This is a genomic window from Umezakia ovalisporum Ak1311, assembly GCF_029891685.1.
Taxonomy (GTDB): domain Bacteria; phylum Cyanobacteriota; class Cyanobacteriia; order Cyanobacteriales; family Nostocaceae; genus Umezakia; species Umezakia ovalisporum.
On the sequence record NZ_JANQDJ010000052.1, the window covers coordinates 1 to 57,671 of the forward strand.

The following is a 57,671-nucleotide window of genomic DNA, read 5'->3' on the forward strand; positions in this document are numbered from 1 at the left end:
AGCCAATATTATTCGTAAAGTAGCGATGATGTTTAAGTTTGACTTAACCGGAATCAGTAGAGGTTGTTTAAGTCAACCTAAGAAAGTTCTTTTATGGAATATTCAGAAATCCCCGTGTCTTTAGACCGGGGAAGCTTAAATACTCTTCCTAAAGAAGGAAGGATTCCTTGAGGCTATGGCTAGGCTACCCAGGCTATGACTGCAACTTGCCACCGCCGTAGTTGCACAGTTCCTCTGTGTGGGTTGAGAGTCTGCCAATACCCCGGGGCAACTACTTGTAATTTGACCAAAAAGCCGTTATGGAACCACGGGGTTTTAGACCCAAATTTTTCATAAGCAAAGCCCTCATGGATAGTCTGAGGGCTTTGATTTCAACCTGTATCGTCCTTAAGTGCGGAAGCGTCTCTTACTTTGCCTGTGCTTGGCAATTTCTTTACGCTTGCGTTTTTCCAGAGGCGTTTCAAAGTGACGATGCTTCCTCATATCTGGAAAAATCCCTGCTTTGGAAACTTCTCGCTTAAAGCGACGTAGGGCTGACTCGATTGCTTCATTTTCACCCACTATTATTTGGGTCATTATCTCTCCTACTAAATTGACTTAATTGATAGATCGACAGTGGTAACAAATTCAGTTAACTAGAGTATACAAAAAACAGAGCTTTGTCTAATCTTAAGACTTTTAGGCGAAATTTAAAGTTTGAAAACTTTGAAAACTCAGTAGCGGTTACGGAAACCACAGCCGCATCTGCCCTAGCCACCAGAAGAACCTCTGTTACCTTTGCCACTTTAGGGGTAAGAATTGCATTCCCTGACCTCTGCTACTCACAGGGCGCTTTCCTAGTCCTTACGGATCAACTCAAGTTTATTATATATTATTATATAAATTTAGGCTTGGGGCTTGAGTGCACAGATATGGTATTTTGTATCAAAAAATCAAAAAGCCGGGAATTTTCAATAAATTTAACTTTTTATAAATTTATCCGGATAATTTTTCCATCTTGTTCATCAAGCCCATATTATGCAAATAACGTTACAAAAAATACACAAAAAACATCTAAAATCTTCATAATTTACAAGTTCCTAGATGAGATGCTCTCTTTAATTGAACGGTGGAAGAGTCGGCAAGGCCAGCAAAAACCTGCACAGATACTTAATGAAGTAATAGTGGTCAAAATTTGCCAATTGGAATGGGGAAGAGTGTCTGATTTTGACGATTGTTCTTGTTTGCCTTGAACCAGCTCTTGAACTGAACGAGATAGCTGACTGGCTGTAGTCACCCCTTCAATTGCTGCTCCAATTAAATAAGCTCCCAGGGCAATTCCTAGCCAGTGATTCATAATTTTATCATGCTTAAATTATGAGCAAATAATTTACCACACACACAGTTTATGTTGTTTATGTGTAATTGTTCGGTGTGTTGTACTAATGATTACCTTTTTCAAAGGATAGTCTTCCTTCCGCTGTATCACGAATTAAGGGCAGTTTGGATTTGATGTAAGTATTGAGGCTGCTATCTGCCTGTGTGTCAAGCAATTGCTGTGATTTAAACTTTTGCAAAAGTAATTGTATTAAGGCAGCATCGTCAAAGTGTAGCAAAGTGCTGACTTGGGTGGACTCGACCACGGACCAAACTTGTTGAATCATCTTAGCAGTTACCATGATTCGTTCCTTTCTTAATATTTTCTTTATATTCCCACACTTTGACTATTTCTGCTCGACTGTTGTCTTAAAATAAATCAAGCAAGACAGTAAAACACTTCTGGTGACTGGTTTACAGGCAAATATTAACTTTTTAACAGTATCAGTACAAATCCCCACCTGGGGGAATATTAGGTGGGGAATAGAAAGCTTACCTGGTAATCCTTAGCCCCTAAAAATTTAAACTAGGCCAGTGTGCTTGACGATAATAGTGGGTCATATCGTCAAATTTTCGTATTTCTACACGATGGATTAAAAATTTTGGAGAATTCAGCAGCCATTGCTGATTGAGCTGAGAAAACATAGTGCTGAGATTTGTCCGGTCTAAATCTCGCAAAACTTCCCCAAAGTAGCCTAATGTAACGTGGGCTGTAAAGTGATAGTGCTGTTCAATACCCAAAGCCATTAACTTCGGATTTTGATAGATGGTGCGGCGAAACTGAATAATCTGCTCATAGCAGTGTTCATCTTGGGGGACTAAACAAACACCCACGGATCTTGGCATTACTATCAGTCCTAGCATTTGCCATTGAATAGGATTAGTTCCGTTTGTCATGGATTGTTGATACTGCTGAAATATTTCAGCACAACAAGAACGTAACTGTTGTTCAAACTCAGGGTTTTTTTGACACGCATGAACATAAGCACTGTCCCAAATTAAGTCAGCTAAAGTCACATGAAAACTAGCTGGGGGCACAGGGACAATAAAATCACTGTTGACAGGTAACTGTAAAAGTTCCTGCTGGTAAGATTGTAATTTGCTGTAAAAGGTAGAGTTTTTTACTTCTTCTTCCGCAGGTGGGGTAATTAGTGAATACCCAGGAAAAGGTGCGGGTTGTCTGGTTCCAGAATGCAAATGAAACTTACCAGATTCCTGAATATGCTGAATTTGGGATCTGTAAGCTTCTGGTAGCGTCATTCTTGCTACCCGATTCAGGTAAGTTTGATGGTTGTCGTCCAATCTTCCTAGCCTCGCGCTCTCACTTGATAGATTTTAAGGAAATTTACTCAGATTAGCAGAGTGATTTAAAAGTGTTGAGCTTTTTTGAGATATTCCTCACCCTATAAAAAAACGGAAATTCCAAGAATCACTTTTTGGTGTTCTTGGTTATTCCCTGACGGGCTTTCGGCAGTTGACACTTAGGTTTTCCACCCCGTTAGTTGGTCTGCACAGGCAGTTTCTATTTCCCCACTGTCCACGGGTACTGATTATAAACCCAGGGGGAGGTTTTTAACCACTGGAGCATGGTTGACGATTGGTGAAAGTTGGGATAAACGCGGTAGGTGTAAAAGTGTTCAGCATCACTGTAGCTTACCACGTCTATCTAAAATATTAGCTTGGGGTTTTGCGCTTCACGTCTTTAGATTCAGGAGTGTCAAAAGTTTTCCACTACTTCCATTGGACGCATCATATCGTGGTCTTCATGGATTAGGATATGACAGTGCCAGACATATTTTCCTGGTCTATCGTATTTGGCAATAACACGGACAACTTCATTAGGGTAGACAATTACGGAATCCTTTCGACCCTGAGACTGGACTTCTGGCTCCCTAGGATTGCCTTGAAAGGTAACATTTTGGAGAAACTGCTTTGTCTCGCCCTTTTTTGGATCTATTTCTGAGACCACATTACCACGGAATTTCTGTCGATTGAGAACCTGAAAAGCAACCAAATGGATGTGGATAGTGTGTGTGTATTGAGTCGTGTTATAAAATTCCCAAACTTCCGTTGCATTAAGTGGTGTTTTTTCTGTTATGGGTTCAGCATATTGCAACGAACCATCTTTCAATGTACCCAGGAGAAAAAGATCATGGTTGTCTGATTCTCTGAGTTGAAAAAGAGCTAATTCCTTGGGAGGTACGGTTGGTGTAAGAGGCGTGATATTGTCCAGTCGTAAGCTAGTTGTCAATCCATCACTCTCGTCTGTATCAACTGTGGCTATGGGAACATTAGAAAGGGGTTTGTTGACGGTGAACTTGATTATTTGTCCAGTTGTATTAGGATTAGCTCCTGGGCCATAGTTTCTTAAAATGAACTCTTTTCCTGCATCGTTAGTAAAATCAACAATTATATCTGCGCGTTCACTAGGAGAAAGAACTAAGTGATCTAAAGGAACTGGTTTTTCTACAAAGCCTTGCTCAGTGCCAATCAGGTATATCTTTTTATTTGAGTCGTAAAATTCAAGCTTGTAAAAACTTGAATCTGAGCCATTGAGTAAGCGGAAGCGATACTTTCTCGGTTCTACCTCCAGCTTAGGCCATACCATCCCATTGACTAAGATAAAATCGCCATAAGCTCCTGTACGACTGGGTATTCCCGGTGGGTTTGTATTTGTTTCTTGTGGATAGAACAGCTGACCACTGGTGGTAAACTGTCTATCCTGAATTACCAGTTCTCTTTCGTAGTCACCACTGGGTAAAACATTATTGTTGATGAGATTATTTTCGTTATTGTCTCGCAGTAAATAAAATCCTGTAAGACCTGCATAAACATTTAAGCGAGTAATCATGTTGGTGTGGTCGTGATACCAAAGCGTCGCCGCTTCTTGGTTATTGTCATATGTATTGATTTTTTGCACCCACTCTGGTCCTGTTTTTTCATAATTTTGTGTGTGCCAGGCATCTGGTAAGCCATCGCTAGCTGATTGGGTATGACCTCCATGCAAATGTACAACCGATGGCATTAATTTGTGTTCAAATGCTTCTCTGAGAGGTTTATTGTGCAATTTTTCAATATCTATTGGTAGCAAATGTTGTCTAGGTAGTTTATTTTGCCACTCAACTTGAATAGGTACAGAGTCTTCTGCGATGAATGTGGGGCCAGGATAGGTAACATTTTGACCTGCTAAACCATATCCCCAAATAGTTGTATTTAAACGCTCATCATCGCTGGTACCATATTCTCCATCTTTACCAGGGCTGGCATATAATCCCAGCCATTGCTCGGTTTCTGCCATTTCTAGAGTAAACTTTCCTGGCTTTGTAGCATCTATTTTCTGAGGAGAAGGTAGGGAGTTAATGAACTGTGGCTGGTTTTTGGGATTGAGCAGGGAATAACTTTGTGTAGAGTGACCTTTTACTGATGTCACTGAAATTCCTAAAACAACCAAAAATAAAACTAAAAAAAGTAACTTGTTTTTCATGTTGACAAGGTATATGGAACGTGATTATTTGCGTTATGCTCTTTCTTTGCATCCAACTAACAAGCTGGCGAATATTGATATGGGTTTTAATTAAAAAATATGCAATCTAAGTCGCCATCATCAGGGGAAATATTGAAATAACGCTTTTAATACAGTATTATTTCTATTGAAATTTTGGTATACCTAAAAAGGTATAAAATAAGAAAAAAGCGTATTTTTTTCTTAACTTTTTACACAATAAAAGCAAGAATTAAAATGTTTTGTTATAAAAACAAGTATCTTATTTAATAAGTATATTTATTCTGTAATTAAGCGAAAATTAAAAATAATTTTTCATTGATTTTCTGTGAAAGATATTTATAATTTCTAAAAGTTTGTTGGTGATTAAATTTAGCTACTGGCCATGGCATCTCCTATTGCCATTAGTCTCGCCAAAGACACATAACTAGCTCATTAGCAGATCCCTAACTTTATATTCCGATTATGTTGATATCTGTATGTATACCCCTGGAGTTAAAAAGTATAATTTTATACTTTTATTTGACGGGATGTTATGAATTACCCACATCTTTATCCATTGATGATATGGTTCCAGAATTGTGCAGATTATGAAAAAATCCAAAATCCAATATCTCCTATGGTTGCAATTGACGGTTCCTATGGAGAAGGAGGCGGACAAGTTCTCTGTACCTGTTTGAGTTTAGTCACCATAACTGGTGAACCGATACCCATTGTAAGGATTCGCGCCAAAGGCAAAGAGCCAGAACTAGTAGCGGAACACTTAACAGCAGTTCGTGCTGATAGCATCTGTTATGACCAGATGCAAGGTGATGCTTTGGGTTCAATGATGCTAGAATTTAATTCCAGTGGTGCTGTGTAAGAAGAAAATTATACTTTTGATGTCAGTCATCGAAGTAATGCCTAGTCAAAGATTTGTTGCACAAGTCCAAGATGTGTTTACTTTTATGTCAAGCAAACCAGGGAACATTTAGTGCAAAACTGCCAGATTTTGGTAATCTATTTTTGGTTACACTTGGGTGTATCAGTTTATGGCGGTAGTTTTGGGGAATTGAGGGATTGGGAACAAAATTTATTTATTTATTTATTTGAGGACATATTTCCCCAAGAGCCATCCAAGCCTAGTATTTTGACATATTCATAAACATTGCCACCATCCATATCTGGATTAACCAAGTGTTATTAGTAGGATGGCTTTTTGGTCAACCTTAAATTAGTGAAGGTATTTTTGATAATTTGCTATTTACTGTAACTTTAATACAATTATCGTGGTATAATCTTTTCTAGCCTCAGAGTTAAATTAGTCAAAAAGCAACAAACTATGAGTAATAAAGAGAAACTTAAACGGGTTGTAGTCCTACGTAGTGACGATTCCTTTGGTGGAGAGCCAGATCTCATCTATGGTCAGAAACAGAAGAGAAGGAAAAAGAGAAAGAAACAATCAAAATCTTTGAGTCCTCTGGAAAAGATGGTTAGAAACATGGCTAAAAAACAAGCCAAAGCTAGCCAAACATACCTAGATCGACACGAAGAGTCTAATAAAAAGAAGAAAAACGGCTGGATACGTGATTTAGACAAGAATGTGAACAAGTCCTTGTCAAAATTGGGAGGTATAAAATTTGGACGTATTAAGCTATAACTTACTCTGATCCGACTTTTGTGCGTAACGAGTATTTGAAATAGACAGGGAAGGGTAGTCACTGTTAACGAGAGTAGTTATGTTGCAGACAATATCTTAAAGGAATCTTTACATTTCATAGTCAGCAAGTTAAACTATGCCACTATGTAAAAAAGCTTTAATCTTTGGCATTGCTGATGTATTAAAGTCAAAAATTCCATCTGTAAATCTCTTGCTCTTTGTAGTGGTGTACTTATGCGTGAGATAAAATCACAATTTTTACTCAGCAATACCCTACTTGATGGAAGAGAGTGTTTTAAAAGTCTAAGAAGGTACAATTTAGATCTTCTGAATTGATCTTAACTCAAACAACAATCAGGGTTTCAGCCATATACCGTGGTAATTCGTTTTACCAACTATGAGATCAAACGACCCTTTTAAAGCATTCTCTGAGTACGGCTCTTTGTTGAAATACGAAGTAATGTATTCGTATTGCAACAATCTAGTTTAATCAATATCTACACTGCTGTTTGCTGACCTAACAAATTAAATTAAGGCGGTGCAAAAGACTTCTTCTAGCACTCCGCTTGTTTTTGTTATGTAAGACTACAGAAAAGATATGATCCTGTTTGTGAAATTTCACGGAACTTAATTTTTATAATGGTTAAGGTTCATAGTTTTTTTCCCATATGAACTATCAGCTTTGTACCAGAATAAGAGTTACTTTCGGAAAATGACCAGACGTTTTTGATTTTAAGTGATGCCGGGTGAAATTAACCTAATTACTGCATCATTGACAAGTAAAACCCTCAGTAAGAACTATGCTAATCAAAGGTAACTGAGGAATTGTATAGTTTTCCAACAATCCAAGCATAATATCATCGAGGTAAGGTAATGTCAGAAAATCAGACTGTGAGCGATGCACAACAAGAAGCAAATACTATTATTCTTGAGTTAGGCAGTAGGAAAAAGGATGATATTCGAGATCTTCGAGAAGGTCACGGTCGTCTTTTTAAAGAAATAGAAAGAGCAATTTCTGGGCTGAGGGAATCAGGAGAAATAGGCGCATCAATACAACCAATTGTTGTCATTGTTACGCAAAAGAAATCGGATTAGTAGCCTTCAGTCAGTATCAAGTAATGGCGATTTTGCCACTACAAATACAAACTAAAATCCAAGCTCTTATTGCCAAGAAACCATTGCAGACGAAAAGAGTTTAGATTTAGATATTGGGTTGTTAAATTAATAGATCTAGATTCCTAAGGTGTTGAAATGACTTTAAGGTCATTCGCCTTAGGAAAATATTAATTGTAACAAGATGCAAAGATTCAACTCTAGGGTTGTGGGATCAAGAAGCAAGTGGAATTAATTTCAGATGGGAGAGCTTGGTGAAAAAATGAATTGCAGACCTAACTTGATGACCACAAGTTTGCACGAAGGCATGAAAAAATAGAAACTATAGTGATACAGAAATATAGAAATTGGGAAAAGTAGTGTTTAAATGTCTGTGGTAATTTTCCAATACCTCTGTGCCCGCCGTAAATTAGTTTTCAAAATAATAGTTTTAATAACTTAATCATCCATTATCATCCATTTTACGTCCACACAGCAGAGGATGCTGTGGTATCCCGGACTGAGTGAAGATTATGTTTGCATAAACCTTATTTCACCATAATGCGAAAGAATTAGAATATTTTTTACCCATAGTGTAAAAAAATAACCAAAATATAGTATAAATAAAAACATCATTATTTTTCCAATCCACATCATTCAGAGGTCAAATTAATAACGTGAAGGTATTATTAGTCTGTACAGAAAAATTGCCTGTCCCTTTTATCCGAGGTGGGGCTATTCAGACTTACATTAATGAGATATTGCCTTATTTGAGTCGAGAACATAAAATCACAGTTTTCTCAGTCACTGATCCAGACCTACCTGATGAGGAAGTTCGAGATGGAATACGCTACGAACGAGCTGGGGGAGACATTCAAGAGTACTATCAGGCAGTAGCAAATTTTGTTGCTCGAGAAATATTTGATTGGATTATTATTTATAATCGTCCTAAATATCTTCCCCTGGTGGCAGCAGCAGCTCCGAACAGTCGTTTTCTACTCAGTATGCACAACGAAATGTTTGGACATGAAAAAATTTCTCCTGAAGTAGCTAGACATTGCCTACAGTTAGTGGAAAAGGTGATTACGGTTAGTGAATTTATTGCTTGCGGAATTGCCGACCTTTTTCCCGAATACCGACACAAGCTACAACCAGTTTATGCTGGGGTAAATCTAGAACGCTTCCAATCGCGCTGGGGAACGGATGCTGCTCAACGGCGGGCAGAATTGTTGGATGCACATGGATTGAAAGACAGAAAAGTGGTGTTAAGTGTGGGGCGTCTCTCGAAGAAAAAAGGACCTCATATTTTGCTATCTGCTTTCCCTGAAGTAATTAAAGAGCATCCATCAGCAGTCATTTTACTGGTTGGGAGTAAATGGTATGGAAAAGATGAAGAAGATACCTATGTTGTTCATCTTAAGGAACAGGCAAAAAGCTTGGGTGATTCTGTGCGCTTAAGCGGTTTTATTTCACCAGTTAAGATTCCAGATTACTTTCTTTTAGGAGATATATTTGTTTGCGCTTCCCAATGGCAAGAACCACTGGCTCGAGTCCATTATGAGGCAATGGCAACAGGACTATCGATTATTACCACTGCCAGAGGTGGCAACTCTGAGGTAATTGTTCCGGGGGGAAATGGTATCCTTATCGAGGACTATCAAAATCCTCATGCTTTTGCTACTAACATTAACTACCTTTTATCTAAACCAGATTGCAGTGAAGAAATGGGTCGAAAAGGACGTTATCTAAGTGAGACTTACTATAGCTGGTCTCGGGTCGCCTCAGATATTTTGAAGATTTTGACAAACGAGTGCAAGAGCAATAAAGTTCTGTCAGTTGACAGTCCCCGCCCTCAAGAATCTGGGATTCTACATTCATCGTCAAAACTTGCTCAACCAGGATTTCACCAAGTAGAGTAGAGGTTTGAAGGTTTTCACTGCTGTAGCGTTGATTTGGGTATCCCCTGGCTTATTTTTTCCAAGATTGAGAATATTTGCTGCTGGATTCACATTTCTTGACAACGAATGTGGTAGAAGTTAGTTGGTAGTAGAGCGATTCTTAGTGTCTTGTTGCGCTTACCAATGGCAAGAGAGTGATTGTTTGACAATCCCCCGACTGGAGGTTGGGGGCTTCACGGTTGAGGGAGTCAAATTACCTGTAAGAGCGGGATGGTAATCACTACAACACCAACTACTTTTGACCACACCCGTCTAATGTTTCTGCATATTAATAATTAATGTTTCCTTACTAGGGATTACTTCTGAGTAGTCGTGTAGTATATTTTTAACTTCGGAGGATAGGTTGGAACGAACACGAATTAAATAGAACCCATCTTTTTCTACTGTACAAGTTGTGTGTTTTTCTTCTTTTATCTGATACCAAACCACTGGAAAACTAGAACGATTATATATTGTTAAGTAGACATCATAGTTATTCAGTAATAAGGAATTTATTTCTATTTTTAAAGAACAACCCTTATAAATCACTCCATAGAAAAAATCATTATTTGTATCTCCAACAGGTAAGTACTCCTTCATTACCCATTTTTTGGGTAGCCATTTTTCGCAAATGAGTAGAGTGAATATATAACCATTAAGGCATCGGTAAAAAATATTATCTCGTTCTATTAAATTGTTCAGGTAATTGTTTACATCATTGCTGTTAATGGATTGGTTGGTAATAATTTCTAGTCCATCTACATTTATAGCTGGTAAATTAACCTCATCCGACCAATCATAGTATCTTATTCCTAAAGTATACTTGCCAGGAATAAGTTTTAATTTGTACCATTGCTCTTGAAAATTTGAGGAGTTAGATCCTATATGTTTAATAATTTTGGCATCGGGGAATCTATAAATACCAATAGTCCATGATTTGGCTGAGTCTATACAAGATTTTACCTCTATGTCTAATGATTCTCTGATATCAAATGGTCCCGCACCAGCAGCAATTGCATGAGGGTTCCAACGAGGTCCAGTAACTAGAATAGATGGTAATATTAAAGGTCTTTTTAAGATTTTATCAGAGTACACTAGCCATCTAAAAAATATTTTTTTATTAAATTTTGCATTAATATATGCTATGGTGCGAATTAATAATCTTACAGTTTTAAAGAATACTAAAGATAAAAAAGCTAGTGGTATTTCCCACAAAAGTTCTGTGTCTAAAAAGTTTTTGTTATTTCTCATTTTTTAATCACCTGATGGGGTTATATTGCAAAAAATTATTGAATATGAAAAATTGTATATAGCAATTCTAAATCATTCATCAAAAAACACCATATGTGAACATAGCAAGTTTTGCAAAAACAGAGCAGCTGTAGGCGACTTAATTTTACGCGGTTGTTTACTGTTTATGAGAAAATTTTCTCGTATGTCATAATTGCATCCACTTCATCACAGATCCAGCTTGGTTACAAAGGTTACCTTTAGCTTGTATCATAATTTTATCGTGAATCGTTCATGATTGCTATGCAATGGCTCGGGAGGAATCGGAACCTGTGAGGGTAAACGAAACTTAGGTGGTAAGTTAGACCCCAGAATTTATCCCGAGGGTAGTTCAGTGTCAATATCTCTGTTTACCCTCATATCTTGCACCCAAAAAAATTATGTGATTTAATTACACAGTATAATTTTAAAAACCTTGATTTACGGTTAAAAGCAAATGAAAATAAGGTAGTATTATTACACATCTTTTTAGGTTACTTGAGTTTTTACTGGAGGTGTAGGATGTTAGTTTAGACCTTCTCTTGCCTGGGCTATGTGGGTTATTACTCAAAGATCAACTACTTTTGACCGCACCCATTGTTTGCTATGACCTTTTGGCAGTATCACTCTCAAAAGTTTTTCAGCCTTGAGGTTTGAAGAGGCTTTCAGCCAACATTTTTATCAGGTTTGTGTAATTAAGCGACGTTGTGATATGAATCAAACATCCCAACAAGATAAAAACTATTTTTCTTGCTCAGAAGAAGAAAGAGTCCAAAAGCAAGCACATACACCAGCCAAAGAAAGAGAGGAACAGGAGATTCAAGGGATTGCTGTTGTAGGTATCAGTTGTCGCTTTCCAGGGGCTAATGACTACAAGGAATTTTGGCTCAATCTGGAAGCAGGAGTTAATAGCATCACGGAAATTCCTCTTCAGAGATGGGATGTCCAGAAGTATTATTCTCCCAATGCTCAAGAACGCAATAAAAGTATTAGTAAATGGTCTGGGCTGATTGAAGGAGCAGAGGAGTTTGATGCCCAATTTTTTGGTATCTCCCCTCGTGAAGCTAAAGTGATCGATCCTCAGCAGCGATTGATGCTGGAATTAAGCTTGTCTTGCTTGGAAGATGCTGGATATTCAGCATCTCAACTTTCAGGAAGTCAAACTGGTGTTTTTATTGGGGCTTGTAATTATGATTCAATTCTTTTTTTGAATAAAGACTCGGAAAAAATTGAGGGACATACTGGTACAGGAAGTTGGACTTGCATGATTCCTAACCGAATTTCTCACTTTTTTGATTTTCGGGGACCGAGTATTCCTGTAGATACTGCTTGCTCCAGTTCACTAGTAGCGATCCATTTGGCTATTAATGCCTTGAAATCTCAAGAATGTGAGATGGCTCTGGTGGGTGGAATTAGTGTATTGAATACACCAGTAATGTACATCCAAATGAGCGAATTAGGGATGTTGTCTCCCACAGGACAGTGCCACAGTTTCGATAGTAATGCCGATGGCTACGTCAGGGGAGAGGGAGCAGGGATAATTTTATTAAAACCTTTAGCAAAGGCTATTGAGGATCAGGATCACATCTATGGTGTAATTAAAGGCACTTCTTTAAATCATGGAGGAAAATCACGAACTCTTACTGCTCCCAATATTTATGCCCAATCTCAAGTGGTGCGTGATGCTTTTATAAAAGCTGACTTTGCCCCTAATACAGTTTCTTACATTGAAACTCACGGCACTGGTACTCCATTAGGTGATCCAATTGAAATTAATTCTCTTAAACGTGGATTTAGGCATCTTTATCAGCAGTATAACTTGCCGGTATCTACAGAATCTTATTGTGGTCTAGGAACAGTTAAAACCAATATTGGACATTTGGAAGGAGCGGCAGGGATTGCTGGAGTGATTAAAGTTCTTTTGGCAATGCAGCATAAAAAATTACCTAAAAATCTAAATTTTCAGCAATTAAATCCACGCATTGATTTAAAAAATAGCCCCTTTTACATAGTATCTGAAACTGAAGAATGGCAACAGTTGAAGACAGAAATAGGGGAACTATTACCTCGAAGGGCTGGTGTCAGTTCTTTTGGAATTGGGGGCGTTAACGCTCATATAGTTGTAGAAGAAGCTCCAGCCTTAGAAATTAAAAAAGCAGAAGTTGAGCGTCCTGTGCACATCCTAACTCTTTCAGCCAAAAGCGACAAGGCCTTGAAAGAACTAGTCAAAAAATATCAAAGATATTTGCAATTAAATCAGGAAACATCAACAGCAAATATTTGCTTTACAGCTAATAATGGCCGTGTTCATTTTCAAGAAAGATTAGCGTTAGTTGCTGAATCTAACGCTGAATTGGAGAAACAATTGGCGGCTTTCCTCAACGTTAATCAAGTACATGGACTTGTGAGAGGAAAAGCTCAGAAAGAAAGCCCAAAAGTAGCTTTTCTATTTACGGATCTATTTAAAGATCAGGGTAATGAGTATGTAAATATGGGTTGGCAACTATACCAAACTCAACCCACTTTTCGTCAGATATTGGACAAGTGTGATGAAATTCTGCGACCTTATTTAGAGCAATCCTTGTTAACTGTACTGTATCCACAGTTAACAGCATCCGCTGGAAATTCCTCACTTTTAGACGAAATAGATCAAACTGCATACACCCAACCTGCCCTTTTTGCCGTGGAATACGCTTTGGCTAAATTGTGGCAATCTTGGGGCATTAACCCAGATATAGTTGTTGGTCAGGGTGTGGGGGAATATGTGGCAGCAACGATAGCGGGAGTGTTTAGCCTGGAAGACGGATTGAAACTGATTGCTACTCGATCCGGGCTAAAGGAATCTATGCTATGGGAATTTGCATCTGTAGCCGAAGAAATTACTTACAGCCAGCCTCAGATACCTATAATTTCACCACATCTAAGTGGAGAAAAAATAACAGAAGCAATTGCCACAGCTAAGTACTGGACAGATGACCTGGTAGAATCTGTGGATTTAGCTCAGACTATGCAAACCTTATGTCAGTTAGGATATAAAATGTTTTTGCAAATTGGGCTAAAAGCAAAAGTTGTGGAAACAGAGCATCAATTTTTACCAGAAAATGGGGGATTATGGTTACCTTTATTAAACCTTCCTCAAGAAGATTGGCAACAGATGCTCTCCAGTTTAGCGCGGTTATATGTTGAAGGGGTACAAGTGAATTGGTCAGGATTTGACCAAGATTATCCCCGTGGGAAAGTAGCGCTACCTACTTATCCATTTCAACGACAACGCTATGGGCAAGAAGTTGAAAAAGAATATCAACAAAATGAACCTGAAAAAGATACTTTGGAAAGGAGTGCATATCTAATTGGTGAGGTAATTGATAAAATTGCTACAAATAACTTACTAAAGGAGTTGACTTTTTCAGAACAGTTCACAGAACAAGAGCAAAAGTTATTACCAAAACTTTTAGATATCTTAAGTACCAGGCTGAAGGAATATAATCAATCATCAGAACAATACTTAGGAATTTTACAACAGCTGGAAAAAACACCCCAGCAAGAACGCCAGCAGCTAATGAGACAGTATTTACAAGGGGTGGTTGGAGAATTATTAGAATTTGATGAATCCCACTGTTTAGATGCACAGCTAGGATTCTTTGATATGGGAATGAACTATTCCACAATGCTCAAACTCAGGGATCAGCTACAGAGAAATTTTGGTTGTTTTCTTTCGGTTACAGCATTATCGGAGCATTTTAATATTGAAGAACTTAGTAAGTACTTAATTAAAAAAATTTTTGCCTCAGAATTTGAAGAAAAACCTGAAATAGAGATTTATGAAAATAGTGAGAATCAGCATGATCTCTTGGATAATGAATTCAACTTAATATGTGATAATGTGATTACAAATGCTATGCAAGAAGAATTAATTGCAATAGCTCTTCAAGATGAGCTCAAAGAAATTCAGACTTTACTTAACCAGGAATAATTAAATGACTATTAATTCAGAAACAGAACCACAAATTGTTTCTTCTCAACAAGTGCTTCAAACTATCAAAGAGATGCGAAATAGACTTGAATCACTTAACAAAGAAAAAAGTGAACCTATTGCAATTATTGGTTTAGGTTGCAGATTTCCGGGTAATGCTAATGATCCTTCTTCCTTCTGGCGGCTATTACATGAAGGTATTGATGCGGTAAGGGAAATACCATCTGGCCGATGGAATGTTGATAAATACTATGATCCCAATCCCGGAACAATTGGGAAAACATACACCAAACAAGGTGGATTCATTGAACAAGTAGACCAGTTTGACCCTTTGTTTTTTGGTATTTCTCCCAGGGAAGCAGTAAGTTTAGACCCTCAACAAAGGCTGCTTTTAGAAGTAACCTGGGAGGCTTTAGAAAACGCTGGACAAACACCCACAAAACTCAAAAACACCCAGACAGGTGTATATGTAGGTATTTGCACAGATGACTATGCCCAACGGTTTTTAAATCTGGAAAAACTGAGTTTAGTTGATAGTCATTCTGGAACTGGTAATGCCAGAAGTATGGCTGTGGGCCGCATTTCTCACTTCCTCGGTTTACAAGGGCCAAATATCCAGTTGGATACTGCCTGTTCTTCTTCATTACTAACTGTGCATTTAGCTTGCCAGAGTTTGCGTACTAAAGAATGTAATCTCGCTTTGGCTGGGGGAGTGAATCTGATTCTTTGGCCTGCCAGTACTATCGGACGTTGTCAATTGAAAGCCTTAGCTCCTGATGGAAGGTGCAAAACTTTTGATGTTACCGCAGATGGTTATGGTCAAGGAGAAGGATGCGGGATAGTAGTGCTGAAGCGTCTTTCTGATGCTATTGCTGATGGAGACACAATTTTAGCTCTGATTCGAGGTTCATCTGTCAACCATGACGGACCTAGCAGTGGTTTGACAGTTCCCAATAAAATAGCCCAGAAAGAAGTCATTCAACAAGCGCTGCAAAATGCACGAGTGGAGGCTCATCAGGTGAGCTATGTGGAAGCTCATGGTACGGGAACATCTCTGGGAGACCCCATTGAACTGGAGGCTTTGGCAGCAGTTTATGGCAAAAACCGCCCCATCAATCAACCCTTGGTTGTTGGTTCAGTTAAGACCAATTTTGGACACTTGGAAGCGGCGGCGGGAATTTCAGGATTGATTAAACTTGTGTTATCCCTTCAGAATCAAGAGATACCGCCCCATTTGCATCTCAACAAACCTAATCCCCATATTCCCTGGCATCAACTTCCCATAGTAGTTCCAACTTCTGCAACTCCTTGGAATGTAGGCAGTCAGCCGAGAATAGCAGGTATTAGTGCTTTTGGTATTAGTGGCACAAATGTGCATATGATTTTGGAAGAAGCACCAAAGCCAGCCTGTGCTGAAAAATCTTTAGAGCGTGAATTGCATATACTATCTCTCTCAGCGAGGACTGGCAAGGCTCTAGAAGAGCTAGTTATTAATTATACTCATCATCTAGAGAGTTATCCGGAATTAGAACTAGCAGATATCTGCCACACGGGGAACACGGGGCGCTCTCATTTCCATCATCGACTGGCACTGATTAGCTCTAATAAAAGTGAACTAATCACAAAACTGAAGGATTTCACAGCAGGTCAGGAAGTTCCAGGACTATTTTCTAGTCAAGTCTCTAACAACACGAGTTCACCCAAAGTAGCTTTTCTGTTTACAGGTCAGGGTAGTCAGTATGTAAATATGGGTTTGCAACTATACCAAACTCAACCCACTTTTCGTCAGATATTGGACAAGTGTGATGAAATCCTGGGACGTTATTTAGAGCAACCCTTGTTATCTGTGCTATATCCACAGTTAACAGCATCGGTTGACAATTCCTCACTTTTAGATCAAACTGCATATACCCAACCTGCCCTCTTTGCTTTGGAATACGCTTTGGCTAAATTGTGGCAATCTTGGGGCATTAACCCAGATGTAGTTATGGGCCATAGTGTAGGGGAATATGTGGCAGCAACGATAGCGGGAGTATTTAGCCTGGAAGATGGATTGAAATTGATTGCCACTAGGGGTAGGTTAATGCAACAGTTACCCACTGGTGGAGAGATGGTATCAGTATTAGCATCAGAGTCCCAGGTGAGAGAGGTAATTGCTTCTTATACAGACAAGGTAGCTATTGCAGCTATTAATGGCCCCGACAGTATTGTGATTTCTGGTGCAGGAGCAGTTATTCAGGAAATTTGTTCCAGTTTGGGCCAAATGGGAATCAAGACCAAGCCTCTACAGGTATCCCATGCCTTCCATTCTCCACTGATGGAACCAATGTTGGCGGAGTTTGAAACTGTAGTCAAAGAAGTTACCTATAATCAACCGCTAATCTCCATAATTTCTAATGTCACAGGACAGCAGGGAACAGAAAACATCACCACTGCAGAATACTGGCTACAGCACATCACCCAACCTGTGCATTTCAGTGCAAGTATGCAAACTTTGCACCGGGAAGGATACAAATTATTCCTGGAAATTGGGCCTAAGCCCATACTCCTGGGCATGGGCCGTCAATGTTTACCGGAAGACACAATCAGTACATGGTTGCCTTCCTTGCGTCCACCCCAAGGAGATTGGCAACAACTACTTTCAAGTTTAGGACAGTTATATACCAAAGGAGTGGCTATAGACTGGCTGGGATTTGATCATGATTATCTGCGGCGTAAAGTACTATTGCCAACATATCCATTTCAAAGGCAACGTTACTGGTGGGATATGGAGGAAACCGAATCTAAACCAGAGGATAAAAATGTCTCGACACCAATTGTGGAATTACTCAATCAAGGTGCAAGTGATGGTTTAGCGAAGGAATTGGAATTGGCAGGAGAACTGACTGCACAGGAGCGGCAATTACTGCCAAAATTACTGGGACTTTTGGTTAAACGACAACAAAATTACCTGGAATTTAAAGGCGGTATAGTTCATGAATATTACAATGCCGTAGCAATCTTGGGTCAAGAACAAGCTGGAAATCAGGCAGATGCAAGGTCTGATTCAGCATTCTTAACTTTTGGTTTATTCCCTGAAAAAGTTCCCGGTTTTTCTTGGATTAAATGTTTGACAGAACCAAATCAAGAACAATCTCGCCAAATGATTGTTGAGTCGCAAAAAGATTTGAGAAAATTATTATTTGCTCAAGTAGACTTTTCATCTTGCCAAAAAGTTTTGGACTTTGGCTGCGGATATGCTTCAGATTTAATTCAGCTAGCTCAAAAGTATGAGCATCTGCAATTGAATGGATATACAATTTCTAGCGAACAAGCCAAGCTAGGCAGTATAAAAGTTGATGAAAAGCAACTACAAGAACGGGTAAAAATATTTAATCGAGATAGCGCCAAAGATGAGTTCCCTGATGACTATGATTTGGTATTTGGGTTTGAGGTGGCTCACCACATTCTAAATAAAAAATCATTATTTACCAATATTGGTAATCATTTGAACCAACAGGGGTATTTAGTGTTAGCAGATTTTATCTCGAATAGTGACTTTGCTATTGATCATCAGGAAACTTCTTCTTACTTTATTACTAAGTCGGAGTGGGTAGAGTTACTATCTGAAAATCATCTCCAATTGGTGGCAGCTATTGATGTAAGTCCAGAAATATCCAACTTTTTGTACGATCCAGATTTTGAAGAACGTTTGGAAGAGTTGTATCAAAGAAATCGAGACGAAAATGTTAAAGCTGGATTTAAGTCTTACTACCAATTAGGTAAGGTTCTGAGTAAGGGGATAGCTAGCTATGTGTTGCTGACAGCACAAAAACAACAACAGTTATCTAAGGAGCAAATAGCTGAGTGGAATCAAAAAGTCCTAGCTCAATTGTTATCTTACTCAGAGGTAACACCCCAGCGTTGGCTCTATGAACTAGAATGGCAACCCCAAAAACACTCAATTACTCGAGTGCAGACAACGGGAAACTGGTTAGTATTTGTAGAACCGGGGGCTTTGGCTGAAGAATTGGTGAAAAAATTGGGTGCAGGTTGTACTTTAGTGTCTCCTGGTTTAAATTATCAGCAGATAGGTAAAAAACACTATCAACTTAACCCCACTGCTCCGGAAGAATTTAAGCGTCTAATAACTGAAATTAGTGCTGAAAATTCACAATTGCAAGGAATTGTTCATCTGTGGTCTCTACTAACAACTAACAGTCAGTTAGAAACAGCCATGGAATATGGTTGTGCTAGTCTGTTGCATTTGGTACAAGCCCTGGTACAGACTGAACAGAAACAGGTAGTGCCCCTGTGGGTAGTAACCCAAGGTGCAATGAGTGTGGGTGGGGATATTGAGACGGTGGAGGTACAACAAACACCAGTTTGGGGTTTAGGTCGGGTAGTGGCTCTGGAGCATCCAGAACTACAATGTCGGTTAATTGACTTGGAACCAAACACTGAAGCTGAAGATTTGGCGAAGTTGCTACATCAAGAACTGATGTCTCAACAAGAAGAAAACCAAATTGCTTATCGTCAGGGTGAGGGTTTGGTGGCCCGGTTGGTACGACGACCACAGCAGACAAGCACTGAAGAGGAGCAAGAATTTACCATTATTTCTGAAGGCAGTTACCTAATTACTGGTGGACTGGGGGCTTTAGGACTCCAGTTGGCTAAGTGGCTGGCAGGTAAGGGTGCTAAACATTTGGTATTGACGGGACGGCGCAAACCTTCGGAGACGGCACAACAAACCATTACTCAAATAGAACAAGCTGGAGTGGAGGTTTCCCTGGTATTGGGCGATGTTGCTGTTAAGGAAGATGCAGCTAGAATTGTGGAACAAATCAAGACATCCCTACCACCATTGCGGGGTGTGATTCATGCTGCTGGAGTATTGGATGATGGGGTACTACAACAAATGAGCTGGCAACGGTTTACAAAAGTTATGGCCCCAAAAATTCAAGGGGGATGGCATCTGCACGACTTAACTCAGGATTTGTCTTTGGACTTCTTTGTTTGTTTTTCATCTGCAGCATCTTTGTTAGGTTCAACTGGTCAAGGTAATTATGCGGCTGCGAACGCTTTTCTAGACGGTTTGGCTCATTATCGGCGATGGCTTGGTTTACCAGGATTGAGCATTAATTGGGGTGCTTGGGGACAAGGAGGTATGGCGGCGCGGTTGGCAGATCAGTTCCAAAACCGGATTCGCTCCTTGGGTATGAGTAGCATACCTCCGGCACAAGGGTTACAAATTTTAGATCAATTGTTGGCCCAATCGGCAACCTTAGTGGGTGTGTTTCCTGTAAACTGGCCTCAGTTTGTCAGCCAATTGCCAGATGGAATGAAGATGCCTGTATTGGAAGCATTTATCGATTTCCAATCGGTAGCCAAGGAAGGGAAAACCAATGAGCTACTGGCAAAACTGAAGGTATCTAAATCCAGCGATCGCCCAGAAATGATGGTGAATTATCTCCAAAGTGTTGTGGGTAAATTATTGGGATTCCCGGACTCTGACACCTTAGATCCACAGCTAGGATTTTTTGATATGGGGATGGATTCTTTGCTGGCTTTAGAGTTGAGAAATCTACTGCAAAGCAACTTAGATTGTTCCGTTTCTTCGACAATTCTGTTTGAATATTCCAATATTGAGTCCCTGGCTGAGTATATAATCACAGAGGTTTTGGCAACAAAACTAGAGATGACGGTTGATAGTTCCGACAATAGTAAGCCACAACCGCCGGCGGTGGTTCCCCAAGACAAGGCCGCTATCTCCCCAGACCCAGGGACAGATGCGATCGCAGAAAAATTTAAACAGATCCAAAATCTACTCAATAAGGATATTTAATACTTTTCTTTATCGAGTAAACTCAGCTTTGGTCTGAGATCTTCATATCTAGCCCGAATTACACTGATGGGGATGTTCCACTTAACGGAACTATTCCCCAAGTGTAAATTACGACAGACTATAGCCTAGTTATTGATTTTAAGAGTGCCATTGACCGCAAGGAATTTCTAGCTCAAAAGTATCCCTTGTTTCCTCTGTATTAATAGTTAACAATATATTTACGAGTTGATACAAATTCCCCCTAAAATGGCTAGATTTTGAACCCCATTTTTTTGAAAAGGAGATCATAGGTGAATCAACCTCTTTCATCCCAACAGTTATTTGAACTTCTTGAGCAGGTTCACAATAAATTGGAAGCAGTTGATAAAGAAAAAACGGAACCCATAGCTATTATTGGCATGGGTTGTCGATTTCCTGGAAATGCCAATGACCCTGCTTCATTATGGAGTTTATTGCATGACGGCGTGGATGCTGTTACAGAAATACCACTAGACCGTTGGGATATTGATGCTTACTATGATCCAGACCCTAATGCTCCTTTAAAAGGATACACCCGTAACGGTAGCTTTATTCAAGCAATTGACAAATTCGACGCTCAATTTTTTGGCTTGTCGCCTCGGGAAACAGCCAGTTTAGATCCCCAGCAAAGATTACTTTTAGAAATTACCTGGGAAGCTCTAGAAAACGCTGGACTGGCAGCAAATAAGTTGAGAAACAGTCGAACTGGTGTCTATGTGGGTATTTGTACAGATGATCATGTATCTAACCAAATATTTAACGCAGCTGTCAAATTAATTACCCAATTAAACAAAGACGAAGAAAACGTTGTTTCTGTGGATGGTTACACTGGTATAGGCGGTGCCCGTAGTGTAGCAGTAGGTCGAATTTCCCATCTATTAGGTTTACAAGGACCTAATATTCAGTTAGATACAGCCTGTTCCTCCTCGTTAATAGCTGTACATCTGGCTTGTCAAAGTTTGCGTTTAAAAGAATGTAATCTTGCCTTGGCGGGGGGAGTTAATTTGATTCTCTCACCCGCAAATACTCTAACTCGTTGCAAGATGAAAGCCCTAGCTCCTGACGGTCGTTGCAAAACTTTTGCAGCTACCGCAGATGGTTATGGTCAGGGAGAAGGATGTGGAATGGTAGTTCTCAAACGTCTCTGTGATGCCATAGCGGATGGTGATTCAGTTTTAGCCATAATTCGGGGATCGGCTACCAACCACGATGGACCTAGCGGTGGTTTAACTGTACCGAATAAAAAAGCTCAAAAGGAAGTCATCCAACAAGCGCTGCAAAATGCCAGGGTGGAGCCGCATCAAATCAGCTATGTAGAAGCTCATGGTACTGGTACTACTTTAGGTGACCCCATTGAGCTGGAGTCCCTAGCAGCAGTGTATGGACATAATCGCCCTGACAATGAACCCTTAGTGGTTGGTTCGGTGAAAACCAACTTCGGACATCTGGAAGCAGCCGCCGGTGTGTCATCTCTGATCAAAGTTGTACTAGCACTTTACCATCAGCAAATACCACGGCATTTGCACTTTACTGAACCTAATCCTTACATTCCTTGGGATAAAATTCCCGTAGTAATTCCCACGAAAACAATGCCTTGGCTCCGGAGAGAAAAACCGCGCCTAGCAGGAGTAAGTTCCTTTGGTATGAGCGGTAGCAATGTGCATTTAATTTTAGAAGAAGCTCCAGAACAATTGACAACTGCAAATTTAAAAGCCGACACTAAAGAATCTTTGGAGCGACCCATTCATCTACTAACACTATCAGCAAAAACTCCCCAAGCCCTAGAAGACTTAGCCAGTTCTTACTACAAACATTTGGAAATTGACTGTCAACAAACACTAGAAGACATATGCTATACCGCTAATACTGGACGCTCTCATTTTCTTTATCGTCTTGCTGTCATAGCTAATTCCACAGCAGAACTAAAGGCAAAATTGAAGCAAGTACAAAATATACAACAATTGACAGAAGCTAGGAATAGAAATACTGAAATTCCAGGAATGTTCTGTGGTAAAATTACCCACAACAATAGTCAACCAAAAATTGCTTTTTTGTTTACAGGTCAAGGCTCCCAGTATGTGGGAATGGGATATGAATTGTACCAGACTCAACCCAGATTTCGTCAAGCTTTAGAAGAATGTGCTTCCATTCTCAAATGTGAGCTAAACATCCCCTTGTTAGAAGTGCTTTACCCGCCTACAAAAACAGAAGGACAATCCCACTTTCTGGATCAAACAGCATATACTCAACCGGCTTTGTTTGCTGTTGAATATGCCCTAGTGCAGTTATGGAAGTCTTGGGGAATTGAACCCGATGTAGTGATGGGTCATAGTGTGGGAGAATATGTTGCCGCAACTGTGGCGGGAGTTTTCAGTCTTGCAGATGGTCTCAAACTGATTGCAACTAGGGGAAGGTTAATGCAAAACTTACCCCCGGATGGTGAAATGGTATCAGTAGTTGCATCGGAAGATGTGGTGAAAGCAGTAATAGCACCTTATGCTTCACAAGTAACAATTGCTGCTTTTAACGGGAGGGAAAGTATAGTAATTTCAGGGGCAAGTCAGGCTATTGGTATAATTTGTAATATTTTAGAATCTCAAGGAATTAAGTTAAAACCCTTACAAGTATCCCATGCTTTTCACTCACCACTAATGAAACCCATGGTGGCAGAATTTGCAGCATTAGCTCAACAAGTCACCTACCGTCAGCCTGAAATTCCTTTAGTATCTAATATAACTGGGGAATTAGTTGATAAAAATATTGCGACATATAGCTACTGGGTAGATCATATTAGCCAACCTGTGAGATTTACCCAAAGTATGGAAACATTAGATAAACATGGGTGTAGAATCTTCTTGGAAATCGGGCCAAAACCCATACTTCTGGGAATGGGTTGTCAATGTTTACCGGAAAATCAAAGTTTGTGGTTGCCTTCTTTGCGTTCAACCGCTAATGATTGGCAAGAAATGCTCTCTAGTATGGGAGAGTTGTATGTACAGGGAGTTAGGATAAATTGGTCGGGTTTTGATCAAGATTATACTCGGCACAAAGTAATGTTGCCAACTTATCCCTTTCAAAGGCAGCTTTATCCGAGAGAACCAATCCAAAATCTAGAAAAACTCTCGTTTGTTGAAACAACAAATGGTATTACTTCTCTTGTTAATTTACTCAACCAAGGAGATACAGAAAAGTTAACTCAACAATTTGAAAAATCAGGAAAATTCTCACCGGAACAGCTAAAATTACTACCCAATTTATTAGGATTACTAGCGGAACAATACCGGGAAGAACCAGAAATAAATATTATCAAAGAATGGCTCTATGAAGTCCAGTGGGAACCTTTAAATCTTCATGAACAAAAACAGTTTTTTGAACCTAGCCATTGGTTAATTTTTGCTGACTCAACAGGGCTAGGGAAAAAGCTGATGACTCAACTAAAAAACCAAGGACATGAATGTAGTTTAGTTTATCGAGCAGATAGTTACCAAAACCTTGAAGCAGGAATTTATCAAGTTAATCCCGCCCATTCTGAAGAATTTGAAAAAATTTATCAAGCAATTGGTAAAACAAGTACCTTACCCTTAAAAAAAATCATTCATCTGTGGAGCTTAGACACTGGTTATCAAAATAATTTAACAGTTTCCGCTTTAGAGGAAGCACAACTTTGGGGATGCGGTAGCCTATTGCATATATTACAGGCTTTAGTTGTCTACCAAAGCAAATTAACTACAGTGAACAATACTCAAGTGATGGCAGAATGGGGATATCTGCAAATCTGGCTAGTTACTAGAGGATCTCAACCTGTTTTATCACAGACAAAACCAATAGCAATCACCCAATCATCTTTGTGGGGATTAGGTCGAGTGATTGCTTTTGAATATCCACAATTGTGGGGTGGTTTGGTAGATTTAGATGCACAAGAATCAGATAATGAAGCAGAAATACTACTACAACTACTAAGGGAAAACCACAAAGAAGACAATCTAGCCCTACGGGATAATAAAGCATACGTAGCTCGTTTAGTCAAACAAACACTAGGTGAATTTAATTCTTTATCATTGCAGTCTGATGCTACTTATGTGATTACCGGAGGTTTAGGAGCTTTAGGAATACAAACAGCGGAATGGATGGTATCCAAAGGAGCCAAACATTTAGTTTTAATCAGTCGCACTCACCCTTCTGAGGAAATACAGAAAACAATTGGTCTGCTACAGAAAGCAGGAGCTAGCATTTATGTATTTTCTGGAGATATATCTGTTGAAGAAGATGTAGTTAAAATCCTAGAGGAGGTTCAAACATCTTTACCTCCACTACGAGGGGTAATTCATGCAGCCGGAATCTTAGATGATGGTCTGATACAGCAACTGAATTGGGAACGTTTTACTCAGGTGATGAAACCCAAGGTCAAGGGGGCTTGGTATCTGCATCAATTTACTCAACACCTGTTACTAGATTTTTTTGTTTGCTTTTCCTCCGCGGCTGCCTTGTTGGGTTCCCCGGGTCAAGGAAACTACGCTGCTGCTAATGCATTTCTGGATGGGCTGGCTCATTATCGTCGTCAGCTGGGATTGCCTGGATTAAGCATTAACTGGGGAGCATGGTCTAAAAGTGGCATGGCTACTCGGGTAAATAGCCAGTATCAAAACCGGATGAAAACATCTGGTGTAGGTACTATTGCTCCAAAACAAGGATTACAAATATTAGAGCAAATTTTACTTGGTCCATCTCCATCACAAGTGGGGGTAATGTCTGTAGATTGGTCAGTTTTAGCAGAAGAATGGAGTTTAGGAAATCCGAGTTCATTAATTTTACACCTTTTAGGGACGGAAGAATCACAACGACAATCTAGACTAAAACAAAAGCAAGAACAAAGTATTTTAGAAAAATTAGAAGCTGCACCAGAAGTTGAACATCAAGAGATTTTGAGAATTTATCTACAATCTCTAGTGGCAAAAACCCTAAAAACTCAATTATCAGATATTCCTACCCATGGTAATCTCATGGAAATTGGTATGGATTCTCTTATGACCATGGAAGTGGTAAATCAGATGAGTCGTGATTTGGACTTTATAATTTACCCCAGAGAATTTTATGAACGACCTAGAATTGATTCTCTAACTGAATATTTAAGTGTTGAACTGAGAAAAAAAAGTATTACTCTCAATTCAAGTCAATCATCTGCCAAGACTTTGGAAGTATTCGAGACAAAATCGAGTTTTAATTCTCCCCTCACTTCCAGTTCACAACGCCTCCCTGGAATTATCTTTATACTTTCTAGTCCTAGGTCTGGTTCAACCTTGCTGAGGGTAATGCTGGCTGGCCATCCTCACTTATTTTCTCCTCCAGAACTGCATCTGTTAGCCTTTAGTAACATGAGGGAGCGAGAAGAAAAACTTAAATTTTCCCACTTGGGTGAGGGACTACAAAAAGCCTTGATGGAAATTGAAAATTTAGATGCAACAGCTAGTCAGGCTTTGATTAAAAATATGGAATTGGAGAATTTATCCATTAAAGAGGTATATCAGAGGCTTCAGGAAAATATCAGCCCCCGGATGTTAGTGGATAAATCTCCTTCTTATGCTGTAAATCGCAGTATTTTAGAACGAGGAGAAGCTATATTTGCCAATTCCAAATACATTCATTTAGTTCGCCATCCCTACTCAGTGATTGAATCATTTGTGCGTATGCGGATGCAAAAAATGGCAGGTTTAGGTGATGATAATCCCTATGAGGTTGCAGAGCAGGTGTGGACAAAAAGCAACCAGAACATCCTCGATTTTTTAGATCACATAGAAACACAACGCCGCCACCAGATTATCTATGAACAATTGGTAAAGGAACCGTCTAAGACGTTATCAGAACTGTGTAGTTTTTTAAATATTGATTTTGATACAAAACTTTTGCATCCTTATGAAGGAAATCGGATGACTGAAGGTATTTATCAAAACTCACTATCAATTAGCGATCCCAATTTTCTGAAACACAATGCTGTTGATTTTAGTTTAGGAGACAAATGGAAAACCATTCAATTACCCCATAGATTAGGAGAACAAACCCGGGAACTTGTTAGACAATTCAATTATGAATTGCCTAACTCCATGGACACAGTTGCAAATAGTAAGACAGAAGAAAAGGAAACCCAAGTTTCTTTAAATCTTGTGAAGAAAGAGCTGCTCATGGATGAAAAGTTTTTGGAGTTGAGAGGAAATGAGATTTGTCTCTGTAGTTGGGGTTCTGAAAATAACCCTGTAATACTGTGTATTCATGGAATTTTGGAACAAGGTTTGGCTTGGCAAGAAGTGGCACAACCTTTGGTTGCAAAAGGTTATCGGGTAGTGGCTCCAGATTTATTTGGCCATGGACGCTCAAGTCATTTGAAAATGGTAACCGCCTATAATTCTCTAACATTTTTAGCTCAAATAGATAGAGTAATTCAGGAATTACCGGAGGAACCTTTGTTTCTTGTAGGGCATTCTATGGGTGCAATGTTAGCCGCAATGATTGCTAGTGTAAGGCCTGAAAAATTCAAAGCCTTGATGCTAGTGGAACCTCCACTACCTTCTTATGAAAACAAACAACAGGCAATTAATCAACTAACAACTTTTTTAGAATATTCTACCTCTTCACCAAAACATCCAACATTCCCAGATGTAGCAACTGCTGCTGAGAGACTGCGTAAAGCTACACCTGCTTTGTCAAAAGAATTTTCTTACATTTTAGCTGAACGAATTACACAACCCTGGGAAGAAGGAGTAATCTGGACTTGGGACTCAATTCTTCGCACTCGCTCTACCCTAAGTTTCAATAGTTTTAATGGAGGTAGATCCGAATATCTAGAAATGCTCAAACATATTCAAATTCCAACTACATTAGTTTATGGGAATAACAGTAAATTGAATCGTCCAGAAGATTTACAAGAACAACAAACAGCAATGGCTCTAGCAAAACGGGTCTTTGTTGACGGAGGACACAATCTCCACATCGAAGCTGCTTCTCAATTAGTAAAGCTAATTGAACTGGCAAATTCCTTATCTTAGTATTTGTGATTTTTGGTTTTCTTTGCACTTACTCCTTGTTAAACAAATGAAAAAATATATTCCCACCCAATTTGTTAAAAAAAAAGAGCGGAAAACGCTTAAAAAAAAGTATATTCCCACGCCACTGGTTGAAAAGAAAGACCGGAAAAAAGTACCAATAGTTGAACAACTTAAGAATCGTCGGTTTTCAATCGTGTATGTGATATGGCGATTTGCAATTTATTTTTTAGGGATATTATTCCGCAGATTTACAGGAAAAGCGGATATTCAAAAAACAGCAGTGGAATTGCGAGACATATTTGAAGATTTAGGTGGTTTATGGGTGAAGACAGGCCAATTATTAGCATTAAGAACAGACTTGTTTCCTGATGAAGTATGTGATGAATTAATACGGCTGCAATATGGGGCTCTTGGGTTTCCAATGGAATTAGTACGCTCAACTATTGAAGCAGAATTGGGTGTGCCGATGGATAAAGTTTTTGAATCTTTTGATGAAGAACCTTTAGCTGCTGCTTCCATTGCTCAAATTCATACTGCCGTTTTGTCTAAAAACAAGTTGCCTGTGATAGTTAAAATTCAACGTCCCGGTTTGGAGGATGCTTTCAGACGGGATTTACAAGTTATTAAACTTTTCGCAAATTCATTGCAATTTTTAAATATTGCCAAATATTTGCGGTTCGATGAAGCTGTATTAGAAGTGGAAAAAATATTTACTGAGGAGCTAGATTACCGATATGAGGCATCCAATATGGAACGGATGAAAAAAACTCTCAGAGAACATGGTGTTTATACTCCTTCAGTGTACAAAAAATATTCCAAGCGTCGGATTTTAGTGATGGAGTATATTCCTGGTGTATTAATGGCTGACTACATTCAGGCTTTAAATAATGACCCTGCCAAAGTAAAAAAATGGGATGAAGAAAATAAGGTAAACCGTAAAAAGTTGGGAGAAAATTTGTTTTTATCATTATTCCGACAAATATTTGAAGATAATTTATATCATGCGGATCTCCATCCAGGTAATATATTTTTGTTGCGTAATAGTAAATTTGTACTCATTGACTTGGGAAGTGTTGGCTCTCTGGATAAAGACTTGAGGAATAATTATTTAAACTACAATAATGCACTTGCGAGAGAAGATTTTCCTAAAGCAGCTGATTATATTATCCGTTTTGCAGTAGATATTCCAAGGGTGAACATATCTAGAGTACGTGCGGAAATGGCAACTGCAATTGAAGATTGGGCAAGTAAATCCCGACTGGATGGATTATCCTACAAGGAAAAATCCCTGGGTGGAGCTACTAGTGAAATTAGCAAAGTTTCTATTAAATATAATGTTCCCAGCAACTGGGGATTTTTAAAAGTAAGTAGATCTCTTTTAACTTTGGACGGATCTCTTCAATATCTGATACCAAATTTTAGCGCCTTGAAGCTGATAAAAAGGTACAATAAAGAGGCGCAGAGCCGTGCTTTAATTCAGAGTTTTAGTTTTGAAACTATTGCCAAATCCATAAATGAGTTTTTTGGAGCTGTGGATGAATATAACAACTTAATTCTTCCAAAACTACGAGAGCGCACTATACCTTTTGAGGGAAGCATTAACAAGTTTGCTCTTTTCCTGGCATCTATTTTACGTGCGGTTTCTTCTGCAACATTTATTAGTGGATTCGCTTTAGCCTATATTTTCTTATATCAACATCATTTTGTAATTATTAAACTCATTCATAATCCTCTTTTTGATGAAATTACTACACAGTTTCCACGCATACCATACCTGGAATGGATTTTAATTTTCATGGGAATCAACTTGATTTCACGAAGTTTGTCGGCTTGTTCGGTTATTTTAGAGAAAAAGGAATATGAAGCCAAAGGGATTTTATAGAGTTAGAATCTACTTTAGGAGCTTAATGTTAGGAGTAAAACCCTGTCTTTACAATTTATTTCCCTTCCTCCTTCTCATCCCCAACTACCCACAGGTTTAATTGTCTGCTTACATGGTTGGGGGGCTAATGCTGGGGATACTGCATCTTTATTACCATTTTTCAAGTTACCGAATTACCAATTTTTATTTCCCAATGCGCCTTTTCCTTTTCCTTATTCTGTTGCAGGTAGGGCATGGTATGACCTGAGATTAGAAAATATGTATGAAGGATTGGAAGAAGGTCGGCAATTGCTAATGGATTGGCTGCTATCTTTGGAAAATACTACCGGTGTGCCGCTATCACGGACTATTCTGTGTGGATTTTCTCAAGGTGGGGCTATGACTTTGGATGTTGGGCTAAAATTGCCTTTAGCTGGATTAGTTGTGATGAGTGGGTATTTACATCCTGGTGTAGTTACAACAGCTAAAACTGATTTTCCCCCAATGTTAATTATGCATGGTAAATATGATGAAGTTGTGCCACTGCAAGCTGCTTTAAAAGCACGGGAAACTTTAGAATCTCTAGGAATTGCCTTGGAATACCATGAATTTGATATGGGGCATGAAATTGGTCTAGAAATGTTAGATGTGCTACGCAATTTTGTGGGCAATCTCATTGGTTAGTACAGGGTAGCAATTTTTTGCAAATTATGGTAGAAAAAAATGCAAGTTTTTCGGAAATATGCATCCTCTAATGAGTAAGATAGATTGGGTGGCAGCGTCAAGCGCAACTCAAATCATGCTGGGTGAAAATTCTGCATAAGGGAGGGGCAAGCATTATGAAAACTTTAAGCATTTCCAAAAAGAACATTTCTGCTATGACCACGGCAGATGTAGAACAGTTGGCTAATCGTCTAGAAGTAGATAATTACAGCAATGCTTTTGAGGGTTTAAATGATTGGCATCTCTTGCGAGCCATCGCCTTTCAACGTCCTGAGTTAGTTGAACCCTACATCCATCTGTTGGATTTAGAAGCCTACGACGAAGCATAAAAATTTGAAAATTAGGAGTCAAGGGTTATTGTTCCTAACTACTGACTCCTAAGTTTCATCTGTGCCAAATCTCCAACCCCAAATCTCAAAGGTGAAAAAAAAGGTTATCATTGGTGTAAGTGGCGGTGTCGCTGCCTACAAGACTTGTGAATTAGTTTCAAGGCTGTTTAAAGGTGGGGTGGAAATTCGAGTCATTCTTACCCAAGCAGCAGAACAGTTTATTACCCCTTTAACTTTAGCTACACTCTCTCGTCATTGTGCATACACAGATAATGATTTTTGGCAATCAAATCACTCGCGTCCGTTGCACATTGAGTTGGGAGAATGGGCAGATTTGTTAGTAATTGCCCCGTTGACGGCCAATACATTGGCAAAATTAGCTTATGGTATGGCTGACAACTTACTGACAAGTACTGTACTGGCTTCTAGTTGTCCTGTGTTGTTGGCACCGGCGATGAATACAGATATGTGGGAACAGTTGGCAGTGCAACGGAATTGGCAGCAACTGTTAACAGATGTCAGATATCACGGCATGAGTACAGGATCGGGGTTATTGGCTTGCGATCGCATTGGTGCGGGGAGAATGGCAGAACCCCAAGAAATTTTGACTTATATCCAATCATTACTGCACGTTGGTGGTAAACGAGATTTAATTGGTAAGGGTGTATTAATTAGCGGTGGGGGAACAAGAGAATATCTTGATCCAGTGCGGTTTATTGGGAATCCGTCCACGGGGAAAATGGGACTGGCTTTAGCACAAGCGGCACTGCATCGAGGAGCAAATGTGACGTTAGTACATGGCCCAACTAGTGGGGATGTACCATTAGGTGTGCGAGCCATACCCGTAGTTAGTGCGAAGGAAATGCACCAAGCAATGCAATTACATTTCCCCAATGCTGATGTGATTATTATGTCCGCTGCGGTGGCAGATGTTAAACCCAGAGATTATAGTACAGAGAAATTACCCAAGCGATCGCTTCCCCGGGCTTTACCCTTAGAACCAGTATCAGATATCATTAGTGAACTAGCACAACTCAAACAACGCCATCAAGTTTTAATTGGGTTTGCTGCACAGACAGGGGACATTGTTACCCCAGCCATGGCTAAGTTGCAAAATAAGAAGTTGGATATTATTGTTGCTAACCCCATTGATCAGCCTGATAGTGGTTTTGGTAGTGACAATAACCAGGCGGTGCTCTTGGATAAACAAGGAAATCAAGTGGAAATTCCTCCTAGTTCTAAATTGCAAATGGCGCATGATTTATTTGATTTTATGGCCTTGGTGAATCCAGATATAAATTTATGAAGTTAAGCCGCGCTTCGGTAACACCCATAAGCGTACTGGGGACACAGTTGTCAAAGAAATACCAAAACCTCAATTGCGTCGCTATTTCCCAAGGGTTTCCAGTCTTTTCCTTATAATATCTGTAACACCTGACTAATTCGGGCTTGGTTTTTCACTTAGGGTTGGGTTTGGAAATGTTTACCTCGTCAGAGATTCCCATCATTGGGATAATTTTATTAATTGCTTTGGGTATTTTAGGTTGGGGCTTTTATCGCGCGAGACCTTTTGGCAAACTGGGGATTTTAGCCTGGTTGCAGTCGGTGGTGTTAATGACTCCCTGGCTGCTGTTCTTTGGTTTATTTGCTGCCGGAATTTACATTAACATAGTTGGTGTATTGACTTTAGTAGTAATTTCTGCTGGTTTGTACATTTTCTTAGGCAGACAGTTACGCGCTGCTGGACAAGATGCAATTATTCAGCAAAGAGCAACACAAAGGCTAGCTGCTAATTCTTCACAAGGCTCAGAGAATTTACCGCAAGTGGTGCTTGAGGAAATTAAAATCCCAGTATTGCCAATTCCGGAAGGAGACTTAACCGCCATTAAAAGTATTTTCGGGATTGATACGTTTTTTGCCACAGAAACTATCTCCTATCAAGAAGGGGCGATTTTCAAAGGTAATATGCGTGGGGAAGCAGAAGAAGTTCACAAACGCCTTACGGCAAGTTTGCAAAAAAAATTAGATGATAAATATCGACTGTTTTTAGTGGATGGTAGGGAAGGTAAACCTGTGGTGATTGTCTTACCTAGCCGTAACGATCCGCGTCCAATGTCATTACAGCAAAAATCTTTTGCAGTGATTCTGTTCATGGCAACAATTGCCACTTGTTTGGAAACTGCGGGATTGCTGTTGAATTTTGATTTATTTGCCAACCCAGAACGATATATAGAAGCTTTACCCATAGGTACTGGGATATTTGCAATTTTGGCAAGTCATGAAATTGGTCATTGGTTATTGGCTCGTCGTCACCAAATCCGCATCAGCTGGCCTTTCTTTTTACCAGCTGTGCAAATAGGTTCCTTTGGTTCAATTACTCGCTTTGAGTCTTTGTTACCCAATCGCAAGGTACTATTTGATCTTGCTTTGGCAGGACCTGGTGCTGGCGGTATCATTTCTTTGTTAATGTTGATTAGCGGTTTGCTGCTTTCCCGCCCGGATAGTTTATTTCAATTGCCGAATCAGTTTTTCCAAGGTTCAATTTTAGTAGGTAGCTTGGCACGGGTTGTGCTGGGTTCAGCATTACAATCATCTGTTGTCAGTGTCCATCCCCTGGTGGTCATTGGTTGGTTGGGATTAGTCATCAATGCTTTGAATTTAATGCCAGCTGGACAATTAGATGGTGGTCGTATTATACAGGCAATTTATGGACGCAAAACCGCAGCACGAGCCACTGTAGCAACTTTAGTTCTACTGGGGCTAATTTCCCTTGGTAATTCCCTAGCCATTTACTGGACACTGGTGATTTTCTTTTTGCAAAGAGATTTGGAACGCCCTAGTTTAAATGAAATCAGCGAACCAGATGATGCTAGAGCCGCTTTAGGTTTATTGGCACTGTTGTTAATGATTACCACTTTATTACCTTTAACTCCCGGTGTAGCGGGAAGATTAGGAATTGGAGGATGAGGCTTTTCTTCACCCCTAAACCCTGGTCTATTTTAATGGAGCAAGAGGACTCACGTTACAGTGGTCAGAGTTAACGGGATGATTAATTGCCACCAGTATAAAATTGAGGGAGCGGAAGTTAACGGCTTATGACTGTGTTCTCTAAGCGACCGATGCCTTCAATTTCCACACGGATGCGATCGCCTATGTGTAATTGCCCTACACCAAATGGCGTACCGGTAAGCACCACGTCTCCTGGTAGTAGTGTCATAATTTCACTAATATAGGAAACTATCACATCCGGCGAAAAAACCATTTGATCAATACAGGCAGATTGCACAGGGATAGCATCGTCGTTCAAGAAGGTCTGCAATCTAGCTCCAGGATTCAATTCCCGGACAATCCAAGGGCCTAAGGGACAGAATGTGTCAAAACTTTTGGCGCGAGTCCATTGACCATCCTTTTGTTGTAGGTCTCGGGCGGTTACATCATTAGCTATTGTATAGCCCCAAATTTTGGTTTGGGCTTCTTCTGGTGTGCATTCACAGACGCGATCGCCAATCACTAGTGCTAACTCACCTTCGTAGTCTACCCGTTGGGATTGGGGGGGGTATTTGATTTCAGTTTCTGTGGCGATGAGAGAGGTTGGCGGCTTGAGAAAGATTAATGGTTCATTTGGGACGGTGCTACCCATTTCTTGAGCATGGTCTGCATAATTTTTGCCTATTGCCACAACTTTTGAGGGGGCACAGGGAGTCAGAATTTGGTAATTTTCCGGTTTAAGAATTAAATCTGTGGGTTGCCCTTGTAACCAAGGTGGAGCATCTAGCACCTGCACGTTGAGGGATAGTTGTAGCAATCCATAGTAAATCTTGCCTTCTAGATTTTGAACTCGCACAAAGCGCTGGGCCATAACCTTGATTAGTATCCTTTTGTCTGGGATTAAAAGCTGTGAGTAGGGAGCAATCTTCAGTGTGTAATAGAGGCTTAGGCCTGAGATTAATAACTATAATCTGAATTTGGTCAGTACAGCTGCACTACCCCGTTAGTTGAGTTGATAGCTTCAGTGAACACCTAGCCTTTGCTGTGGTAAGAGGGCTTTTTGCTTTGTGATTGGGCTGATTCCCTGAGGATCGTCAAAGCGGCTTTTTTTGAAGATGCAAATTTGGCTGATTTGGCTGATGATTTAAATTTAAAACTGGTAGAATTATATTTCCTTGTTGCTTAGATGTTAATTATAGCTAGTATATTTTGTCCTAGTAATGTATAAAATCACATCAGCAGCCCTTTGTCCATAAGGTGAGTAAAAATCATGTCCATAGTTTACGAAACAATTTACATTCTGCGTCCTGATTTGGGAGATGAACAAGTAGAGCAAGCTATTACCAGATACAAGAACTTGCTCACGGAACTAGGTGGTGAAAATATCGAAGTTCAAAATCGTGGTAAACGTCGCCTGGCTTATGAAATTAAAAAGCATCGGGATGGGATTTACATTCAAATGAACTACACCGGGAAAGGAAGTGCCGTGGCTCCCGTGGAGCGTGCTATGCGTTTGAGCGAAGAAGTGATTCGCTACTTGACCATTAAGCATGATGTACAGGAGGAAAAGGTAGAAGCAGAAGAGCCGGTTGCTGTTTCCGTCTAGGAAAAGTTGTGAGTAAACAGTATTGAGTTTTGAGTTGTAAAAACTCAATACTGAAAACAGAAAATCTCAAAAAATTTTTTACCATCTGTTTTTTTTGGCTTGAGTTGGCAATACTCAATTAATAAGTACTTTCTCAAGGCACTACACCGCAGTTATACCTAGCTAAAATTGGACAAGGATTCGTCAATGGGAGCTGTAAGCCACTGTGAGCCAAACTGACACGCCCGACATTCAAGCCCTCTCCACCGAGGTATCGCAGCTGCGCCAAGAGTTGCAGCTTCGTGATCAATTAGTCCAGGAGCTATGTCGAGAACTCTTCCGACTTGTAAAAAGCAATAGTAAATTTATACCCCTGGGGCTTCAACCTGAATATGATCCGAGTCAGTTACAAGCATTGCAAGAACAATTGCAAGCAATTGAACGGCAAGTAGTGTTCTACCAAGAACAAATTACTTCTCGTAATAGTGAAATTTATCAACTGCGACAATCAGTGCAAGAACTCACGGAGCAAAGTCGGATGTTGGAGGAAGTTGTACAAGAATTACCTCAAATTTACCGTCGTAAGTTCCAGGAGGGTATAGCTCCGGTCAGACAAAAAGTAGCAACATTACAACGAGAAAATCGCCAACTTCATGCAGAATTGCAAAGTGTGAGTTACAGTTTGGCTTTAAGAACTCGCAGGGCTAGCCACAGTGCTATTGATTTACCCAACTTTCCCCGGCCATAGTAAGAATATTAATAATTTGCAACAATTCGGACAATAATAAACCACTTACCTCTTTGGAAGTGGTGGATTTTTTTTAGGAGTAAGGTGAAATTTTTACGTGGTGCAGTTTGGATTGCAAGTGAACAAAATTTGCTTTTACCTGATTTGCTGTTCTCCCACTGCACCTGCTGGAACTTAGTTCAGTATGCCATAGCGAAATTAAGTAAATTATGCAACCACTAAGTTGTTCTCATTGGTGTGGGTAAAAATATTCTCGTAAGTATCAAAAATTTCAAACACTGAGTCGAGTTGTGTGAGCTCCAATATTAATCTAACCGGGGGTTGTACGTTACATAAAACTAAACGACAACCATTTTTACGTGCTAATGTTAGTCCGTTAATTAAAGGGACCAATCCTGAACTGTCCATGAAATCTACTTCTGACAGATCAATAACCCAGACTTGATGAGGTTGGGGTGTTACCTTAAGCATCTCTGTGCTAAAAGCCATTCCACCCTGCAAGTCTATAGTGCCGTGGGGCTTAAATAAAACCACTTGATCTTGTGAGATAGTCATGAATTTAACCAAGTAATTGGAAGACGTAACAAAAGAGAAATTTGACATCAATACTGCTTCACTGTCAATCGCAGTGTAAATAACATCTGTGTTTGATTTCCAAACTCAGGAAGTTAGAGCAGTCATGTTGGATCCATCTAGTACAGTGTTTATGCTGTAAAATTTATGTTAACTTTTTTAAATATATGCATAACAGATCCATAATTTCAGTATCAAAAGTACCTTTTAAGATATTTTTATATGTTTTCTGGATATTTATGATTTTTATATAAGAAATACTAAACAGTGTAGCATTAATTGTGAATTTGTGGTAAGGAGCTGATAAATATTGAGTTTTCAATATCTGGATAAGTAGAGAAGAAAAAAGCCAAAATCAAGGGTTTTAGTCAGTTATTGGTCAATTAACGATTTATTTGTTTCTGAATCACGGCACAGCCCTGCAATGCACTCCTGGGGGCGGATTGATTGACACCCTAGCCAGAGAAAAGCCAAGATATATGAAAGGTAAAAAATTGTAAAGGCGGTGCGGGATGTCTCTTGATCTGATTTCACTAGAAAACATCCAGGAGTTTGCTCACCAGTATGGCTACTGGGCAGTTTTTTTGGGAATTTTATTAGAAAATTTGGGCATTCCTCTTCCTGGTGAAACAGTGACTTTGGTGGGCGGATTTTTAGCTGGTAGCAAAGAACTAAACTATTGGTTGGTTCTGAGTGATGCGGTGGTAGGTGCTGTTATTGGTGGTGCTTGCGGCTATTGGATTGGTAAATTTGGCGGTTGGCCTTTCTTGGTACAAGTAGGTAAACTATTTCGCATTTCCGATGAACGATTGTTGAATATTAAAGACCAATTTAGTGAAAATGCCACTAAAGCTGTGTTTTTTGGGCGTTTTTTCCCATTGCTGCGAATTTTTGCAGCACCACTAGCTGGTATAGCTGAAATGCCTTTTAGAAAATTCTTTTTATACAACCTGTTGGGGGCAACACTCTGGGGTAGTGTGATGGTAACATTAGCTTTCTTTGCCGGCAAAGTTGTTTCCCTAGAACAACTGGTGGACTGGGTAAGTAAGTTTGCCATGGTGGCTTTACTAATCCTTGTTGCGTTGATTGCTATACCCATCTGGTTAGAATCCCGCCAAGTCAACCGGGTGACAGGTGAGTAGAAACAAACATCGTAATATTGAGGGGTGCAGGGTGGCAAGAAAAGCCCCACTCCCCACTGGTCACTTTTTAACTTCTACTTTGCACCGCCCAAATACGAGTTGGTAATCCCCAAACGTAAATAAAGCCTTCAGCAGCTTTGTGGTCAAATTGATCTTCGGATCCGTAGGTTGCCAAATCTGGGCTATAGAGTGAATGGTCACTCCAACGCCCAACTACAGTGGCGTTACCTTTAAAAAGTTTTACTCGTACAGTTCCCGAAACTCGTTCTTGTGTGGTTTGGATAAAAGCATCGAGTGCAGTTTTCAGTGGACTGTACCAAAGACCGTTATAAACAATTTGGGTGTAAGTTTCTTCTATACCTCGCTTGTAGTGGGTAACATCTGCTGTTAAAGTCAGGCTTTCTAAATCACGGTGTGCCTGAATTAACACTAACATTCCGGGTGATTCGTAAATTTCCCGGGATTTGATACCTACTAAGCGGTTTTCTATCATGTCGATCCGCCCAATACCATGATTTCCTGTTACCTGATTGAGTTGTTGAATTAGCTCAACAGGGTTTTTGGCTGTGCCGTTAAGGCTGGTGGGAATACCTCGTGTAAAACCAATTTCAATATACTCTGGTTGACTAGGGGTATCAGCCATGGCCTTGGTCATTTCGTAGATTTCTTCTGGCGGTTCAACTGTTGGATCTTCCAGTACACCGGCTTCAATACTACGACCAAGTAGGTTTTTATCAATACTGTAGGGGGAAGATTTCTTTACTGGTGAGGGGATACCAAATTTCTCTCCGTAAGCGATGGTTTCCTCTCGACTCATACCCCACTCTCTGGCTGGTGCAAGGATCTTAAGGTTGGGATTCAAAGCGGCACAGGCTACATCAAAGCGAACCTGGTCATTACCTTTACCTGTGCAGCCGTGAGCTATGGCATCGGCCCCGTATTCATGGGCAACTTCCACTAATATCTTGGCAATCAACGGACGAGCCAGGGCTGTTCCCAAGGGATATCGATTTTCGTAAAGGGCATTTGCTTGAACGGCGGCAAAGGCATAATCTTTAACAAAACTTTCTTTAACGTCAGCCACTAAGGACTCACTTGCACCGGATTTCAGGGCTTTTTTTCGGATTGGCTCTAATTCATCTCCTTGACCTAAATCCGCCGCGAGGGTAATTACTTCTTCTACACCCCACTCATTTTTTAGGTAGGGAATACAAACAGAGGTATCCACTCCCCCAGAATATGCCAAGACAACCTTTTTAGCGCGACCCATTGGTTTGATTTCTCCAGTTAGGAAAACAATGAATGAGTCATTATTATATGATATGTGGCAGAAATGTTGACTGTTGACTGTTGACTGTCCAAGTTGTGGGTCGGTGATACAAAATTTGAGCAATTAATGACTCTATATCTGGGTAAAACGCAAAAATTGTAAATTTTTATTGCAGGATTCAACACTTCTGGATATGTGGGTTGAAAACCTGATTTAAAAATTGCCCCTTAAAAATACGCTGAATATATTCTCGTTGATATTTAATTCGTTGTTATCTTTATCTCTGCCATAGTCGTACTGATTATTATTCCAGGATAAGTTAAGTATGGGACTGTCCTGATTTGTGCCAAATTTCAATTGCCCTGCCACACCATAGACAGAACGAGCAGGGTTTTCATTGATAGGATTATAGTAGGCTGATAATGCGAAATTCTTGCTAAATCGAATACCAACACCTGTAACCAGAATATTCTCAATGGAATCGGGTAAAACATCCCCAAAATAGTTAGTTATACCAAACCAAAAATCACTGATATTGGCCCTCGCTGCAAGTGTGATTGAATTCACAAAGTCATTGGGGCGAGTTTCTCGGTCAAAAGCATAATTAACTCCACTGGATATGACTAAATTACTATTGCGACTGAAGGGTATAACTTTAGCGACACTACCGCTTGCTTGACTGTAGTAATCAATATCTGGATTAACATAAGCGATTACACCTCCAGAAAAAGTCCATCTGTCGGGGGTTCTTTTCTTAAAATCTAAGCCTCCGTAAGCTTTAATTTCTTCTGCACCTATCACACCTGTATAATATCTGGTGGCTTGGTCTGTGGCGGTGAAATTTCCCGTGAAACTTACATGTGGCGCATATTTTATTTCTTCTCGGTATTTGTTAGTTGTGACATCATAAACTTCTTGATTTAAGTTAGTGGTGTAAACCTGAGTGTAAAAGTTGTCTAAATTGAAGGTGGAAAAATTTTGATTGTTAACGCTAGAAAAAAAACTTACATTAGAATCATACCCTCCTTCTCCACCACCCCCGGCTGCCACTGTCTGGGGGCCAATTTGTTGAAAACGACTACTAGCATTGGACTTGCGTTCAATAACCCGTGATGCCCCCAACCAAATACTGTTAAATGTAGCAGCAGGTACTTGTTGTAAACCTGTGGCTGTTTGTGGCATATTTTCCGCTCTGCCAAATCCCCCATGATAAGCAGTCAAACTATGGGCAGGAAGTCTGACATTATTAGCCGCTAAAAACAAATTGCTGTTAACATTAGGCTTAAAACCATTGGTCAAAGGTTTACCACCATTCTCAGGTGAAAGGGAATTATTTTTACTACTTGAGGTGAGTTTATTTTCTGAATCAGCAATATCAGGTATTATGTCGGGCAGAAAACTATATGCCACTTGCAAAGCTGTATTCAGTACAGTGTTATCATCATTTAAAATGAAATTAAATCCCTGGACTGTCCGACCAATAACAGCTTCTCGGTCATTAAGTTTGACAATTTGCCTAACTCGATAATAAGTTGTTGCGGGTGTATTTTCTATTTCTTCTATTCTGTCAATAGATGTTTTATTGCCATGACTATTGCCAACAAATGAACCTATATTTGGTAATAACAAATCTATACCAATTTCTTGGCCATTAACTCCAGATTGAAATCCTGGTTGCCTAATGGCGGCTAATGTTTCTGGTTGTACAACATCACCTACTTTTGCAGTTTGGACGATGCGAGTAGGTGTTAGGGTGTCGGGGTTTATCTCACTAAATTTTAAACCGGGAGTATATGTACATACTTGATCTGGAGTACTACCGGGAAAAAGACATGAAGCTGTCATGCTTAGTTGGATTTTTGTGCCGAGTATGGTTTGGGGTTCTTTAAAATCAACAGTAACTTCTCTGCTTTTTCTCAGGGTTTGCAGTTGTAAATATTCTGCTTTTTGGTCTAGGGTTAAAACATTATTTTTTGTTAGGTTCTCTTGGATTTGTCCGTTGATTTTGATAACTCCGTTAATGTCAAAGTCTGTATTTCGGGTATTACCAAAGTTAGTACCTACACTTAATTTTCTTTCGGTCAAATGATTAATTAATACACCATTTACTGGAATAGTAGTTATGGGAGTACGGATTTTTTTATCGTCAGCAATTCTAGGAGGAATAATATATTCTTCAGCTTGGGGTGGTTTTTCTGTTGGTGATTTTTGGTCAATATTTAACTCGTCGACTTCAAGCTGTAATCCTGGTGGTAGGTCTAGTGGATCTAATTGCTTAATATTAGACTGTACTTGACTAATTGTCTTGGGAATACAAGACTGAACTTGAGGATTAGTTTTTGCTAAATCGTTGACTGTGGTAAATTCTGGTTCTCCAGTGTTGCCGGGGGGACAAGATGGTAGGTGAGAATTAGTTGTGGATAAATCTGTTACTTGTGTTTTTTGAATCAAATTAGAGCCAGATGTTGGTAAAATCCTCTTAGCTCGCACATTAGCAATTAATGCAGAAGCATCTGCTAAAACATAAGCGCTTTTTTCTAATTCAGGGGTTGCGGATAATTTTAATTGGCTATGGTTAATTTGGTTTTCTATTTTCCATTTGTTTGCATATATCTCCGCACCTGCTGGTTTAGCAAAGAATATTGTTGTTGAACTTAATAAGAATACAAATACGAGGTTGAAGTTTTTGTAGGGAAGAGTTATGTTAAACATTTATGACAAACCTGCAATAAGTACCTGGTTAAATCAGACTTACTATGTATTGTTTCGTAAATTTTATTTGGAGTATTTGGAGTATTTGGAGTATTTTTAACTTACAAAAATTACACCACTTTGCGGTGTAGTCAGGTACACTATTGGCGGGCAGTATGCGCAGCCCACAAAGGTTTCATGATTATGATTTGTACTTTATAGGAACGAAATATGCTGTATGTGATTGATTACTTGATGAAATGTGGTAGAGACACACGCTAACCATGTCTCTAACCAATAAACATAAAAATGTAGGTTGAAAACCATCTGAAGATTATCAGGTCGGACATTAGGTGTGGCTCAGTTTACACTGCACCAGATGCTCCGACGGATTTTTCAACAATACAAAATCTAAAACCCAGTTTCAACAGATCCGATGGGGATTAGTGTCTGTGTGGAGGTACCAATAAAGTTAGCTTGCTCAGTTTCTAAAGCAGGGTCTTCACTACCTGTGATAGTGACATTGTTGTAAATTTCTTCTTCAAATTGGTCAGCAGTTTCGAATACATAAGATCCACTATCGCTGATTAATTCAATTACTCCAGCGCTTCCTAAAGCAGCAGCGGAGACAAGACCCGCATTGCTAGTAGCTTTGGCGGCTGCATCATTTTTACCTACAGCTCCTGCTGCAGCCATTTCGGTTACTGAACCATCTGCGTCAAGGGTAACTGCTACAGCTCCCGCAACACCGCCATCACCTGCAGAAGCTACAGAACCGAAGCCAAATACACTAGCGGAAACTGCAACTAATGCGATCGCTAATTTTTTGTTGAATTTCATAGACTTGCATTCCTATTATTGAAACTTCAATGTACTGGTGATCTACGCATTTCCATATCTGTGCTGGGATGAATTTCAATATTTCAGTTACTGTTAGCTCCAATAAGACTATCAACACATACTGTTGACTTTTAGGTGTGGACACTCTTAAGTATCTGAATCTGAATTGAAAAACATTATAATCCAACAATAATCAGATTAAGTTTAGATTAAAACTTGCAGTGCGTAAATCTTGTAACAGGGTTATATTACTTAAAAACAATTACTTAGTCAAGCGGTTCAAAATTAATTTGAAATAACCGTTTTTTGATGGTAAAAATATATATTCTTAACTTTATCTTAAAGTAAAAATAAACGGAATTTCTTAAATTTTTACTAACTCAAATTAAACTTGACTAAATCAATGCTTTTCTTAGCCAGGTATTGTTTCCCAATTAATTTAAAAATGATTTACCGAAAAAATAGTTGTATTTGTGGTTTTTTATTAGAGAAACTGTCATTGTTCTCTACAGCATTTATCTGGTTAGTATAGGTATTAAAAACTCGAGGGTTTTTAAAAGCAATTTAAGTTGAAAATGTATAAATAATTTATAAAGACTAAGGGATATTAAATGTTGACTGTTGACTGTCCAAGTTGTGCGTCAGTGATACAAAGCAATTAATGACTTTATTCTTAATAGACAATGAACTTTATCTGGGTAAAAGGCAAAAATTTTAAAGTTTTATTGCAGGATTTAATACTTCTGATATTTAAAGATACAAGATGTGTTTTTTGCAAAGTTTAATAAAAGGTAAAATAAAGAATAAGAAATAGTTAAAATTCCCCTGTGAATAAAAAGACCCCCAACTTTTTTTCAGGAAGTCAAGGGTCTTTACTTACAAGTTATTGGATAGGAAAATTACTTGAATTTTCGAGGTTAAACACAGACAACGACAAATAATGACAGGTGATGTATGGTTATTAACTAGCACATGGAGAATTAAGCGCCAATAATACCACCGTCTTCACGGGTAATCATCACTACTCCAGAACGTGGACGACCAGAAGGACCATAACCTTGATCGTGAGGCCAGTTACCACGCAAGGTGGGATTTTCAGTGGTTCCACCATCATTTGGATGCTGGATGTTGACAAACATGGTTCTACCATCTGGGGTAGTGATTACACCTGTTACCTCGCAGTCGGTTGGACTGGTAAGGAAGCGTTTAATTTCTTTGGGATTGTTGGGGTTGGCACAGGACATAGAGTTACCACCAATGTTTTGCCAGTCACCAAGACCATCCCCCGCTTGGTCGGTTTGAATCCAGAGACGGCCGAACTCGTCAAACCAAAGACCATCTGGTGCGCCAAGGTCGTCACCGTTAATATTGCCTTTATGATTTGCATCGGCATCGAGTTTGTCACCACACTCAACAAAAATATCCCAATCGAAGGTGGTAGCTGTGACTGTGCGTCCAGTTTCACGCCAACGAATGATGTGACCGTAACGGTTATCTCGGCGTGGGTTAGCACCATCAACAGGAGGACGTGCGCTACCACCTCTGGTGGAACCGTCAACGGCGTTCACAGATGCTGGTGTTGTTCCGCGACGACTGTTGTTGGTCAAGGTACAGTAGACTTCAATTTCATTGAATCCGCCAATACGAGGACGCACAGCAGTCCATTCGGGACGATCCATCATGGTTGCGCCCACTCTATCCGCAGCTTGTCTTGTTTTAATTAACACCTCAGCTTGGCTGTTAAAACCGTTTTCTGGTGTTAAACCATTCTGACCGTAGACTAAAGGTAGCCACTCGCCGGTGCCGTTGTCGTTGAACTTAGCAACGTACAAGGTACCGTTGTCCAGTAAGTTACGGTTAGCATTACGAACTCTGGGATTAAAGGGTTGAGAGCAAACAAACTTATAGATATATTCGTTGCGCTCGTCATCACCCATGTACAAACCTAGACGGTTGTTGTCATCGAGGACATATTGAACGCTTTCGTGCTTAGAGCGACCCAGGGCAGTGCGCTTAACGGGTTTACTTTCGGGGTCGTAGGGGTCAATCTCCACTACCCAGCCAAACAAATTAGGCTCAAGGGGATTGGTGCTGGCATCAAAACGTGGATCAACTTCATGCCAGCGATAACCGAAACCTGTTGCAGAAACACCGTATCGGTTTTGTTGTGATCTAACTTCTGGTTCTGTGGGTCCTTGGGGATCACCAAGGTAGCCAAAGTAGCCGTTCCAGTTTTCTTCACAAGTTAGGTAAGTACCCCAGGGAGTGTAACCGTGGGCGCAGTTGTTGAGTGTACCATAAGCGGTGTAGCCGTCGTTTACCCCGATTTCAAAGGAACCTTCGGGTGTGATATCAAATTTCTTGGACTTCACAAACGCACTACCTGCAACAGGCCCAGAAATTTGCATTTCCGTGTTAACTGTGATGCGACGACCATACTGAGAATCGCGATTTACACTCCAGTGATTACGAAATCTATCTTTGGATATCTCAAGGACAGATACGCCGTGAGCAGCTTGAGATTTACGTACTTTCTGAATTGTTACTTCAGTCAAACCGTCGGGATGAAGAAACTGTTCTTGGGTGTACTCATGATTGACGCAGAGTATGCCCCGATTGTATCTTGAGGGTTCCTTAGCTCTTCTGCTTCTGGATGACTGAGAGAAAAACTGCAATCCAGGAACAGGGAAAAAGTGCATACCATCATTGTTCATCCCGAATTGTTGTTCCTGTGCAGCAGCATCCTGGGAAGCGTCTGGTAACCAGTTAGGGGCACCGGGCATGATGGGATCTCCCCAAGCAACTAATACTTCGGCTTTGTAGCCTTGGGGAACAGTGACAAGATTCTTCTCTAGTACTCCCGTGGCTGGGTTGAGCCGATTTGGCGGAACAGACTCGAAGCCCATACCACCAAATCCCAGTCCTGGGGGAACCGTAGCTGCAGCCACAGTTTGAACTAAGCCACTGATGGTAAAATCTCCCAATACAGTTGCTGCTGAAGCACCTACAGCCGTCATTACGAAGCGTCTGCGCTTCATACCTACGCGGCCAATTACGTCAAGAATTGATTCGTTACTTGATGGATTAAGGGTTATATTGTTCTTCGGATGAAGGCGACCTTTCATTTATAGGTACTCCGTTTAGTGTTTAGAAAGTTGCTATCTAGTGAATTTTTGACTGACAGGAGCAATATCCTAACTCAAGAAAATTTTCTTAATTCTTCTACAGCCACTTCCCTGTAGTTAATATCAGGTTGAGGCTGACCGTTATTGCTCACGCAGGTAAAAATTATTAAGTCAATTTCAATTTAAGTAAAAAGTATTAATATCAGGTTATATATTGATTAATTTCAATTTATCTACGGATATTTTTTTTGCTTAAATGGTATTTATTGCTATAAATCTTTGACTTTTAAGAGTATATTTTCTCATTTATATCTGGACTAAATCTTTTTTAAGTGGCTATTGCAGGTTTTGTATACTGATTTTTGCTAGTGTTTAATAAAATTTATTTTCAATAAATTATTTAAGTTATTTTGAAAACAACGAGAAATGTTGACTGTTGACTGTTGACTGTTCAAGTTGTGCGTGGGTGATACAAAATTTGAGCAATTAATGACTCTGTTCTTAAGAGACAATGAACTTTATCTGGGTAAGCTGAACGGTCTTTATTCACCTGGTACTGTCAGCCTTTTTACCTATTTGGTGACCAAATTTAGATCAGGAACAGTGTTCAGCCTTCTGTTGTCCTATTCTGGAGATGGGTAATATTGTTGTGGGTGAGACTGTGTTTTTCAGTGTTGTTATACCAACTTACAATCGCCAGCCGATTTTAGAAAAGTGCCTCCGGGCTTTGGAGGTGCAGAAGTTGAGGGTATCAAGTTCAGTAACTGACTACGAAATTGTCTTGGTAGATGATGGTTCTACTGATGGCACCTTAGAGTGGCTGGTGGCACATGAGGAAGAATTTCCCCACGTGCGATGGTTTGAGCAAGACCACGCGGGGCCTGCTGCTGCTCGTAATTTGGGAGTAGAGAAAGCACTGGGACAGATAATTATCTTTATCGATAGTGATTTGGTGGTGCTGAACAATTTCCTGGAAGCTCATGGAGAGGCCTTGGTACAGGGACGGAAAAAGTTGGGTGGGGATGGCTTTTTCACCTATGGTGCGGTTATCAACACTTGTAATTTTGATGACCCCACGGCGGAGCCTTATAAAATCACCGATTTTTCCGCAGCTTTTTTTGCCACGGGTAATGTTGCTATACCCAAACATTGGCTGGAAAAAGCAGGGCTGTTTGATAACAGTTTCCAACTTTATGGCTGGGAAGACTTAGAATTAGGTGTCAGACTGAAAAAACTGGGACTGCAACTAATTAAATGTCCAGCAGCTGTTGGCTACCACTGGCATCCACCATTTAGCTTAGAACAAATTCCCTGTTTAATTGACAAAGAAATTCAACGGGGTCGCATGGGTGTTTTGTTTTATCAAAAGCATCCCTGTTGGGAGGTGCGAATGATGATTCAAATGACTTGGTTGCATCGTTTACTTTGGGGTATTCTCTCACTCAATGGCGCACTTAATGAGCGGACAATGGCTCCCTTGTTGCAATGGCTGATTAATTCAGGTAAACCGCAGTTGGCGTTGGAAGTTGCTCGCATTTTCCTGAACTGGTACAATGTCCAGGGAGTTTATTCTTTTTATAAGCAGCTAAGTTAATTGATAATTAATTGTTGTATTTGACCAGAGACTTGAATGTATGTGGTTGCTCGCAGAAGTGTTAAACCATGGAATAAAAATTTACAATTTTTGCGTTTTACCCAGATAAAGTTCATTGTCTATTAGGAATAGAGTCATTAATTGCTCAAGTTTTGTATCACCGACCCATAACTTGGACAGTCAACAGTCAACATTTCTGAGAAGAAATATATCATCTCAAGTTTTGCGGGGTGAAATTTGTTGTGATATACTAGAAAAGTTGTCTAATCTCGCACATCCAGTAATTCGGGTGTTTCCTAATGAGGAAATACAACTGGGTGGAGGATTAACCCGAATTGGAGTAAAAAAATATGCCAGTAGTTTCATTGGCTCAAATGATGGAGTCTGGGGTACACTTCGGGCATCAAACCCGACGTTGGAACCCAAAAATGTCTCAGTATATTTATACTGCGCGCAATGGCGTACATATCATTGATTTGGTGCAAACTGCCCAGTTAATGGAAAATGCTTATGCCTATATGCGATCGCAGTCTGAGCAAGGTAAAAAATTCCTCTTTGTTGGTACGAAGCGCCAAGCGGCTGGGATCATAGCCCAAGAAGCTGCACGTTGTGGTTCTCACTACATTAACCAGCGTTGGTTGGGTGGAATGCTGACTAATTGGGCTACCATTAAGACCAGAGCGGATCGCCTGAAAGATTTGGAACGACGGGAAGAAAGCGGGGCATTGGATTTATTGCCGAAAAAAGAAGCTTCCATGTTGCGTCGAGAAATGGTGAAGCTCCAAAAGTACCTGGGTGGGATTAAGAATATGCGGAAAGTCCCGGATGTGGTGGTGATTGTAGACCAACGGCGGGAATATAATGCAGTTCAAGAATGCCAAAAACTGGGACTGCCAATTGTGTCTATGCTAGATACAAACTGTGATCCAGATGTAGTAGACATACCCATTCCAGCCAATGATGATGCTATCAGATCGATTAAGTTGATAGTTGGCAAACTGGCGGATGCGATTTACGAAGGTCGTCACGGTCAATTGGAGGCTGAGGACGAAGAGGAAGATTATGATGATACTGAGTATGATTACGATGAAGATGAAGATTTAGACGCGTCCGTTGATGATTCCAATTCGGATGAATAGGTGGAACCGTTGAGTATGGAGACTAAAGAGCTCACGCTTCATACTAAATTCTTCTGATTTCATACTTGATTGCTTTTTCTTCACCAGCCCTGAGTAAGATAGAAATACTCAACACCCGTGAGCAATTACAACTCAAGGTCAAATTAGGAATTGAGGCAACATGGCGGAAATATCTGCAAAAGTCGTCCAAGAGCTACGCCAAAAAACTGGTGCAGGCATGATGGACTGCAAAAAAGCCCTGAAAGAAACTGAAGGCGACATAGAAAAAGCTATAGATTGGCTGCGACAAAAAGGGATTGCTTCCGCAGGTAAGAAAAGCGATCGCATTGCGGCAGAAGGTCTAATAGACACCTACGTTCAACCCGGTGGTGGAGTTGGTGTGCTGATAGAAATTAATTGCCAAACCGATTTTGTTGCCCGTAACGAAGCTTTTAAAGGTTTAGCTAAGAACCTAGCCCAACAAGCAGCCACGGCTGATAGTGTTGAGTCCTTGTTGGCTCAACCCTACATTGAAGACAAAAGTGTCACTGTAGATCACTTCATCAAGCAAACCATGGCCCAGCTTGGTGAAAATATCCAGGTGCGTCGCTTTATCAATTTTGCTCTTTTAGAAGGGGAACAAGGTATTGTAGATAGCTACATTCACACTGGTGGTCGAGTTGGTGTTTTAGTACAACTTAATGCCAAAACTGAGTCAGCAGCTGAGAATGAAGAGTTTCAAACATTGGCGAAGAATACAGCAATGCAAGTTGCAGCTTGTCCCAACATCGAGTATGTCAGTGTAGACGAAATCCCCGAGGAAATTGCTCAAAAAGAAAAAGAAATTGAAATGGGGCGGGACGATTTAGCTAACAAACCAGATAACATCAAAGAGAAAATTGTTCAGGGACGAATTGAAAAACGCCTGAAAGAATTGACTTTGTTGGATCAGCCTTTTATTCGCGACCAAAGTATTTCTGTGGAAGAATTGGTAAAACAAGTTAAAGGCAAACTAGGTGAGGAGGTCAAAGTAACTCGCTTTGTTCGCTATATCCTCGGTGAAGGTATTGAGAAGCAAGAAAGTAATTTTGCCGAAGAAGTTGCTGCACAAATGGGTGCTAAGTAACTTTAGTTAGAAGTTAAGAGTTGCCTTTGTAACTTATTACTTGTGTGCTCACAGGTCAGTGGCAATTAACTGGCCTGTGTTTTTTAGTGAGTATTATGGTAGGAGGAAATGAAGAACCAGGGACAAATCAAAAGATAAATACACTTGTACCATAATAAAATATGGCAGATGCCACTATACCCTATCACATGGGCAATCAATAAGAAAAGATATGGCGAGATCAATTGAGCTAATTGAACAGGATATTGCAGTGTTACAAGAAGCGATGGGAGCCATCGCTGTAGAACTCCACAATGCCTATGCCGATTATTTAAGCACATTGGGCCAAGCCTTGGGGAAACAGTTGATTCTGGCAAGTTACCATTTGTGCACCCAAGGGTATCCTGAAAAATTTCTCAGGTTATCCCTGAATCAGCGCCAAAAATTGCAACAAGCTATTCGCAAACTAGGTCAAGGGGGGGCTGAGTTACTACTTTCTTATATTCAAGGTGAAGGAGATAAGAAAGAAGAACATAAGGAGGATGAGGAAGTAACATATGTGTCGGAGGTGTCGGAGGTCAATTCACCATTAAAAAGTTTCTCCCCGAATTTTTCCAACCCGGTTGAATTGGGAAAATGGCAGCAGAATCTGGAAAATTTACTGCAAGAACTACTGAAAAATGTCTCCCGGGATGCTAATGTTTTGTTACAAAAGGCTGGTATCTTACCCAAGAAATTACCAGAACCGATTTTAGAAGCAGCGGCAACTGTGTCAGAAGCATCTGCTGAAGTGATGCCGGGGCCACCCAATCTCTTAAACTTGGTATTGGAAATTGAAAATGAAAAAGATTTAGAAAACCCTAAAATCACACAGATTATGGCCATTAACCTAAGATTGGGGGAAATTGAATTTGCCGACACAAAACTCTCATGTGAGCGGAGGCAAATTCGCCATATTTTAGTTCAGCTCAACAAGATAGGGCGAGATTATCAAAAAAAGCAACGAGAACGTTCAGTTGCTGAAGCTGAATCTGCATGGCGGGCAAGTTGGTTTGAATAAAGTGCTGAGTCAGTAGTGACCGTAGTCAAAAGCCAAAAGTCAAAAAACTATACCTTCTTGAATTACCAATTGACTAATGACCAATGACCCATGAGCAATAACCAATGACTAATGACAAACCAGATTGGGTAAGATTGCACAAAGCTTTGGCAATAGAAGCAGACAAAGGCTTTACGGATTTAATGGGGAAACAATACCGCTTCAGCGAATTTCTCTGCTTGACTTTTGGGAAATTCCCCACAGATGTGTCCCCATTGGAGCGTGGCCGTTGGCAAGAACTAGCAGCTAAATTTGCTAGTTATCCCCATCTGGAACAGTCACAAAGACAGCATTTAGTAGCTGAGACTCGCAGGTATATCTACCAACTACAGCAAGAACCAAAACAAAGTGGTAAGGAGAAAGAACAGATACACCAACGCCAAAAGTCTCAACCTAAATCGCCAATTGTGGCAGAAGTCAACCGGAGATTAGCGCCAAACATTGAGCAAAAACTCAGGGATTTGCCAGAAATAGGCATTGTCAAGGCTGAGAAATTAGCGGCGTTAAATTTGTACACTGTGCGGGATTTGCTTTTTTACTATCCCCGTGACCATATTGATTATGGCCGTCAGGTTAATATCGGGGAGTTACAGGGGGGTCAAACAGTGACAATCATTGCCAAGGTGAAGCGTTGTAACTGTTTTACTAGCCCCAAAAATAAGAAATTATCGATTTTAGAGCTAATAGTTAAAGATAATACGGGTCAAATTAAAATTAGTCGCTTTTGCGCCGGGGCTCGTTTTGCTAGTCGTGGTTGGCAAGAAAGTTTAAAACGCCGTTACCCAGTGGGTAGTATTTTGGCGGCTTGTGGGCTAGTGAAACAAAGTAAGTATGGCTTGACTGTGGATAACCCGGAACTTGAGGTGTTAGCACATCCAGGAGATACCATTGATTCCTTGACTATTGGTCGGGTTGTGCCAATTTATGCCCTAACAGAGGGTTTAATGGCAAGTACGGTGAGGGAGGCGGTAAGGGCTGCTTTGCCAGCTACAGTTCACCTTAAGGATCCTTTGCCTGGAGGGTTGCGGGAAAAGTATGGTTTGATGGAGTTAAAGGATGCCATTGCCAATATTCATTTTCCTGATGATAGTGCTAGTTTACAACTTGCCCGTCGCCGCCTAGTTTTTGATGAATTTTTTTATCTACAACTCGGTTTGTTACAACGTCAGCAGCAAGCCAAGGTGATGCAAACCAGTGCTATTCTTGCCCCTAAAGGTCAGCTCATTGAAAAGTTCTCGGAAATTCTGCCTTTTCAACTCACTAACGCACAGCAACGAGTAGTTAACGATATTCTCAATGACTTGGCAAAATCCACGCCGATGAATCGTCTCATACAGGGGGATGTGGGTTCGGGTAAAACTGTGGTGGCGGTGATTGCAATCTTAGCGGCTATTCAATCTGGCTATCAAGGAGCTTTAATGGCTCCAACGGAAGTTTTAGCAGAACAGCATTACCGCAAGTTAGTGAGTTGGTTTAATTTGTTGCATTTACCAGTGGAATTACTGACAGGTTCTACTAAAATCGCCAAACGGCGAGAAATTTATTCTCAGCTAGAAACCGGTGAATTACCTTTGTTGGTGGGAACTCACGCCTTAATTCAAAACACTGTAAATTTTCACCAATTGGGGTTAGTGGTAATTGATGAACAACATCGTTTTGGAGTGAAACAAAGGGCGCTGTTACAGCAAAAAGGCAACCAACCCCATGTATTAACTATGACTGCTACCCCCATTCCTCGCACATTGGCATTAACAATACATGGGGATATGAATGTGAGCCAGATTGATGAGTTACCACCGGGACGACAAAAAATTCAAACTACTGTATTGACAGGTCACCAACGTACTGAGGCTTACGACTTGATAAGTCGGGAAATTGCCCAGGGAAGGCAAGTTTATATAGTTTTACCTTTGGTGGAAGAATCAGAAAAATTGGACTTGCGCTCCGCTGTGGAAGAACATCAAAAGCTACAAGAAACGGTGTTTCCAGAGTTTCGAGTGGGATTGTTGCATGGTCGCATGAGTTCCGCCGATAAGGATGAAGCCATTAGCAAATTCCGCCATAATCATACGCAAATATTGGTTTCTACCACCGTTGTAGAAGTGGGTGTAGATGTACCTAATGCAACTGTAATGCTTATTGAAAATGCTGAAAGATTCGGCTTATCACAACTGCACCAATTACGAGGGCGTGTTGGTCGTGGTGCGGCGAAATCTTACTGTTTGTTGATGAGCAGTTCTAGAAGTCCTGATGCTCAACAACGGCTGAAGGTTTTGGAACAATCTCAGGATGGCTTTTTTATTTCGGAAATGGATATGCGGTTTCGTGGCCCTGGGGAGGTGCTGGGAACTCGTCAATCAGGTATGCCAGATTTTACTTTAGCGAGTTTGGTGGATGATGAGGAGGTTTTACTATTAGCCAGACAGGCTGCGGAGAAGGTAATAGAAATAGATGGAACTCTGGAGCGTTGGTCTTTGATGAAGGCTGAATTAAGGTATCGTTATGAACGGTTAATGGGTGGGGCAATTTTGACTTGATTTATAAATCAAGCACTGTGGGGAGTTGGGGGTTCTAGTGGATCCGAGTGTGGGACTTCCTGGGTAATGTATTTGGTAAGCCAACGGCTTGTTCTAAGGCGTTATACAGCACTTTCCGGCGTGGTGACATACAGTATTGGCGGGGAAGATGCCGACCCTACAGGGGAAGGAATACTTCTATTGAAGAAGTCACGTACATTATATTAGTAATATCCGATACATTTGTTTTCCAGGATTAGTTATGCCTCAGGGGAGGGTGAGGGAAAAAATGGTGGGATCGCTTGCTGTATTCTTCACAGTTTGTTACAAAAGTATAAAGAACTTCTAGAAATCCAAAACTACATGTTCGGCGGACTTACTGGTTTAAAAGATTCTCAAGGTACAGATTGGGGAGAGCAAATGCTCAACACAGTGGCCAGCCAAACCATTCGCCACTTGTTTACCCGAAGCGAGTCAGTAGAAGTCTTGGTGCGCTGCTATCCCTCCAGCAAACTTTTGCAAGGCAGCATTGACAGCTTCAAAATGAGCGGTCGAGGCTTGGTGATTCGCAAAGATTTCTTGGTGGAGGAAATGTCCTTTGAAACCGATGCAGTTAGCATTGATTTCGGTGGTGTTTTGACTGGCAAGCTAAATCTCAAACAACCCACCCAAGCTATCGCTAACGTCATCTTATCAGAGGCAGGTATTAACCAAGCCTTCAATGCCAAGCTGGTGACACAGCACCTGGTTAACCTCACCTTACCTTCCTTGATGGCAATATCTGGCGGTGAACCAGTTTCCTTTACCGATATTCAAGTAGAACTGCTGACAGAAAATCGCCTGCGGATTTTAGCTAAGGCGGATTTAAACAATGGCGAACTCATACCACTGACTATGGTAATGACTGTGGCTGTGGAACGACGGCGGCGGATATCTTTTAAAAATCCCCAAGTTGAGCTAGATAAAGTGTCTGAACCACAACGGGAATTGTCTCAAAAATTGAGTATGGCTCTGGCGGAAATTTTAGATAATATGGTTGACTTGGATCGTTTTGACCTTGATGGTGTGAAAATGCGGCTCAATCGTTTAGAAACTGAAGGTAAAAAATTAATTTTCAGTGGATATGCTGAAATAGAACGTATTCCTCGTAACTCATAAGTTTGCAAGCCTTGCCTTGGCTGTGAAGGAGCACCGACGTAAAACGTCGGTGGATATTCTAACGTCCAACACCTAGATATTGGAAACCGGACCTGAGCATATTTTCAGGATCTAGGAAGTTGCGACCATCTATAATCACTGGATGGTTCATTAATTTTGCCATCTTGGTGTAGTTTAAACTGCCGAACTGCTGCCATTCAGTTACCAATACTAAAGCGTCGCAGCCATCGGCCAGCCTTTCTGCATCGGTTTCTACCACTACTCCGGTCAGACCATGACGTAGACCTGTTTGGGAAACAATGGGGTCGTAGGCTTTGACTTTGGCTCCTAGTCGATTGAGCTGCTCAATTAAGCTCAGTGCTGGAGCATCTCGCATATCATCGGTATCAGGCTTGAAGGTCAAACCTAGAAGTCCGATGGTTTTACCTTTGAGAATTTTGAGGACTTGTTGCAGTTTTTCCAAGGCAATTAGGCGCTGACGCTGGTTGACGCTGACGGCAGCTTTCATAATTTGGGCATCATAGCCATAGTCATCAGCAGTGTGAATGAGTGCGGAGACATCTTTTGGGAAGCAGGAACCACCCCAACCGATACCAGCGTTTAAAAACTTGTTACCAATGCGGGAATCTAAACCAATACCTTTTGCTACTTGGGTGACATCAGCACCGACGCGATCGCAAATGTTAGCGACCTCATTGATAAAACTAATTTTGGTTGCTAAAAAGGCATTGGCGGCGTATTTAATCATTTCTGCGGAACTTAGGTCTGTACATAGTACAGGTACTGGTGGTAGAGATGGGTCAGCAGCATATTTACGTTCCACAATGGGAGCATACAGTTCTTTCATCAAGGCGATGGCTTTTTGACTATTGCCTCCTAGGACGATACGGTCAGGGTTAAAGGTGTCGTACACTGCGGAACCTTCACGCAAAAACTCTGGATTGCTGACAACATCAAATTCAGCTAAATCTTCAGGTAATTTTTCATCACTCGTTACTTCACCTGCGGTTACAAGTGTTTTGTGACGTTCGGCAATGCCATCTAAAACAATCATGCGTACCCAGTCACCAGAACCAATGGGTACTGTGGATTTGTTGACAATTACCTTATAACCACTGTTGAGATTTTCTCCAATACCACGAGCCACAGCTTCCACATAACGAGTATCGCTTTCCCCAGTGGGTAAAGGTGGTGTTCCCACAGCAATAAACAAAACTTCCCCGTGGGCAACTCCTGCGGCTATATCTGTGGTGAAATGAATTTTCTCAGATTGGATGGCAGAATGCATAATTTCTGAGAGTCCCGGCTCAAAAATTGGGGACTGCCCAGATTTCATTAATTTAACTTTTTCTTCATTATTATCTACGCAAATTACATCATGGCCGACATGAGCCAAGGAAGCGCCTGTTACCAAACCAACGTAACCAGTACCAATTACGCAAACACGCATGTAGTTTAACTCCTCGCTTTTTTAAAGATTTGTCAAATATGACAATTTTATACTAAGGGTTCTATCAGTAGCTCAAGTACAAACTAATAGATTTAACCTATGGGGAGGTTCGGAACATTGATGAACATTGCCACAGAGCCTAAAGTTTAAGTATCCCTTGTTATACGATTACGAAAATCTTCTACTGTGAGTTTTAACCCTTCTTGTAGCGGGATGGTAGGTTCCCAATTTAACAAGGTTTTAGCTTTAGTAATGTCTGGCTGACGACGACGGGGATCATCAGAAGGTAGTGGTTGAAAGTTAATTTTTGCGTCTGGGTTGACCATTTTTTGTACAGCTTCTGCTAATTCTAAAATCGTGTATTCCCCAGGATTTCCCAAATTTACTGGGCCAATATAATCGCTGTCCATCAGGCGGATAAATCCTTCTACTAAGTCAGAAACGTAACAGAAGCTGCGAGTTTGTGAACCATCGCCATAGACAGTTAAAGGATTACCTTGTAAGGCTTGAACAATGAAATTACTTACTACCCGACCATCGTTTTCTAGCATTCTCGGCCCGTAGGTATTAAAAATCCGCGCGACGCGGATATCAACTTTATTTTGTCTGTAGTAATCAAATGCTAAAGTTTCAGCAATGCGTTTACCTTCGTCGTAACATGAACGTATGCCTATGGGATTAACGCTACCTCGATACTCTTCTGTTTGGGGATGAACTTCAGGGTCGCCATAAACTTCGCTGGTGGAGGCCAAAAAAAACCTAGCCTTAACGCGTTTAGCTAGTCCCAACATATTTAGTGTCCCCATAACGTTGGTTTTAACTGTTTTAACTGGGTTGTACTGGTAATGTACAGGAGAGGCTGGACAGGCTAAGTGATAAATTTGATCCACTTCTAAGCGAATTGGCTCTGTGATGTCATGACGGATGAGTTCAAAATATGGATTATTGATCCATTTGAGGATATTACGCTTATCACCTGTGTAAAAATTGTCTAAACAAATTACATCATGTCCTGCGGGTATTAATCTATCAATAAGATGAGAACCAATAAATCCTGCGCCACCAGTTACTAAAATTCTCATAGTTTCCCAACTTTCTAATTACTTTTACTTACTTGGCAACTTGTTCTTTAGAATAGTACTCTATCCTGATGGAAAAATACAGCAGGAACACATGTAACTAAACCAAAAGTTTAGCTTATAGGTAATTTTGTCAAGTGTAAACTTATTGGATTGATAACTTAATAGTGGAAAAGGAGACGGCGGCTAAAGCCCGGGGTGTCCCTTTTCATCCTTTGTGTAAAGCACGAAGTACCCAACTACGTTGGTCTTTTTCAGGGGCTTTCACCCTCCCGCTCAAGTATGGTAGTGTTTGAGTTTTGCTTTGTTGTGGTTCTCCTAACATGACGATGGAGCAGGTAAGTTCCCCGGCTAATTGGGTTGTGACATCACTAACAGCTAACCCACTGGGATTTGTACGATTAGGTATAAAAGGTAACACTACTAAGTCATATAATCGTGCTGCTTGTAAGATTGCTTGGGTAGCATTTTCATGGGGAATAACTTGAATTTCCGGGGGATTGGATAAACCTAACTGAGATATTAATAGGGCGAGGTGCGATCGCCTGGCTGCGATTTTCTGGGAACTGCTGCGGCGATTTCTATGGGAACGATGAGATTCACTGATGCATACATTAAGTACGGTAACTTGGGCTTGATTAGCCTCAGCGAGCATTTGGGCAAATTGTACAGGTAGCAATGATGATGGTGTTAAATTTTCTAAAGGTACTAAGATGCGTTGAATTTTTTTTGGTGAGTCCATCAGACGTGTCACCGCCACTGGACAGTGGGATGCCCATAGGACATGATCAATTACATTGCCAAATAAACGGGCTTTGAACCCGGTGCGTTTACCCCAACCCATAATAATTAAATTCGCCTTTTGCTCCCGGGCTGCTCTAGTAATACCTAGAGCAAAGGCATCATCAATTCGCAGCAATGGTTCTGCTTCTACACCCAACAATCGACTTTGTGCTGTAGCTTTTGCCAATAACCTTTCACTTCGCACTAGAGAAGCTTCTAAATGTGGTGCATCCATCTGAGCCGCAGC

At 40.4% G+C, this 57,671-nt stretch carries 36 protein-coding genes and 1 pseudogene (1 of these 37 running past the window's edge); 21 read left to right on the forward strand and 16 right to left on the reverse strand.

Going from position 1 to position 57,671, the window contains the following annotated elements; genetic code table 11:
- Positions 1-387: 387 nt before the first annotated feature.
- The 6 genes from rpsU to NWP25_RS09860 form a co-directional block, all read right to left on the reverse strand.
- Positions 388-576, reverse strand: a complete 189-nt coding sequence (gene rpsU / locus NWP25_RS09840) for a 30S ribosomal protein S21 (RefSeq protein ID WP_280651422.1) — start codon at positions 574-576, stop codon at positions 388-390.
- A 493-nt stretch (positions 577-1,069) separates the two neighbouring features.
- Complete coding sequence (locus tag NWP25_RS09845; RefSeq protein WP_280651421.1) at positions 1,070-1,336, reverse strand: hypothetical protein; 267 nt, start codon at positions 1,334-1,336, stop codon at positions 1,070-1,072.
- A gap of 85 nt (positions 1,337-1,421) precedes the next feature.
- Positions 1,422-1,658: a hypothetical protein gene (locus tag NWP25_RS09850; protein WP_280651420.1), complete on the reverse strand. Its 237-nt coding sequence runs from the start codon at positions 1,656-1,658 to the stop codon at positions 1,422-1,424.
- Between the two features lie 211 nt (positions 1,659-1,869).
- On the reverse strand, positions 1,870-2,658 hold the full coding sequence (locus NWP25_RS09855) for a DUF1868 domain-containing protein (protein WP_280651419.1): 789 nt from the start codon (positions 2,656-2,658) through the stop codon (positions 1,870-1,872).
- A gap of 220 nt (positions 2,659-2,878) precedes the next feature.
- Positions 2,879-3,016 carry a helix-turn-helix domain-containing protein gene (locus NWP25_RS18685; protein ID WP_369010993.1) on the reverse strand — a complete coding sequence of 46 codons (138 nt, stop codon included), beginning with the start codon at positions 3,014-3,016 and terminating at the stop codon, positions 2,879-2,881.
- 57 nt (positions 3,017-3,073) lie between these two features.
- A complete protein-coding gene (locus tag NWP25_RS09860; protein WP_280651418.1) occupies positions 3,074-4,786 on the reverse strand; it encodes a multicopper oxidase family protein in 1,713 nt (570 codons plus the stop codon).
- A gap of 691 nt (positions 4,787-5,477) precedes the next feature.
- On the opposite strand from NWP25_RS09860, the pseudogene NWP25_RS09865 reads away from it, so the two are divergent.
- The 4 genes and pseudogenes from NWP25_RS09865 to NWP25_RS09880 all read left to right on the forward strand — a co-directional run.
- A pseudogene (locus tag NWP25_RS09865) lies at positions 5,478-5,717 on the forward strand (RNA 3'-terminal phosphate cyclase); the annotation flags it as partial.
- Positions 5,718-6,179: 462 nt separating this feature from the next.
- Complete coding sequence (locus tag NWP25_RS09870; RefSeq protein ID WP_280651417.1) at positions 6,180-6,497, forward strand: DUF6312 domain-containing protein; 318 nt, start codon at positions 6,180-6,182, stop codon at positions 6,495-6,497.
- Between the two features lie 873 nt (positions 6,498-7,370).
- Positions 7,371-7,592 (forward strand): DUF6200 domain-containing protein, encoded by a 222-nt coding sequence (locus NWP25_RS09875; protein WP_280651416.1) that lies wholly within the window; start codon positions 7,371-7,373, stop codon positions 7,590-7,592.
- 674 nt (positions 7,593-8,266) lie between these two features.
- Entirely contained in the window at positions 8,267-9,508 is a 1,242-nt protein-coding gene (locus NWP25_RS09880) for a glycosyltransferase family 4 protein (protein WP_280651415.1), read from the forward strand.
- Positions 9,509-9,799: 291 nt separating this feature from the next.
- Here NWP25_RS09880 and NWP25_RS09885 read toward each other — a convergent pair whose 3' ends face one another.
- Positions 9,800-10,777, reverse strand: coding sequence for a DUF6208 family protein (locus tag NWP25_RS09885; protein WP_280687819.1), 978 nt, complete (start codon positions 10,775-10,777; stop codon positions 9,800-9,802).
- Positions 10,778-11,507: 730 nt separating this feature from the next.
- Here NWP25_RS09885 and NWP25_RS09890 point away from each other — a divergent pair.
- The 8 genes from NWP25_RS09890 to NWP25_RS09925 all read left to right on the forward strand — a co-directional run bounded on the left by NWP25_RS09890 (position 11,508) and on the right by NWP25_RS09925 (position 33,527).
- Positions 11,508-14,768 (forward strand): type I polyketide synthase, encoded by a 3,261-nt coding sequence (locus NWP25_RS09890; RefSeq protein WP_280651413.1) that lies wholly within the window; start codon positions 11,508-11,510, stop codon positions 14,766-14,768.
- A gap of 4 nt (positions 14,769-14,772) precedes the next feature.
- A complete protein-coding gene (locus tag NWP25_RS09895; RefSeq protein ID WP_280699291.1) occupies positions 14,773-20,592 on the forward strand; it encodes a type I polyketide synthase in 5,820 nt (1,939 codons plus the stop codon).
- A gap of 290 nt (positions 20,593-20,882) precedes the next feature.
- Positions 20,883-27,647, forward strand: coding sequence for a type I polyketide synthase (locus tag NWP25_RS09900; RefSeq protein ID WP_280699293.1), 6,765 nt, complete (start codon positions 20,883-20,885; stop codon positions 27,645-27,647).
- Complete coding sequence (locus tag NWP25_RS09905; protein WP_280651410.1) at positions 27,622-29,529, forward strand: ABC1 kinase family protein; 1,908 nt, start codon at positions 27,622-27,624, stop codon at positions 29,527-29,529. Before NWP25_RS09900 ends, NWP25_RS09905 begins: the two co-directional genes overlap by 26 nt.
- A gap of 42 nt (positions 29,530-29,571) precedes the next feature.
- Positions 29,572-30,192 carry an alpha/beta hydrolase gene (locus NWP25_RS09910; RefSeq protein WP_280651425.1) on the forward strand — a complete coding sequence of 207 codons (621 nt, stop codon included), beginning with the start codon at positions 29,572-29,574 and terminating at the stop codon, positions 30,190-30,192.
- A gap of 155 nt (positions 30,193-30,347) precedes the next feature.
- Entirely contained in the window at positions 30,348-30,560 is a 213-nt protein-coding gene (gene isiD, locus NWP25_RS09915; RefSeq protein WP_280651409.1) for a protein IsiD, read from the forward strand.
- Positions 30,561-30,621: 61 nt separating this feature from the next.
- The gene (coaBC, locus tag NWP25_RS09920; RefSeq protein WP_374914107.1) at positions 30,622-31,866 is read left to right on the forward strand and encodes a bifunctional phosphopantothenoylcysteine decarboxylase/phosphopantothenate--cysteine ligase CoaBC; all 1,245 of its coding nucleotides are present in this window, start codon (positions 30,622-30,624) and stop codon (positions 31,864-31,866) included.
- Positions 31,867-32,039: 173 nt separating this feature from the next.
- Positions 32,040-33,527 carry a site-2 protease family protein gene (locus tag NWP25_RS09925; protein WP_280651407.1) on the forward strand — a complete coding sequence of 496 codons (1,488 nt, stop codon included), beginning with the start codon at positions 32,040-32,042 and terminating at the stop codon, positions 33,525-33,527.
- Positions 33,528-33,645: 118 nt separating this feature from the next.
- Here NWP25_RS09925 and NWP25_RS09930 read toward each other — a convergent pair whose 3' ends face one another.
- Positions 33,646-34,419: a fumarylacetoacetate hydrolase family protein gene (locus NWP25_RS09930; protein WP_280651406.1), complete on the reverse strand. Its 774-nt coding sequence runs from the start codon at positions 34,417-34,419 to the stop codon at positions 33,646-33,648.
- A 399-nt stretch (positions 34,420-34,818) separates the two neighbouring features.
- Here NWP25_RS09930 and rpsF point away from each other — a divergent pair, with 399 nt between their 5' ends.
- On the forward strand, positions 34,819-35,154 hold the full coding sequence (gene rpsF / locus NWP25_RS09935; RefSeq protein WP_280651405.1) for a 30S ribosomal protein S6: 336 nt from the start codon (positions 34,819-34,821) through the stop codon (positions 35,152-35,154).
- Between the two features lie 205 nt (positions 35,155-35,359).
- The gene (locus NWP25_RS09940) at positions 35,360-35,881 is read left to right on the forward strand and encodes an Npun_F5560 family protein (protein WP_280651404.1); all 522 of its coding nucleotides are present in this window, start codon (positions 35,360-35,362) and stop codon (positions 35,879-35,881) included.
- A 207-nt stretch (positions 35,882-36,088) separates the two neighbouring features.
- On the opposite strand, the gene NWP25_RS09945 is transcribed toward NWP25_RS09940, so the two are convergent.
- Positions 36,089-36,436: an STAS domain-containing protein gene (locus NWP25_RS09945; RefSeq protein WP_280651403.1), complete on the reverse strand. Its 348-nt coding sequence runs from the start codon at positions 36,434-36,436 to the stop codon at positions 36,089-36,091.
- A gap of 530 nt (positions 36,437-36,966) precedes the next feature.
- On the opposite strand from NWP25_RS09945, the gene NWP25_RS09950 reads away from it, so the two are divergent.
- Positions 36,967-37,596: a DedA family protein gene (locus tag NWP25_RS09950; protein WP_280651402.1), complete on the forward strand. Its 630-nt coding sequence runs from the start codon at positions 36,967-36,969 to the stop codon at positions 37,594-37,596.
- A gap of 67 nt (positions 37,597-37,663) precedes the next feature.
- Here the strand turns inward: NWP25_RS09950 and NWP25_RS09955 are convergent, their stop codons facing one another.
- The 4 genes from NWP25_RS09955 to NWP25_RS09970 form a co-directional block, all read right to left on the reverse strand.
- Complete coding sequence (locus NWP25_RS09955) at positions 37,664-38,866, reverse strand: argininosuccinate synthase (RefSeq protein WP_280651401.1); 1,203 nt, start codon at positions 38,864-38,866, stop codon at positions 37,664-37,666.
- 213 nt (positions 38,867-39,079) lie between these two features.
- Positions 39,080-41,578 (reverse strand): hypothetical protein, encoded by a 2,499-nt coding sequence (locus tag NWP25_RS09960; protein ID WP_280699296.1) that lies wholly within the window; start codon positions 41,576-41,578, stop codon positions 39,080-39,082.
- Between the two features lie 390 nt (positions 41,579-41,968).
- Positions 41,969-42,397, reverse strand: a complete 429-nt coding sequence (locus tag NWP25_RS09965) for a hypothetical protein (protein WP_280699298.1) — start codon at positions 42,395-42,397, stop codon at positions 41,969-41,971.
- A gap of 980 nt (positions 42,398-43,377) precedes the next feature.
- A complete protein-coding gene (locus tag NWP25_RS09970) occupies positions 43,378-45,522 on the reverse strand; it encodes a PhoX family protein (protein WP_280699299.1) in 2,145 nt (714 codons plus the stop codon).
- A 634-nt stretch (positions 45,523-46,156) separates the two neighbouring features.
- Between NWP25_RS09970 and NWP25_RS09975 the strand changes: the two genes are divergently transcribed.
- From NWP25_RS09975 to NWP25_RS10000, 6 genes are all read left to right on the forward strand, one after another.
- On the forward strand, positions 46,157-47,116 hold the full coding sequence (locus tag NWP25_RS09975; RefSeq protein ID WP_280687832.1) for a glycosyltransferase family 2 protein: 960 nt from the start codon (positions 46,157-46,159) through the stop codon (positions 47,114-47,116).
- A gap of 350 nt (positions 47,117-47,466) precedes the next feature.
- Positions 47,467-48,255, forward strand: a complete 789-nt coding sequence (gene rpsB, locus NWP25_RS09980) for a 30S ribosomal protein S2 (RefSeq protein ID WP_280651396.1) — start codon at positions 47,467-47,469, stop codon at positions 48,253-48,255.
- Positions 48,256-48,415: 160 nt separating this feature from the next.
- Positions 48,416-49,360, forward strand: coding sequence for a translation elongation factor Ts (gene tsf, locus NWP25_RS09985; protein ID WP_280651395.1), 945 nt, complete (start codon positions 48,416-48,418; stop codon positions 49,358-49,360).
- A gap of 211 nt (positions 49,361-49,571) precedes the next feature.
- On the forward strand, positions 49,572-50,399 hold the full coding sequence (locus tag NWP25_RS09990; RefSeq protein WP_280699302.1) for a hypothetical protein: 828 nt from the start codon (positions 49,572-49,574) through the stop codon (positions 50,397-50,399).
- A gap of 104 nt (positions 50,400-50,503) precedes the next feature.
- A complete protein-coding gene (gene recG / locus NWP25_RS09995; protein ID WP_280687836.1) occupies positions 50,504-52,975 on the forward strand; it encodes an ATP-dependent DNA helicase RecG in 2,472 nt (823 codons plus the stop codon).
- Positions 52,976-53,317: 342 nt separating this feature from the next.
- Positions 53,318-54,112 (forward strand): LmeA family phospholipid-binding protein, encoded by a 795-nt coding sequence (locus NWP25_RS10000; protein ID WP_280651392.1) that lies wholly within the window; start codon positions 53,318-53,320, stop codon positions 54,110-54,112.
- 58 nt (positions 54,113-54,170) lie between these two features.
- Here NWP25_RS10000 and NWP25_RS10005 read toward each other — a convergent pair whose 3' ends face one another.
- From NWP25_RS10005 to NWP25_RS10015, 3 genes are all read right to left on the reverse strand, one after another.
- Entirely contained in the window at positions 54,171-55,562 is a 1,392-nt protein-coding gene (locus NWP25_RS10005) for a UDP-glucose dehydrogenase family protein (protein WP_280651391.1), read from the reverse strand.
- Between the two features lie 146 nt (positions 55,563-55,708).
- Entirely contained in the window at positions 55,709-56,644 is a 936-nt protein-coding gene (locus NWP25_RS10010) for a UDP-glucuronic acid decarboxylase family protein (RefSeq protein ID WP_280651390.1), read from the reverse strand.
- Positions 56,645-56,849: 205 nt separating this feature from the next.
- Positions 56,850-57,671 carry the 3' portion of a cation:proton antiporter domain-containing protein gene (locus NWP25_RS10015; RefSeq protein ID WP_280699304.1) on the reverse strand. Its footprint extends 1,386 nt past the window's final position, so only the last 822 of its 2,208 coding nucleotides appear in the window; its start codon lies off the right edge, out of view; it ends in the stop codon at positions 56,850-56,852.

Excerpts from the sequence above, each read along its gene's own strand:
- rpsU (WP_280651422.1), bottom strand. The coding sequence starts at position 576 with ATGACCCAAATAATAGTGGGTGAAAATGAAGCAATCGAGTCAGCCCTA.
- NWP25_RS09845 (WP_280651421.1), bottom strand. The coding sequence starts at position 1,336 with ATGAATCACTGGCTAGGAATTGCCCTGGGAGCTTATTTAATTGGAGCA.
- NWP25_RS09850 (WP_280651420.1), bottom strand. The coding sequence starts at position 1,658 with ATGGTAACTGCTAAGATGATTCAACAAGTTTGGTCCGTGGTCGAGTCC.
- NWP25_RS09870 (WP_280651417.1), top strand. The coding sequence starts at position 6,180 with ATGAGTAATAAAGAGAAACTTAAACGGGTTGTAGTCCTACGTAGTGAC.
- NWP25_RS09875 (WP_280651416.1), top strand. The coding sequence starts at position 7,371 with ATGTCAGAAAATCAGACTGTGAGCGATGCACAACAAGAAGCAAATACT.
- NWP25_RS09885 (WP_280687819.1), bottom strand. The coding sequence starts at position 10,777 with ATGAGAAATAACAAAAACTTTTTAGACACAGAACTTTTGTGGGAAATA.
- NWP25_RS09890 (WP_280651413.1), top strand. The coding sequence starts at position 11,508 with ATGAATCAAACATCCCAACAAGATAAAAACTATTTTTCTTGCTCAGAA.
- NWP25_RS09895 (WP_280699291.1), top strand. The coding sequence starts at position 14,773 with ATGACTATTAATTCAGAAACAGAACCACAAATTGTTTCTTCTCAACAA.
- isiD (WP_280651409.1), top strand. The coding sequence starts at position 30,348 with ATGAAAACTTTAAGCATTTCCAAAAAGAACATTTCTGCTATGACCACG.
- NWP25_RS09925 (WP_280651407.1), top strand. The coding sequence starts at position 32,040 with ATGTTTACCTCGTCAGAGATTCCCATCATTGGGATAATTTTATTAATT.
- NWP25_RS09930 (WP_280651406.1), bottom strand. The coding sequence starts at position 34,419 with ATGGCCCAGCGCTTTGTGCGAGTTCAAAATCTAGAAGGCAAGATTTAC.
- rpsF (WP_280651405.1), top strand. The coding sequence starts at position 34,819 with ATGTCCATAGTTTACGAAACAATTTACATTCTGCGTCCTGATTTGGGA.
- NWP25_RS09945 (WP_280651403.1), bottom strand. The coding sequence starts at position 36,436 with ATGACTATCTCACAAGATCAAGTGGTTTTATTTAAGCCCCACGGCACT.
- NWP25_RS09950 (WP_280651402.1), top strand. The coding sequence starts at position 36,967 with ATGTCTCTTGATCTGATTTCACTAGAAAACATCCAGGAGTTTGCTCAC.
- NWP25_RS09955 (WP_280651401.1), bottom strand. The coding sequence starts at position 38,866 with ATGGGTCGCGCTAAAAAGGTTGTCTTGGCATATTCTGGGGGAGTGGAT.
- NWP25_RS09960 (WP_280699296.1), bottom strand. The coding sequence starts at position 41,578 with ATGTTTAACATAACTCTTCCCTACAAAAACTTCAACCTCGTATTTGTA.
- NWP25_RS09965 (WP_280699298.1), bottom strand. The coding sequence starts at position 42,397 with ATGAAATTCAACAAAAAATTAGCGATCGCATTAGTTGCAGTTTCCGCT.
- NWP25_RS09970 (WP_280699299.1), bottom strand. The coding sequence starts at position 45,522 with ATGAAAGGTCGCCTTCATCCGAAGAACAATATAACCCTTAATCCATCA.
- NWP25_RS09975 (WP_280687832.1), top strand. The coding sequence starts at position 46,157 with ATGGGTAATATTGTTGTGGGTGAGACTGTGTTTTTCAGTGTTGTTATA.
- rpsB (WP_280651396.1), top strand. The coding sequence starts at position 47,467 with ATGCCAGTAGTTTCATTGGCTCAAATGATGGAGTCTGGGGTACACTTC.
- tsf (WP_280651395.1), top strand. The coding sequence starts at position 48,416 with ATGGCGGAAATATCTGCAAAAGTCGTCCAAGAGCTACGCCAAAAAACT.
- NWP25_RS09990 (WP_280699302.1), top strand. The coding sequence starts at position 49,572 with ATGGCGAGATCAATTGAGCTAATTGAACAGGATATTGCAGTGTTACAA.
- recG (WP_280687836.1), top strand. The coding sequence starts at position 50,504 with ATGACTAATGACAAACCAGATTGGGTAAGATTGCACAAAGCTTTGGCA.
- NWP25_RS10000 (WP_280651392.1), top strand. The coding sequence starts at position 53,318 with ATGTTCGGCGGACTTACTGGTTTAAAAGATTCTCAAGGTACAGATTGG.
- NWP25_RS10005 (WP_280651391.1), bottom strand. The coding sequence starts at position 55,562 with ATGCGTGTTTGCGTAATTGGTACTGGTTACGTTGGTTTGGTAACAGGC.
- NWP25_RS10010 (WP_280651390.1), bottom strand. The coding sequence starts at position 56,644 with ATGAGAATTTTAGTAACTGGTGGCGCAGGATTTATTGGTTCTCATCTT.